Source organism: Bradyrhizobium sp. MOS003 (assembly GCF_003020125.1).
In the GTDB taxonomy this organism is placed as follows: Bacteria; Pseudomonadota; Alphaproteobacteria; order Rhizobiales; family Xanthobacteraceae; genus Bradyrhizobium.
Map to the genome: position 1 here is coordinate 1 of NZ_PYFW01000001.1, position 56,344 is coordinate 56,344.

At 64.3% G+C, this 56,344-nt stretch carries 52 protein-coding genes and 1 tRNA gene (1 of these 53 cut by a window edge); 24 read left to right on the top strand and 29 right to left on the bottom strand.

Translation table 11 applies throughout. The features are described 5' to 3' along the window. Nucleotides 1-523: 523 nt before the first annotated feature. Nucleotides 524-913, bottom strand: a complete 390-nt coding sequence (locus C7G42_RS00005; protein ID WP_245427471.1) for a response regulator — start codon at nt 911-913, stop codon at nt 524-526. 806 nt (nt 914-1,719) lie between these two features. Between C7G42_RS00005 and C7G42_RS00015 the strand changes: the two genes are divergently transcribed. The 3 genes from C7G42_RS00015 to C7G42_RS00025 all read left to right on the top strand — a co-directional run bounded on the left by C7G42_RS00015 (nt 1,720) and on the right by C7G42_RS00025 (nt 3,304). Beyond that, nucleotides 1,720-2,418 carry a Crp/Fnr family transcriptional regulator gene (locus tag C7G42_RS00015; RefSeq protein WP_199580767.1) on the top strand — a complete coding sequence of 233 codons (699 nt, stop codon included), beginning with the start codon at nt 1,720-1,722 and terminating at the stop codon, nt 2,416-2,418. Between the two features lie 159 nt (nt 2,419-2,577). Next, entirely contained in the window at nt 2,578-2,955 is a 378-nt protein-coding gene (locus C7G42_RS00020; RefSeq protein WP_106947082.1) for an Hpt domain-containing protein, read from the top strand. A gap of 100 nt (nt 2,956-3,055) precedes the next feature. Beyond that, nucleotides 3,056-3,304, top strand: a complete 249-nt coding sequence (locus tag C7G42_RS00025; RefSeq protein ID WP_106947083.1) for a hypothetical protein — start codon at nt 3,056-3,058, stop codon at nt 3,302-3,304. Between the two features lie 82 nt (nt 3,305-3,386). On the opposite strand, the gene C7G42_RS00030 is transcribed toward C7G42_RS00025, so the two are convergent. Next, complete coding sequence (locus C7G42_RS00030) at nt 3,387-4,010, bottom strand: helix-turn-helix domain-containing protein (protein WP_106947084.1); 624 nt, start codon at nt 4,008-4,010, stop codon at nt 3,387-3,389. Nucleotides 4,011-4,346: 336 nt separating this feature from the next. Here C7G42_RS00030 and C7G42_RS00035 point away from each other — a divergent pair, with 336 nt between their 5' ends. Together C7G42_RS00035 and C7G42_RS00040 are read left to right on the top strand one after the other, a co-directional pair. Beyond that, nucleotides 4,347-5,510 carry a hypothetical protein gene (locus tag C7G42_RS00035; RefSeq protein WP_106947085.1) on the top strand — a complete coding sequence of 388 codons (1,164 nt, stop codon included), beginning with the start codon at nt 4,347-4,349 and terminating at the stop codon, nt 5,508-5,510. Between the two features lie 582 nt (nt 5,511-6,092). Then, nucleotides 6,093-7,307, top strand: coding sequence for an EAL domain-containing response regulator (locus C7G42_RS00040; RefSeq protein ID WP_106947086.1), 1,215 nt, complete (start codon nt 6,093-6,095; stop codon nt 7,305-7,307). 10 nt (nt 7,308-7,317) lie between these two features. Here the strand turns inward: C7G42_RS00040 and C7G42_RS00045 are convergent, their stop codons facing one another. The 6 genes from C7G42_RS00045 to C7G42_RS00070 form a co-directional block, all read right to left on the bottom strand. Continuing rightward, nucleotides 7,318-8,178, bottom strand: coding sequence for a DMT family transporter (locus C7G42_RS00045; RefSeq protein WP_106947087.1), 861 nt, complete (start codon nt 8,176-8,178; stop codon nt 7,318-7,320). Nucleotides 8,179-8,392: 214 nt separating this feature from the next. After that, nucleotides 8,393-8,797: a hypothetical protein gene (locus C7G42_RS00050; protein WP_147250219.1), complete on the bottom strand. Its 405-nt coding sequence runs from the start codon at nt 8,795-8,797 to the stop codon at nt 8,393-8,395. 92 nt (nt 8,798-8,889) lie between these two features. Then, entirely contained in the window at nt 8,890-10,179 is a 1,290-nt protein-coding gene (locus tag C7G42_RS00055) for a hypothetical protein (protein WP_106947089.1), read from the bottom strand. Then, the gene (locus C7G42_RS00060) at nt 10,176-11,912 is read right to left on the bottom strand and encodes a hypothetical protein (RefSeq protein ID WP_106947090.1); all 1,737 of its coding nucleotides are present in this window, start codon (nt 11,910-11,912) and stop codon (nt 10,176-10,178) included. The genes C7G42_RS00055 and C7G42_RS00060 overlap by 4 nt, the downstream gene beginning before the upstream one ends. A 123-nt stretch (nt 11,913-12,035) precedes the next feature. After that, nucleotides 12,036-12,125 (bottom strand) — tRNA-Ser (locus C7G42_RS00065). A gap of 636 nt (nt 12,126-12,761) precedes the next feature. Next, on the bottom strand, nt 12,762-13,895 hold the full coding sequence (locus tag C7G42_RS00070; RefSeq protein WP_106947091.1) for an ROK family protein: 1,134 nt from the start codon (nt 13,893-13,895) through the stop codon (nt 12,762-12,764). Between the two features lie 334 nt (nt 13,896-14,229). Here C7G42_RS00070 and rplU point away from each other — a divergent pair, with 334 nt between their 5' ends. From rplU to C7G42_RS00085, 3 genes are all read left to right on the top strand, one after another. Next, the gene (gene rplU / locus C7G42_RS00075; protein ID WP_106947092.1) at nt 14,230-14,616 is read left to right on the top strand and encodes a 50S ribosomal protein L21; all 387 of its coding nucleotides are present in this window, start codon (nt 14,230-14,232) and stop codon (nt 14,614-14,616) included. Between the two features lie 115 nt (nt 14,617-14,731). Beyond that, nucleotides 14,732-15,001, top strand: coding sequence for a 50S ribosomal protein L27 (rpmA, locus tag C7G42_RS00080; protein ID WP_008137923.1), 270 nt, complete (start codon nt 14,732-14,734; stop codon nt 14,999-15,001). 155 nt (nt 15,002-15,156) lie between these two features. Next, complete coding sequence (locus C7G42_RS00085) at nt 15,157-15,750, top strand: GNAT family N-acetyltransferase (protein ID WP_199580575.1); 594 nt, start codon at nt 15,157-15,159, stop codon at nt 15,748-15,750. A gap of 3 nt (nt 15,751-15,753) precedes the next feature. Here C7G42_RS00085 and C7G42_RS00090 read toward each other — a convergent pair whose 3' ends face one another. Next, nucleotides 15,754-16,668: a DMT family transporter gene (locus C7G42_RS00090; protein ID WP_106947094.1), complete on the bottom strand. Its 915-nt coding sequence runs from the start codon at nt 16,666-16,668 to the stop codon at nt 15,754-15,756. A 275-nt stretch (nt 16,669-16,943) separates the two neighbouring features. Here C7G42_RS00090 and C7G42_RS00095 point away from each other — a divergent pair, with 275 nt between their 5' ends. From C7G42_RS00095 to C7G42_RS00105, 3 genes are all read left to right on the top strand, one after another. Continuing rightward, a complete protein-coding gene (locus tag C7G42_RS00095) occupies nt 16,944-17,426 on the top strand; it encodes a MaoC family dehydratase (RefSeq protein WP_106947095.1) in 483 nt (160 codons plus the stop codon). Nucleotides 17,427-17,511: 85 nt separating this feature from the next. After that, nucleotides 17,512-18,552 carry a GTPase ObgE gene (gene obgE / locus C7G42_RS00100; protein WP_106947096.1) on the top strand — a complete coding sequence of 347 codons (1,041 nt, stop codon included), beginning with the start codon at nt 17,512-17,514 and terminating at the stop codon, nt 18,550-18,552. A gap of 108 nt (nt 18,553-18,660) precedes the next feature. After that, on the top strand, nt 18,661-20,295 hold the full coding sequence (locus C7G42_RS00105) for an alkaline phosphatase family protein (protein ID WP_106947097.1): 1,635 nt from the start codon (nt 18,661-18,663) through the stop codon (nt 20,293-20,295). A 150-nt stretch (nt 20,296-20,445) separates the two neighbouring features. On the opposite strand, the gene C7G42_RS00110 is transcribed toward C7G42_RS00105, so the two are convergent. Beyond that, on the bottom strand, nt 20,446-21,411 hold the full coding sequence (locus C7G42_RS00110) for a Bug family tripartite tricarboxylate transporter substrate binding protein (protein WP_199580576.1): 966 nt from the start codon (nt 21,409-21,411) through the stop codon (nt 20,446-20,448). Between the two features lie 201 nt (nt 21,412-21,612). On the opposite strand from C7G42_RS00110, the gene proB reads away from it, so the two are divergent. The 3 genes from proB (at nt 21,613) to C7G42_RS00125 (ending at nt 24,852) form a co-directional block, all read left to right on the top strand. Then, a complete protein-coding gene (gene proB, locus C7G42_RS00115) occupies nt 21,613-22,734 on the top strand; it encodes a glutamate 5-kinase (RefSeq protein WP_106947099.1) in 1,122 nt (373 codons plus the stop codon). A gap of 154 nt (nt 22,735-22,888) precedes the next feature. Then, the gene (locus C7G42_RS00120; protein ID WP_106947100.1) at nt 22,889-24,184 is read left to right on the top strand and encodes a glutamate-5-semialdehyde dehydrogenase; all 1,296 of its coding nucleotides are present in this window, start codon (nt 22,889-22,891) and stop codon (nt 24,182-24,184) included. 23 nt (nt 24,185-24,207) lie between these two features. Beyond that, nucleotides 24,208-24,852: a nicotinate-nucleotide adenylyltransferase gene (locus C7G42_RS00125; RefSeq protein ID WP_106947101.1), complete on the top strand. Its 645-nt coding sequence runs from the start codon at nt 24,208-24,210 to the stop codon at nt 24,850-24,852. Between the two features lie 52 nt (nt 24,853-24,904). Here C7G42_RS00125 and C7G42_RS36290 read toward each other — a convergent pair whose 3' ends face one another. Next, on the bottom strand, nt 24,905-25,189 hold the full coding sequence (locus C7G42_RS36290; RefSeq protein WP_106947102.1) for a pentapeptide repeat-containing protein: 285 nt from the start codon (nt 25,187-25,189) through the stop codon (nt 24,905-24,907). Between C7G42_RS36290 and rsfS the strand changes: the two genes are divergently transcribed. The 7 genes from rsfS to C7G42_RS00165 all read left to right on the top strand — a co-directional run bounded on the left by rsfS (nt 25,104) and on the right by C7G42_RS00165 (nt 31,328). Next, nucleotides 25,104-25,460, top strand: a complete 357-nt coding sequence (gene rsfS / locus C7G42_RS00135) for a ribosome silencing factor (RefSeq protein WP_106947103.1) — start codon at nt 25,104-25,106, stop codon at nt 25,458-25,460. The genes C7G42_RS36290 and rsfS overlap by 86 nt on opposite strands. 95 nt (nt 25,461-25,555) lie before the next feature. Continuing rightward, entirely contained in the window at nt 25,556-26,038 is a 483-nt protein-coding gene (gene rlmH, locus C7G42_RS00140) for a 23S rRNA (pseudouridine(1915)-N(3))-methyltransferase RlmH (RefSeq protein ID WP_106947104.1), read from the top strand. Nucleotides 26,039-26,070: 32 nt separating this feature from the next. After that, entirely contained in the window at nt 26,071-27,426 is a 1,356-nt protein-coding gene (locus tag C7G42_RS00145) for a murein hydrolase activator EnvC family protein (RefSeq protein WP_106948793.1), read from the top strand. After that, on the top strand, nt 27,423-28,781 hold the full coding sequence (locus C7G42_RS00150; RefSeq protein ID WP_106947105.1) for a S41 family peptidase: 1,359 nt from the start codon (nt 27,423-27,425) through the stop codon (nt 28,779-28,781). Before C7G42_RS00145 ends, C7G42_RS00150 begins: the two co-directional genes overlap by 4 nt. A 156-nt stretch (nt 28,782-28,937) precedes the next feature. Next, nucleotides 28,938-30,182 carry a divergent polysaccharide deacetylase family protein gene (locus C7G42_RS00155; protein ID WP_106947106.1) on the top strand — a complete coding sequence of 415 codons (1,245 nt, stop codon included), beginning with the start codon at nt 28,938-28,940 and terminating at the stop codon, nt 30,180-30,182. Between the two features lie 76 nt (nt 30,183-30,258). Continuing rightward, the gene (locus tag C7G42_RS00160; RefSeq protein ID WP_106947107.1) at nt 30,259-30,765 is read left to right on the top strand and encodes an RNA pyrophosphohydrolase; all 507 of its coding nucleotides are present in this window, start codon (nt 30,259-30,261) and stop codon (nt 30,763-30,765) included. Nucleotides 30,766-30,827: 62 nt separating this feature from the next. Then, complete coding sequence (locus tag C7G42_RS00165; protein WP_199580577.1) at nt 30,828-31,328, top strand: RNA pyrophosphohydrolase; 501 nt, start codon at nt 30,828-30,830, stop codon at nt 31,326-31,328. Between the two features lie 176 nt (nt 31,329-31,504). Here the strand turns inward: C7G42_RS00165 and C7G42_RS00170 are convergent, their stop codons facing one another. From C7G42_RS00170 to C7G42_RS00190, 5 genes are all read right to left on the bottom strand, one after another. Further along, nucleotides 31,505-31,912, bottom strand: a complete 408-nt coding sequence (locus C7G42_RS00170; RefSeq protein ID WP_106947109.1) for a F0F1 ATP synthase subunit epsilon — start codon at nt 31,910-31,912, stop codon at nt 31,505-31,507. 116 nt (nt 31,913-32,028) lie between these two features. Continuing rightward, entirely contained in the window at nt 32,029-33,471 is a 1,443-nt protein-coding gene (gene atpD, locus C7G42_RS00175) for a F0F1 ATP synthase subunit beta (protein WP_106947110.1), read from the bottom strand. 52 nt (nt 33,472-33,523) lie between these two features. Further along, a complete protein-coding gene (locus C7G42_RS00180) occupies nt 33,524-34,399 on the bottom strand; it encodes a F0F1 ATP synthase subunit gamma (RefSeq protein ID WP_106947111.1) in 876 nt (291 codons plus the stop codon). 174 nt (nt 34,400-34,573) lie between these two features. Further along, a complete protein-coding gene (gene atpA / locus C7G42_RS00185; protein WP_106947112.1) occupies nt 34,574-36,103 on the bottom strand; it encodes a F0F1 ATP synthase subunit alpha in 1,530 nt (509 codons plus the stop codon). Beyond that, nucleotides 36,103-36,663 (bottom strand): F0F1 ATP synthase subunit delta, encoded by a 561-nt coding sequence (locus tag C7G42_RS00190; protein ID WP_094972754.1) that lies wholly within the window; start codon nt 36,661-36,663, stop codon nt 36,103-36,105. The genes atpA and C7G42_RS00190 overlap by 1 nt, the downstream gene beginning before the upstream one ends. 679 nt (nt 36,664-37,342) lie before the next feature. Here C7G42_RS00190 and C7G42_RS00195 point away from each other — a divergent pair. Continuing rightward, a complete protein-coding gene (locus C7G42_RS00195; protein WP_106947113.1) occupies nt 37,343-37,843 on the top strand; it encodes a septal ring lytic transglycosylase RlpA family protein in 501 nt (166 codons plus the stop codon). 300 nt (nt 37,844-38,143) lie between these two features. Here the strand turns inward: C7G42_RS00195 and C7G42_RS00200 are convergent, their stop codons facing one another. Beyond that, a complete protein-coding gene (locus C7G42_RS00200; RefSeq protein ID WP_106947114.1) occupies nt 38,144-40,354 on the bottom strand; it encodes a primosomal protein N' in 2,211 nt (736 codons plus the stop codon). Nucleotides 40,355-40,466: 112 nt separating this feature from the next. Here C7G42_RS00200 and C7G42_RS00205 point away from each other — a divergent pair, with 112 nt between their 5' ends. Continuing rightward, nucleotides 40,467-41,432: a tyrosine recombinase XerC gene (locus tag C7G42_RS00205; protein WP_106947115.1), complete on the top strand. Its 966-nt coding sequence runs from the start codon at nt 40,467-40,469 to the stop codon at nt 41,430-41,432. Between the two features lie 101 nt (nt 41,433-41,533). Then, on the top strand, nt 41,534-42,124 hold the full coding sequence (locus C7G42_RS00210) for a DUF4337 domain-containing protein (RefSeq protein ID WP_106947116.1): 591 nt from the start codon (nt 41,534-41,536) through the stop codon (nt 42,122-42,124). A 134-nt stretch (nt 42,125-42,258) separates the two neighbouring features. On the opposite strand, the gene C7G42_RS00215 is transcribed toward C7G42_RS00210, so the two are convergent. The 12 genes from C7G42_RS00215 to C7G42_RS00270 form a co-directional block, all read right to left on the bottom strand. Continuing rightward, nucleotides 42,259-42,789, bottom strand: coding sequence for a hypothetical protein (locus tag C7G42_RS00215; RefSeq protein ID WP_106947117.1), 531 nt, complete (start codon nt 42,787-42,789; stop codon nt 42,259-42,261). 34 nt (nt 42,790-42,823) lie between these two features. Then, on the bottom strand, nt 42,824-44,224 hold the full coding sequence (gene lpdA / locus C7G42_RS00220; RefSeq protein WP_106947118.1) for a dihydrolipoyl dehydrogenase: 1,401 nt from the start codon (nt 44,222-44,224) through the stop codon (nt 42,824-42,826). Nucleotides 44,225-44,281: 57 nt separating this feature from the next. Then, entirely contained in the window at nt 44,282-45,043 is a 762-nt protein-coding gene (locus C7G42_RS00225) for an SDR family oxidoreductase (protein WP_106947119.1), read from the bottom strand. A 52-nt stretch (nt 45,044-45,095) separates the two neighbouring features. After that, the gene (gene odhB / locus C7G42_RS00230; protein ID WP_106947120.1) at nt 45,096-46,337 is read right to left on the bottom strand and encodes a 2-oxoglutarate dehydrogenase complex dihydrolipoyllysine-residue succinyltransferase; all 1,242 of its coding nucleotides are present in this window, start codon (nt 46,335-46,337) and stop codon (nt 45,096-45,098) included. Between the two features lie 160 nt (nt 46,338-46,497). Then, the gene (locus C7G42_RS00235) at nt 46,498-49,467 is read right to left on the bottom strand and encodes a 2-oxoglutarate dehydrogenase E1 component (protein WP_106947121.1); all 2,970 of its coding nucleotides are present in this window, start codon (nt 49,465-49,467) and stop codon (nt 46,498-46,500) included. A 136-nt stretch (nt 49,468-49,603) separates the two neighbouring features. Continuing rightward, nucleotides 49,604-50,488 (bottom strand): succinate--CoA ligase subunit alpha, encoded by an 885-nt coding sequence (gene sucD, locus C7G42_RS00240; protein ID WP_106947122.1) that lies wholly within the window; start codon nt 50,486-50,488, stop codon nt 49,604-49,606. Nucleotides 50,489-50,521: 33 nt separating this feature from the next. Further along, nucleotides 50,522-51,001: a DUF1579 family protein gene (locus C7G42_RS00245; protein WP_106947123.1), complete on the bottom strand. Its 480-nt coding sequence runs from the start codon at nt 50,999-51,001 to the stop codon at nt 50,522-50,524. A gap of 4 nt (nt 51,002-51,005) precedes the next feature. Next, complete coding sequence (gene sucC, locus C7G42_RS00250) at nt 51,006-52,202, bottom strand: ADP-forming succinate--CoA ligase subunit beta (protein ID WP_106947124.1); 1,197 nt, start codon at nt 52,200-52,202, stop codon at nt 51,006-51,008. Between the two features lie 212 nt (nt 52,203-52,414). Continuing rightward, nucleotides 52,415-53,383: a malate dehydrogenase gene (gene mdh, locus C7G42_RS00255; protein ID WP_106947125.1), complete on the bottom strand. Its 969-nt coding sequence runs from the start codon at nt 53,381-53,383 to the stop codon at nt 52,415-52,417. A gap of 260 nt (nt 53,384-53,643) precedes the next feature. Then, nucleotides 53,644-54,831, bottom strand: a complete 1,188-nt coding sequence (zapE, locus tag C7G42_RS00260) for a cell division protein ZapE (protein ID WP_106947126.1) — start codon at nt 54,829-54,831, stop codon at nt 53,644-53,646. Nucleotides 54,832-55,041: 210 nt separating this feature from the next. After that, a complete protein-coding gene (gene thpR, locus C7G42_RS00265; RefSeq protein WP_106948794.1) occupies nt 55,042-55,578 on the bottom strand; it encodes an RNA 2',3'-cyclic phosphodiesterase in 537 nt (178 codons plus the stop codon). Between the two features lie 174 nt (nt 55,579-55,752). Next, nucleotides 55,753-56,344: the 3' portion of an arylesterase gene (locus tag C7G42_RS00270; protein ID WP_199580578.1), read on the bottom strand. Its footprint extends 53 nt past the window's final position; 592 of the gene's 645 nt are visible here — the last part of the coding sequence; the start codon falls outside the window, past its right edge; the stop codon is at nt 55,753-55,755.

The window sequence follows — 56,344 nt, forward strand, 5'->3', positions numbered from 1 at the left end:
CGTTGTTCGGCTCCTGCTCGAACTTCACCAACTGATTGTCCACGGTGTCCAGGCTCTCGCTGGTCTCCGTCAAAAACTCCCGCAACAGATCATCCATGAGCTACGCCTTACTGACCTGAACCCTGAACCTCGACGCCCGCGCCACCTTTGGCATGGACGGAAGCCCTACTCTCGATCGTTAGACATCCCCTTTCACAGTCCCGTTAATTTCATCCTCCGTGCTAATACGGATATTGAAGAGAAGTTTGCGATTCGACGGCATGCGGCAGCGCTTTTCGGCAAAACCGGCTCGACGCCACAACGGCGGCGACGCGTGAGGTAAACGGGCCGATAACAGCGGACGGGCGCGCTGGAAAGTCGCGCTCGTGAAGGACGATAGGGTCGGCCTGCGTCAACACGAACCGAGCAGCCCGCAACCGGAGGCGCGTACGCGCCGCTCGGTTCGTGTTGACGCAGCGACTCGCGCGGTCTGCACACGCGGTAAACGAACGGTTACCCCGTGGCCATAGCGGCCCGCGCCGCGCTAACCCAATCGCGCGACCGAGGCGAGATCGCCGTCGGGACGATGCTCCGCCAGGCAATCGTTGATGGCGGCGAGCAACGCGTGCGGCGTGAACGGCTTGCGCAGACAGCGTGCGGCGCCGAACTCGCGCGCCATCCGGAGGAAATCGGGTGCAGGCGAATTCAGATTCGCAAAGGCGTAGCCGGACATCGCGATCAGAGGAACGACCGGCGCCCGCTCGTGGAAGATCCCGATCGATTCGAACCCGCGCATGTGCGGCATGAAAATGTCGATGATCATCAGATCGAATTGCTGGTGTTCGAGCCCGCGCAGTCCGGCTTCACCTCCCTCGGCAATCGTTACCCGAAAATCGTTGCGCTGGAGATGGACCTCGATGACCCTGCAGACCATCGGATCGTCGTCGACGACGAGATATGGCGCCGACCTTCTGTCCCCGTTTGAGCTTCCCGTTTCGGCGAAACAATAATTGAACCGTTGGGCACGCCTTTCTCTTTTTCTTTCAGTCGAAAGAATGACGGTCGCGAACCTCATTGGCGGCGCAGGGAAGATGGACGCGAAATCCGCGGCGACGCGACGCCAGGCTCCATGGCAATATTGGATGACAGTAATTGCTGGTCAAATGGACGAGACTGCATGGGTCGACCGGCGTCTGGTCGCAGCGCGGATGCAATGCTTCCGGCTCATCATGAAACGTCTCCTTGCCGCTTTTTCCCCCGCGAACCCTGCAGGACCGCCGCGCCGGCTCATGAGCGAATCAGCGCGCCGTTCTTATTTCCGCCGCAAATGCTGCAGCCAGTCTGCCACCCAACGGGTATATGGACGGCGACACAACCTTTACAATAAGTTTTTCTCGCCGTGCAACTGGATGACGAACGGCCCTCGCACCCGATCGTGCATCGAACACGCCAGATTGAACTTAGATGATCGCGAGCGGCTGCCCGTCCAACCATGTGCTGAAGATGCTCGACGCGGCAGATCTCGATCTGCTGCGTCCGCATCTCGCGACACTCGAAATGGTCAGGGAATCTGTCTTGAGCGAGGCGGGCACGGAACGTGGCAGGAGGTTGCAGTGGTCGGACAACTTGTCCCAATTGCCAATATATCCCGACATGAACATGATGGACCCTACGAAGGGCGCAGGCGTGATGTCGCCGATCGATTCTGTGGTGCGGGAACGGAGGCAGCTTTTGGAAACGATGGTGCGCTCGGCCAACGGCTTCCTGTCCGCACTGTCGGCGGACGACTATGAATCGATCCGTCCGTTCCTGCGAACAGTCGATCTGCCCCATGACGCGGTGCTGGTCGAGACCGGCGAAGTGCTCAAGCGCGCCTATTTTCCCCATCGCGGCGTCATCTCGCTGGTCGTGAAACTCGCCAAGGGCGAGCATGTGCAAGTCGCCATGATCGGTCGCGACAGCCTGCTCGGGACGCTCTCGACGATGGGCGATGCGTGCGCGCTGAACACCGCCGTCGTGCTGGTTCCCGGCGTCGCGTCGGTGATGGATCTCGACCGGCTGCGGATCGCCGCCGACCAGAGCGGGACCCTGCGCACGTTGCTGACGCGTCACGGGCTGGCGGTCTACGCCCAGGTCCAGCAGACCGCGGGCTGCAATGCCGCCCATCCCGTGGAGTCGCGGCTGTCGCGCTGCCTGTTGCACACGCATGACCTCTCCGGCGACACCCGGCTGCTGCTGACCCAGGAGGCCATGGCGCAGATGATCGGGGCGCGGCGCAACAGCGTGTCGCTGGTCGCCAACACCCTGCAACAGGCCAATTTCATCCAATACAGCCGCGGGCACATCCAGATCACCAACCTCGACGGCCTGCGCCAGACGGCTTGCGAATGCTACGCCACCGTGAAGGCCCAGTACGATCGGCTGCTCGGCGCGCGCTGACCGCCGCGCGCATGGTAAACCGCCGGCTAATGCCGGCCTGCAAACACCTTGTGTCCCGCTACCGGAACTGAAATTCGAATGCCGTAGACACGGGCAGCCTCGCGCCGGGACTGTGCCGCGCGACAGACGAATGACCCGTGATTCAAGGCAGCAGGCCCCATGTTTGAAGTCACCGTCGCACCCGCGCACGAGCCGATCGAGGTCGAGCCTGCGCGCGAGCCGCAGGCTTACGAAGCACTGGTGCGCGAGATCGGCGAGGACGGTGCCTGCGAAGTGCGCGACGTGTTCTGGAGCGAGACCTGCGCGCGCCTGCGATTGTTCCGCACGCTCTCGCTGGCACAGCACCACGCCAGGATCGCGCGCGAAGCGCATTCGCTGAAGAGCGCGGCCGGGACCTTCGGCTATGTCAGGCTCGCGGCGCTGGCGCTGCGACTGGAGCAGTCCGCAGAGAAGCTCGGCGACGGCGAATTCCACGATCTCCTGGACCTGATGGACGCCACCTACGCCGCCGCGCGCGCACAGGAGCCGCAGGGCTAGTACGGCCCGCGTGCATCCCCGCCGTACTTCTACGGCTTGGGATTTTCACAGAAGGCTAATCATAGGTGGCGATAGTCCCGGAAAACCAGGAGGGTTTTCCATGTTCACCTACGAGACCGCGGACCAGAAAGAGGTTCGCCGCTTCCGCATCGCACAGTTCAACGGCCGGATGGCGACGGTGAAGGCCGGCGAGTCCACGGTGACCGGCTTCGTGCGTTCGGTGCTGGAGCAGGAATCGAGCATGCCGCCCCGCTGGACCATCACGATCATTCCGAACGGGCCGAAGGAAGAGATCAGGCCGCTGCGTCCCGCCTCGCGCGCGCGTCCCTTCGCCGAAGACTATTTCTGAGCGCGATCGGGTTCTCAGGACGTCCCGGGAGATCTCTCGGGGCGTTGTCCGCACCGCCTGCCGGCGATGCAATACACCAGCCTCAGTCGATCGAGTGCAGCAGCGCCGCGCGGACGAGATCCGCGGTGTTGCGCGCGCCGAGCTTGCGCATCGCCTCGGCGCGATGGCTCTCGAACGTGCGCGGACTGATCTGCATCCGAAGCGCGCCCTGCTTGTTCGAGTAGCCTTCGCTGATCAATCTCAGCACCTCGCGCTCGCGCTTGGTCAGCCGCTTCTGACCCGACAGGGTGAGGAGTTCGGCGCTCGGCAAGCGCTGGGGCTGCTGGGCGCGGACGGCCTTCGATTCCGCCTCCTCGGCGCTGGACGGGATCGACAAGCCGCCCTTGTGAGGACCGGCAAGCTGCTTGACCACTCCGCAGACGCGCTCGGTTTGGGCCAGTGCGTTCTCGACCACCCGCTGCAAATAGGCACGGTCGCCGGTCACGGGCGCGAGTTGATCGCTGTGATGCTTGATCTCGCCCATGTAGAGCAGCAGGGCAGTCAAGGGGCCGTTGAGTTCGCGGGCGATGGCAGCGGCCATTTCGTCGGCCGCCTTGGCCCTGGCGGCGCTCAGGCGGACGAAATCGAGCTCTTCAGCCGGAGCAGCGCTGCTTTCATACCAGTCCGACGGCCGCGAATCGGTGGCCGTATCATTCTGTGACCCCATGTCACTCATTTAGCGGAACCGGGGGCGATCTGTGGTTAACTTTTTGCTCCGTAAGACTACGGTGATTTTGTCGGTTTTGCGCACAAATGGCGGCGTCGGCACAATTTGTGCTTGCGCGCGGCCGCCCGGAACCATGCAGGGGTTGCGTTTCCCACTGAAGTCGTGAGCGAACGGGCGAAAACTCCTTAACCGCCGCCTTCACGCGGACGTCGCACCCCGGTTTTTACGGAATAATTAACGGCGGCTTGCTTCTCTTAGGGGAAGTTGAGAGCGCGCAAATGCCTCCACGCATTGGGCCCGCACGCCCGCGGGAAGTGCTGCGAAAGACTGCGTGCCATGGACGAGATCGATCGGCTGTCCGAATTCCTGCAGAGGCTGACGCCGCTGTCGCGCAGCTGTCTGCTCAGCGAGCTCGAGCGGCTCGAGCTGTGCGGCATCGACATGCCCGGCTCGTCCGAGATCCAGTCGCGCCTGCGCGCCGAGTTTCGCAAGGACGGATCGACCCAGGCGCGCGCCACCAACCCGTCGCGCTATTTCTTCGCGCCGCTCGAGCTGTTCCTGATCGACGGCGCGCCCGAGCACCCCAACATGGGGCGGATCTCGCGCAACACCCTCACGCCGATCTGGGAATGGATCTGCCGCGACCTGCTGCCGACCATGGCCCGCGACTACATCAAGGCAATCAACGACCAGATTGCCGCCAACAACCCGAAGGAAGTCCTGAAGGTCGCCTCGACGTTCCAGACCAAGGTCGTCAAGGTCCTGGAGAGCACCTTTGCATCGGCCGAGAGCACCGAATTCGCGCGCGGCAAGCTCGCGCAATACACGGCATCGCGCACCGCCTTCGACGACGTCGGGAAGATGCAGCACGTGCTGCGCGCCGGCAATGTGCTGACGACATTCAACGAAAAACTGCCCGAGAAGATCGCGAAGTTCGACGACGGCCGGGTTGCCCAGATCACCGCGCAGCTCGACGCTTTCAGGAAGGCGCATGCCGAGGCGCTTCCCTTCGCGCTGACGCTGGTGGCGCGGCGCCTGGCGACGCCCTGGCAATTGACGCGTCTCGCCACCAAGGCGGCCGCGAGCAAAAGCGCCGCCGATGTCGCCGCCACACCCTATGCCTGCGTCGTCCACATGGTGCTCGACCGGCTCGACGACAAGCGCCTCGCGCTTCGGATCGCGCTGCGGAACAACCGGGTGCTGGTCGCCCGCGACCTGCTCGCCGAGATCTACGACACCGAATATGCCCTCAAGGTGCGCATCGACGGCATCGAGGGTTCCGAGTGGGGAATCCGGCTCCAGCAATTGATGGACGCGATCGCAGCGCTGGTGTCCGCCGAGGTGGCCCGCTTCCCGTCCAATGTCGGCCACATCCTCGGCTCTCGCCGGCTGCGCAGCCACGACACGCTCGGCGGCAAGCTGACCTATCTGGCCTGGAAGGGCCGCGACGTGGTGCAGGACAGTGCGGCGGCGTTTCGCAAATTGATCGGGCAGACCTGAGCGCGTATCAGTTTATTGTTTGAGCATGATCTTCTCGGAAAACCGCCGCGCTTTTCCGGATCATGCTCTAATGCGCGCGCGGCAGGCACAGGAAGCGATCGAGAAATCGCCCCGACATCACCACCCTGAACCACCAGAACATCATTCGCCGCATCGTCATTGTCGCAATCCTCGACACAGCCCACCACCGACTGTGCCGAGCATTAGCGCAGCTGCAGCAATGCGCGTGTGATGCGGTTCACACTCTGCGTGATCGCGTTCGACGGCCGCAATCCGGATAAAGCAGCGACGGCGATTAAGCTTGCGACGGCTTCCCCAGTGCTTCGAAAAGGCACACCGCGTCATCGCGCGCCTGCTTTCGTCCGCGAACTGCGAGATCGATGTCAGACGACGGAAATTTGCGCAGCGACTACAATCGTCATGTTCGTCGTTGCGTCGTCTTTGAAAAAAATTTGTCGAAAGCTTAGCGCGAATTGAGCGGCTTAAGGTTACCCGGATAATCCGGTGAACACCTGAAGCTCACCTTATTTGAAACCACGCTCGCCGTTTAAGAAACCGTCACGGAACGGGAGTGGTGTAGCGATGAACGATGGGATGGTTGAACTCGTCGGACGAAGGCCTGTGACCTTCGGACGACGAAAGGTGACGCCGCGCGCCTGCGTGGCCGACAGCAAGCGGCATCTGCGCGCCTTCCTCAGCGAGGTGCTGGAGGATCTCGGCTTCGTCACCAGCGAATGCGCCAGCTCGGACGAGCTGCAGGCGGTGCTCAACACCGAATTGCCAGACCTGATCCTGCTCGGCGTCGCCGCCGACGGCATCGAGCCGGGGCGTTTCCTGGAGATCCTGGTGCGCGAGGCGTTCGCCGGCAAGGTTCTCGCCGTCGGCGCGCGCGAGTCGATCATCGTCAGGGCGGTGCGGCAGGTCGGCGAGGAATATGGCCTTGCGATGCTGCCGCCGCTGACCACGCCCTTTGCGGCGGAGACGCTGCGCGAGCGCATCGCCATGCTGCTGCCGGAGGAGCCGGCGCCGAGCCCGGCCGTGCATGTCGGCGAGGCCCTGCATGCCGGCTGGCTCGAGCTCTGGTACCAGCCCAAGATCGACGCGCGCACGCTGGTCCGCAGCGGCGCCGAGGCGCTGGTGCGGATGCGGCATCCGACCTGGGGCGTGGTGCCGCCGGCCTATTTCATTCCCGAAGAGAACGATCCGCATCTGCGCGCGCTCTCCGAATTCGTGATCGATCGCGCCATGCAGGACTGGCACTATCTGCTGGAGCAGCAAAGCCCGGTCGATCTCTCGATCAATTTGCCCGCGTCCTATCTGAAGGAGCCGCAGGCGGTACGCGATCTCTGCCGCCGCGTGCCGACGCATCCGGCCTTCGGCGGGCTGACGGTCGAGATCGACAGCGAGGAGGCGATCCGCGATCTCGATCACCTCACCGAGGTCGCGCGCGAGGTCGGCCTGCACAATATCGGCCTGTCGATCGACAATCTCGGCGCCAACTGGCCGGCGCTGATGGAGCTGGACAGGATTCCCTTCGTCAAGCTGAAGGCCGACCGGCAATTCGTCACCGGCAGCGGCAGCGACCGGCTGAAGCGCACGGTGTGCCGTCACATCGTCGAGCTCGCGCAGGGCTTTGGCGCGCGCAGCGTGGCGCAGGGGGTGGAGAGCCGCGCCGATCTCGTCGCCGCCAACGAGCTCGGCTTCGATCTCGTGCAGGGCTTCCTGTTCGGCAAGCCGATGCCGCTGAAGAAGTTCGCCAAGGGCGCGCTGACCAGGACGGTGATGGGACAGGCGTGAGGCAAAAGCCTCACGCAAACCGTCGCGCGAAAAACACGCAGGCGACCACGAGGCCGGTCGCGACGATCATGCTCCACGCGACGGGCTCGTGCAGCAGGAGGCCGGCGAGCGCGAGGCCGAAGAACGGCTGGAGCTGCTGCAGCTGGCCGACGCGGGCGATGCCGCCGAGCGCGAGCCCGCGGTACCAGAAGATGAAGCCGACGAACATGCTGAAGATCGAGACGTAAGCGAGCCCGATCCAGGCGGGCCCGCTGATGCCGCTCCAATCAGCCGGCCAGGTGAGCATCGCGAGCGGCACCATCAGCGGCAGCGCGAGCAGCAGCGCCCAGGAGATCACCTGCCAGCCGCCGAGCCGGCGCGACAGCGCGGCGCCTTCGGCATAGCCGAGGCCGCACAGCACGATCGCGGCGACCATCAGGAGATCGCCTGTAAGCGAGGCCGCACCGCCGTCCGACAAGGCGAAGCCGGCCACCGTGGCGCTGCCGAGACCGGCGAACAGCCAGAACAGCGGCCGCGGCCGCTCGCCGCCGCGCAGCACGGCGAAGATCGCGGTCGAGAGCGGCAACAGGCCGATGAAGACGATCGACCGGGCCGAGGTGATGTGCTGCAGCGCCAGCGCCGTCAGCAGCGGAAAGCCGACCACGACGCCGATCGCGACGATGGCAAGCGAGGCGAGATCGCCGCGCTGCGGCCGCGCCTGCCTGAGCAGGCCGAGCACGGCCACCCCGATCAGCGCCGCGATGACCGCGCGCGCCGAGGTCAGGAACAGCGCCGAGAAGCCGCCGACGGCAACCCGCGTCGCCGGCAGCGAGCCGCTGAAGATGATGACGCCGAGCAGCCCGTTGCCCCAGCCGGTGGCGGAAGAGTGCATGGTGGTCTCGCTTGGTGGGGGACGACGCGGTAGGGAGAAAGGCGGTTGCGTTCAGGTTACGCTCGCGGCCTTCTGCCATGGGATAGCAAAAAGTGCGAAAACAACCCCATGCACAGTAGACGGGGGTAGGAAGATCAAGGGGTTATGGGGGGGCGTCGGGCGGCGGGTCGGGCAAATCTCGCAGAGGCCTTCCGACAACGCGCGGAAGCTGAGCTTAGTAAGCGCTATCACTTTGCGGCGGGGCCACTTCCGTGGCTAACGGGCGAACCCCGGGTAGGAGGTCTCGCCAGACTTGCGGTGGAACGGGCAATCGGTGGCAGCGGCAGGCCATGAGCACGATGGGCCAGTGCCCCAACCGGACGGCAGAAAGCGCATCGTAGTGCGGATTGCTTGCGACCTCCTCCAGGACAAAATCAAGAGTGTCGCTTGTGCCCTCCGTAACAGGAATGCCAATCAGCGCGGCACCATGATTGTCGCGGCCGAGATAAAGATTGTCTTCACTGTCCTCGTCGGGCAACCACGTCTGGAAAGTGCAATGTCCGAGCGAATTGGCCTTGAAGTTAGCGAGCAGGTCAAACAGTTCCTGTTTGCCGCGCGCCGCGGCCCACAGCGCAAGCATTGGATATAGGATGCTCCCCTCCGTCGAACTTTCGCGGTACTCCTCACTGCGCTCGGACGGATGGTCAACTAAGTCCCAATAGGAGCTGCTTGTCATCGGGTAGTGGCCATGCACATTGAACGCGAAGATACTCCGGTTCGCCAGCTCATCGGCCCATTCGTCGATCGCACGATGAGCGCCTGGGCGGCATGCGAGAAGCGTGAAGGCGAGACTAATATCAATTGCTTGCCAATCGCCGACCGGCGAAAGCAACGCGCGGTGTTGCTGACGATCTGCGTCAGCCGCTTGCAGAGGCCGTCGATCCGTTCGACTGTCGCCTTAGTAGTATTTGATATCGTGGCCGGAAGTGTTTGGAGGTGCTCGCTGCCAAGCACAACCGGGCCGTATGGCGGCGCGAGCTGCCACACCAACCACAGTCCCCGCAGCGCAAGGCGGCCGACAAGCTCGAACAGCTTAAGATTTACGTCGAGCGCCGCATGCGATCCAACCGCCGAGGAGAGCGCATGGCGAACGTCGGCGTGAGGCAGGATCTTCGTCTCGAACAATTCGTCCCAGATCGTGAAATGCAGCTCTGCCAGCTCGTTGATGACGAGACCTGCTGCCTCAGCCGCTTTGCCCGAGCGCGCGACATCTCCTTTGAGGAGGTGCCAGACCTCGAGATACGCGCGTTCGCTGGCTCGATAGGGAGCCTCGACATTGTTCGCCTCGCGCGCCCAAACAAACATGATCCACAGGCAAATATTAATCAGCCGCGCTTGTGACAGCCGCACTGCCGGAGTCGCGCCCGGCGCATCGGCTAGAGCACGCATTAGCCTACCGAAATGGTCGAGCGCAATGTCGGGCTCCTCGACCATCGCAGCGCTCTTACGCAAATGGCTCCGCAAGGCGGCGGGGAGCAAGCCTTCGCGAAGGATACCATCGAGGATGACGTCTGCTAGACGGTCCCCGTTCCACTCTTCGTAGCTGATCCGTCCGGTGGTGTTGCGGCTCATATAGCCGGTCACTTCGGCACGAACCTGCTCGTCGATCGCGCCGCCGAAAGTGAGGCAGATAGCGATCGGCAGCTCAGCATATTCGGGAGGGATACGACTTGCGATATAGTGGTCGAGGATTTCGTCCAGCGATGGCCTGAGACTCTGCGGCGAGGCCGTGTTCCAGTCGGTGCGATCAAGGTCGCCCGATTTGACCGAGAAGAGATGGACACGTCGCACACCATCGCGTCCGGCACCGACCGCAGCGACGTCGACGCCATATTGGCGGGTACCCCGCGCTGGACGCGAATAGACGGTGAAACCAAGCTCCGTCAGCAGATCCGGCAGCACAGCATCGAGCTCGCCACGCTCGCGCAAGGAGGCGAGGTACTCGCGAATAACAAGCTTCATTTCGCCCTTCCCATTGAACGGAATGCGCGGAGCGTGTAGTCGAGGTCAAACGGCTCAAGAATGTCGAGCCGCGGCGCTTCAACGCTGTGGCTGACTCTGTGCAGCTTCATTTCGCTGCGTTGTTTTTTACCATTTGGTCCCTCGAAATAGCTGACCGAGCGGTTGCCGTAGAGCAGCACCGAGCGACTCACGATCGACATGAAGATCGACTTCTTCTGGGCCTGCTTGTGCGTTTGGCGCATCGATTCGTGCTGGCGATGATTCTCGATTAGCCGCTCGCGCTCGGACGGGCGCAATTCCTTAATTCTACCGGCCTTATGTAGCCCGTCGGTATAAGCCTTGAGCCGGGCGAGCAGCTCTGTGATGATCGGTCGTGCGGGATCGGAGCTGTGCTCGGCCCGTTGACGGAGCCAGTCGGCGAGCTCCCCCGAATAGTTGATGAGCAGTGGATCGAAGAGGATGTCCGCCATCAGCTTGCGCGGTTCCTCTGCCGCGCCGCGGATGAGCCCCAGCACTAACGAGCCGGCGGTGATCGAGCGAGTGAACAGATAGCCGATCGCGCGATGGGCGAGCAGGATCGTGTCGGCGTCTGACAGCCCAAGGGTGGCGCCCTCGACCTCTAGCACGAGCGGCGCATTACCATGATGATGACGAACCAGCGAGAGCGTAGCCGCGCCGAGGTTGGGATCGAGCGATAACAGCCAACCCATCAGCACCTTCGCCAATTGATCGGGGGCAAGTTGGAGCAAGGCGTGGGCGAAGCTGTCGAACACCTCAAGCGAGGTGAGTTCGTCATGCGCGGAGATCAGCGGCGTGATCAGTTCAAGCGCTTCGTCTAAGCGCCCGTGCGTCACTAGCTCACCGCCAGAGGCGTCTATGTTGTCGAGCGTACCGCGATTGCCGGCCATGACCTTGTGCGCAATCGTAGTTAGACCAGCAACGACCGCTGGCGAAAGCGCCTCACCATGAAACATAAGTTCGAGCGAGACCTGATGGATAGCTTGATCACCAACTTGCTTGTTGGCCTCGTCGATAAGCGCGACCGCCGCTCCTTCCGTATCCGCATAGGCACGGGCGATCTCACAGATGGCTGTTACGATATGCCCGAGGCTATTGTCATCAGCGATCATCCTGGCGGCCGTAAGTGCATCAGCAACGCGGATTCGCTCCTCCAGTGTCGCGAGCGCCATAGTGCCAACGGCTTTAGCTGCGGCGGAGCGCGCGGGCGCGAACATGCCGACAAGATAACCAATCGCCTGGGTGAGCGCGGCCTCGGGCTCGCTTTTGGCGAGAGCTTGGAGCCCAACAAATACATAAGCCGCGTCTTCGGGGTCGGCAGGGTCGATCGCGGCGAGCGTGGCCTGGGCGCGATCGCCTTGCTCCGCCCAGCTCCGATAAGCGCTGTTGGGCATGCCGGACACCCCGTCATTGCCGGCACGCGCGACCAACGCCTTCACCGCTGCCAGCATCGCCGGCACCTCGGCCTTGAGCTCGGGAATGAGGTCGCAATAAACGTGCATAGCGGTGAAGAAGTCGTGCTGGTCGATCGGAGAGTTGCCGATCGTGCGCGCGGGCCCGAGCAAGTCGATCGTGCCTTTGTTGTGGAGGGTAGTTAGCGTCGCACGAAACGCTTTACCGATGTCATCTGTGCGGTGGCGACGCAGGCGCTCGACCAATAGATCAAGGAGGGTGCCCGCACTGTAATGCGCGATGATGTCGTCCTCGTCGACCATCGTCCCTCGCGTTGCGGCATAAGAATGCCGACCTTCCAGTATTAGGAGATGCGCATCCTATTCGATGGTCGGCCCCGAACGATCTGCTATTGCGCCGCACGGCTTAGTCGAATCGACAGATCATGGCGGAGAGGGAGGGATTCGAACCCCCGATAGGCTTGCACCTATGCCGCATTTCGAGTGCGGTGCATTCAACCACTCTGCCACCTCTCCTGAAGGCGCCATGGAAGGAGCAGGGCCCCTGTGGTTGGGGGCGTTAATAGGCGAGGATGGCGGGCCAGACAAGGCGGGCAGAGCGAAAATCCGCTGCCTGTTTCGGCCCGGCCCGCCCCGTCCCGGCACGAACGCGAGGGAAAGGCGGTTCGATTGCCGGTTTGACGCGTTTTTGTCGGGCGCGTGGTGGAGTCCGATTCGAGAACCCCAATGTGGAGACACCCTCTCCCCGACCCTCCCCCGCGAGCGGGGGAGGGGGCGCACCGCCTTTGGGGCGGGCACTGAGATTCATCGCATGTTCGAAAAAACGGGGTGGGACCGCCAGACGCGGTAAACACTGGCGGTCCCGGTGCCGCTCATTGAAATACTGGCTGGGAAGGGCGGCTTCGCCGGCCAGGTGAGGCGACGATTCGACCCTAGCGTGCGAGGGGCGTGCCGCAATGCAATCCGGTCCTTAACCTAACCGGTCAAGGTTACTTGGGGGGCTGTTTCGGGGTGGCGCTGGGAGAGGAGCGGGCGTTCTGGTCGGAGAGGGTCCCCATCGTGGAGACACCCTCTCCCCGGCCCTCTCCCGCAGGCGGGAGAGGGAGTGCATTCCGGGGTTGCGGCGGTCGGGCCTCGTCCCGGAAAGGGTGGCTAGTCGTCCTTCTTGCTGTCCTTGCCCTTTTTCTTGCCGTTGTCGGCGGCGTCCTTGTCCTTGCCGTTCTCCTTGCGGCGGTTGGTGAAGCGGGCGTTGCCGAGGCCGGTGCCGATGGTGAGCACGCCCCAGCGGTCGACGTCCTGCATGAACGGCACTTCCGAGAGGCCCTGAACCACGCCGTCATTGTGCATCAGGATCGCGGTGTCGTGCTCGCCGATGACGGGGATGCCCTCGATCAGGCTGGCCGGCAGGTTGAACTTGCTGCTCTCCCAATTGCCCGGCAGGTTCTGCGCGCCCTTCTCGATCGAGCCGTCGGCGTTGATGACGCCGGGACAGGCGATGCCGATGAAGGGCGCAAGCTTGTAGCCTTCCTTGTCGGCCTCGGTGATCAGCCCCTTCAGCATCTTGGTGAGCCGCTTCACCGCGCCTTCGCGAGTCGGCTCGTCGTCGGCATGGCGCCACAGCTCGGAGTGCACGACCTTGGCCTTCGAGAGGTCCTTGGCCTTCTTCCAGCCGGTTTCGACCAGGCCGCAGCGGATGTTGGTGCCGCCGATGTCGACGGCGAGGATGCTGTCATGGGCCTCGAAAATCCACGACGGCGCCAGATGCAGCGCGCCGATCAGGCCGGCTTCGTCCGGATGATGCCGGATCGGCACCATCTCGATCTTGAGCTCCTCGTGCCTGAGGATGATCTCGGTGCGCGCGATCGCGAGCTCACCGAGCTTGGAGTCGCGGAAACCGCCGCCGACGACGATCCGCTCGGTCTTGGCCCAGGCCTTGGTCTTGAGGAAACGCCGCGTGACATAGGCGAGCTCCTGGGCGAACTCCTCGATCGCGCTGTGGACCAGGGCGGTCGCCTTGATGTCGTCACCGGCCAGGATGGCATCCAGGGTCTTCTTGCTGATGTCTTCCGAGGGCTCGTCGCCGAACGGATCCTCGCCGGTTTTGCGCAGCGGCTTGCGCCAGCGGTCGAGCATGTCCCGGAACGCGCCCTTGCTGGCGCGGTCGCCGAGGAAGCCGTCCTCGTCCTTCATCTCGATGTTGAAGCTGTCGACGTCCACCGACGGCAGCCGCTCGGCGCCGTGATGGGCGATGCCCGTCGTCGTCTTGACCAGTTCTTCCGTTGCCATGAGAGCCCTTGCCCGCTTGCCTGTGTTCCGGCCGGGACAACTGCGGGGGAACCGGTTTGTTGCAAGGCCGGTCGAGATTCGGCGGACGGCCGCAAGCCGGGCCAAATCCTTCAAATCCGGGCGCTTTTCGCCGGCTTTTCCTTGACTCTCTCCGGCCGGCGGCTATAAGTCCCACAACCGGCGCGGGGCGTTTCTCGCGCCGCTTGTTTTTGCGTGGTTTTTCAAAGGGATAACTCCCGCCCGCACAAAACTCGCAAGTAACCCATAGCGACTGACAAAAAGCCGGCCCCTGACAATCCGTCACGAGGCCGGGATTGAACACGGAGAAAAAACGATGTTCGCAGTCATCAAAACCGGCGGCAAGCAATACCGCGTCGTGCCGGATGATGTTCTCGAAGTAGGCAAGATCGAAGGCGAAGTCGGCTCGATCATCCAGCTGAATGAAGTCCTGCTGGTCGGCGGCGACACGCCGGTGCTCGGCATTCCCACGGTCGCAGGCGCGTCCGTTGCGGTCGAGGTGCTCGACCACAAGCGCGGCCCCAAGATCATCGCGTTCAAGAAGCGCCGCCGCAAGAATTCGCGCCGCAAGCGCGGCTATCGCGACGAGATCACGGTGCTCCGCATCTCCGAGATCCTGACCGACGGCGCCAAGCCCACCAAGGGCCCGCGTCCGAAGCGGGAGAAGGTGGCGAAGGAGCCGGCAGCGGAAGCCGCCGAGTAACGCGAAATCGATCACGCCAATTCACGAATTGATGCGTGAGAAATTTTGAAATGATTCCGTCAAGGAATTGATCTAGACAAGCGCATTATCTTGCGCAGGATTTCGGAGACGAACCATGGCTCACAAAAAAGCAGGCGGTTCATCGCGCAACGGTCGCGATTCCAAGGGCAAGCGCCTCGGCATCAAGGCGTTCGGCGGCGAAGTCGTGATTCCCGGCAACATCATTGCGCGTCAGCGCGGCACCACCTGGCATCCCGGCCTTAATGTCGGCATGGGCACGGACCACACTCTGTTCGCCAAGATCGAGGGTCGCGTCACGTTCCAGGCCAAAGCCAACGGCCGCACTTTCGTATCGGTGCTCCCGCTCGCAGAGGCGGCTGAATAGACGGCGGATCGACATCGGAGTCCGCCGGGTCCTACCAAACCGGCGGAGTCTCAGAGATCGCAGAGATCGAAGGCTCCAAGGGGGAGGCGGGAAACCGGCCTCCCCTTTTCTTTTGACTTGCTCACTTTGATTTAGTGACTTTCACGGAGCCGGACATGTTGCAGGATTTCTCGAGCGCGACCCTGGCCGAGGCGAGACCGAGCGTCGTCGCCACCGAACGGCTGACCTTGCGGCGGCCGACGCTGGCCGACGTGAAGACCATCGCCCTTCTCGCCAACGACCGCCGCGTCGCCGAAAACACCCGCCGCCTGCCGCATCCCTATTCGCAGGACGACGCCGTCGCCTTCATCCGCGCCACCGCCTCGCTCGGCAGCGAGACCGTGTTCCTGATCGAGCACGATTCGGGGCCGGTGGGCATGGTCGGCATCGATCGCTCCACGCCCGGCAATGCCGAACTCGGCTACTGGCTCGGCGTCGAGCATTGGGGCCGCGGCTATGCCACCGAGGCCGCACGCGGGGCGATCGACTTCTTCTTCGAGGAATTCGAGGACGAGCACCTTTATGCCGGCGCGCGCGTCACCAACCCGGCCTCGCGCAACGTGCTGGAGAAGTGCGGCTTCCAGTGGAGCGGCGTGCAGCTGCATCGCTTCCTGGCGCTCGGCTCCTCGACGCCGGTCGACTGCTTCCGCCTGTCGCGCGGGGTGTGGTCGTCGCTGAAGAGCTGGAGCAGCGCACGACGGGTGAGGTAGGGCCTACACCGGCGGATTCACGTCTCCGCCGGTGCGCCCGAGATCGCGCTCGCGCAAGTAGATGTAGAACCCGGCGCCGATGATGATGGCGGCGCCGACGAGCGTGGCCATTGACGGCACGTCGCCGAACACGACGAAGCCGAAGATCACCGCCCACACGATCATCGAATATTGATAGGGCACCACGACGCTGGCCGGCGCCAGCTTGAGCGAACGGTTGACGCAGAACAGCGCCGTCACCGAGATCAGCCCGGCCGTCGCGAAGATCACGAGGCTGCCCGGCGTCGGCGGCACCCAGTTGAAGGCCGACAGCACCGCGCCGAGCGAGAAGGTGCCGACGAATTGCGAGGACGCCATCACGATGTCGGGCGTCTTGCGCAGGCTGCGCGTGATCAGCATCAACGTCGCGAACGACAGGCTGCCGCCGAGCGCGATCAGCGCCGGCAGGCTGACGGTCTGCGCCGAGGGCCGCAGCGCGATCAGCACGCCGCAGAAGCCGATCAGGATCGCAGTCCAGCGCCGCCAACCGACCTTCTCGCCCAGAAAGATAGCCGACATCGCGGTGACGAAGATGGGCCCGGCGAGATAATAGGTGATGACGTCGGCGAGCGGCAGATAGACGGTGGCGAGGAAGAAGGCGGCGACCTCCAGCGTCGAGAGCACGACGCGAAACAGCTGCAGGCGCGGCCGCTCCAGCTGCAGGAACTGGTGCCGCTGCGTCCAGATCAGCGGCGACAACAGCAGCAGCGCCGCACAGGCGCGCAGGAACAAGAGTTGCCCCACCGAATAGGTGCCCACCAGGAACTTGCCCATGGCGTCGCCGAACGAGAACATGAAGATCGACAGCACCATCAGCCCGATGCCGGCGAGGCGCGCGGAGCGGTCGTCATAGGCGGAGAGATTCTTGAACAGGGGCATTGCCACGCGTTGAGTTTGGGCTCGTCATTGCGAGCGAAAGCGAAGCAATCCACACCGTCTCCGCAGCGGCAGTCTGGATTGCTTCGTCGCTTCGCTCCTCGCAATGACGGTGAGAGAGCGTCGGAAACCGGCGAAGAGAGTCGCTTGCGGTTGTTTTAATGACGCTGGCGCCCGCGACAAGCCCGCGCAAGACGAATTGAACGGATTGTCGCACTCTTCGCATCGCGATAGCGATAGGCGCCTTCGAACAAGAGAGCCAAGAAGAGAGCCAAGACATGAGCGACTTCGATCCTTCCCGGCATCGCATGATCCCGGCGCAACGCTGGTTCGAGGATTTCGTCGTCGGCGAACGCTTCGTGCTCCCGAGCCGGACCCAGACCTCGGCGGTGTTCGCCGCGTTCCAGACCGCGAGCGGCGACACCCATCCCGTGCACTACGACGTCGAATATTGCCGCAGCCGCGGCATGCCGCATCTGCTCGCCCACGGCTTCCAGACCCTGATCCACACCGCGCCCGGCGCCGGCCTGTTTCCGTTCATGGTCGAGGAGTCCCTGGTCGGCTTCCTCGAACAGTCGAGCCGGTTCCTCAAGCCGGTCTACGCCGACGACACCATCTACCCCGCGCTCGAGGTCACCGAGCTGGTGCCGGGCCGCACCACCGGTGCGGTGACACTCCGCAGCACCGTGTTCAACCAGCGCAAGGAGCTGGTGCTGGAGGGACTACAGAAATTCCTGATCCGGCGCCGGCCGGCGGGTTAAGCAAGGGCCGCAATTCGCGGAAATTCGCCCCTTTTGCGGGTCTCTCCGGGTTGCCGCGGGAGACCTGCTGGCCTACCTATGGCCCATGAAATTCCTCGACGAAGCAAAGGTCTATATCCGCTCCGGTGACGGCGGGAACGGCTGCGTGGCGTTCCGCCGCGAGAAGTTCATCGAATTCGGCGGCCCGTCGGGCGGCAATGGCGGCCGCGGCGGCAATGTCATCATCGAGGTCGCCGACGGCCTCAATACGCTGATCGACTACCGCTACCAGCAGCATTTCAAGGCGCAGAAGGGCGAGAACGGCTCGGGCTCGGACCGCCACGGCGCCAACGGCAAGAACATCGTGCTGAAGGTGCCTGTTGGCACGCAGATCTTCGACGAGGATCGCGAGACCCTGATCCACGACTTCACCGATGTCGGCGAAAAGTTCGTGCTGGCCGAGGGCGGCAATGGCGGCTTCGGCAACGCGCATTTCAAGACCTCGACCAATCGCGCGCCGCGCAACGCCAATCCCGGCCAGCCGGGCGAGGAGCGCTGGATCTGGCTGCGGCTGAAACTCATTGCCGATGCCGGCCTCGTCGGCATGCCCAATGCCGGCAAGTCGACCTTCCTGTCCAAGGTCAGCGCGGCGCGGCCGAAGATCGCCGACTATCCCTTCACCACGCTGCATCCGCAGCTCGGCGTCGTGAACGCCGACGGCCGCGAATTCGTGCTGGCCGACATTCCCGGCCTGATCGAAGGCGCCCATGAGGGCACCGGCCTCGGCGACCGCTTCCTCGGCCACGTCGAGCGCTGCCGCGTGCTACTGCACCTGATCGACGCCACCTGCGAGCATGCCGGCAAGGCCTACAAGACGGTGCGCAACGAGCTCGATGCCTATGGCGGACTCCTAACCGACAAGATCGAGATCGTCGCGCTGAACAAGATCGACGCGGTCGAGCCGGACGAGCTCAAGAAGCAGAAAGAGCGCCTGAAGCGCGCCGCCAAGAAGACGCCGCTGCTGCTGTCGGCGGTCACCGGCGACGGCGTCAAGGAAGCCCTGCGCGCGCTCGTCGCGGTGATCGGCGAGGCCCCGGTGTCGGCCAAGGCCAAGAGCGCGGCCGAAGCGGAGCCGTGGTCGGCCTAGGCGTCGTCGAGCGACGCTCTCTCCCAACCTCTCCCTACGGGAGAGGTTGTCTTCGCGCCACTGATAGCGCAGCATCCGGCACATCAAGAAATGCCGGAGCGAGGAAGCATGGCGCGTGCGAAGAACGTTCTCTGGATCATGTGCGACCAGCTTCGCTATGACTATCTCGGCTGCACCGGCCATCCCACCCTCAAGACACCGAACATCGACGCCATGGCCAGGCGCGGCGTGCTGTTCTCCAAAGCTTACGTGCAATCGCCGATCTGCGGCCCGTCGCGGATGTCGTTCTACACGGGGCGTTACATGCGCTCGCACGGCTCGCACTGGAACGGCTGGCCGCTGCGCGTCGGCGAGCCCACGCTCGGCGATCACCTCAACAAGATCGGCGTGCGCAACGTACTGGTCGGCAAGACCCACATGGCTCCCGACCTCGAAGGCATGAAGGCGCTCGGCATTCCGCCGGAATCTGTCATCGGCGTACACGTCGCCGAATGCGGCTTCGAGCCCTATGAACGCGACGACGGCCTGCATCCGACCGGAAGGCCGCGGCCGAAATACGACGCGTATTTGCGCAGCCAGGGTTTTGAAGCGACGAACCCGTGGGAGCACTGGGCCAATTCCGGTGCGGCGGAGGACGGCTCGTTGCAGAACGGCTGGCTGCTGGTGCATGCCGACAAGGCCGCGCGGGTGCCGGACGAGCATTCCGAGACGCCCTACATGACGCGGCGCGCGATGGATTTCATCAGCGAGGCCGAGACCGACGGCAGACCGTGGTGCCTGCATCTGTCCTACATCAAGCCGCACTGGCCCTACATCGCGCCCGAGCCCTACGCCAGCATGTATGCGACCTCAGACATGATCCCGGTGATCCGCTCGATGCGCGAGCGGCAGAATCCGCATCCGGTGTTCGGCGCCTATATGGACATGCGCTACTCCCGCAACATGGCGCGCGACGAGGCCCGCGAGAAGGTGATCCCGACCTATATGGGCCTGATCACCCAGATCGACGACCAGATGGGCGTGCTGATGAAATTTCTGGAGGCGCGCGGCCTGCTGGACACCACCATGATCGTGTTCACCTCCGATCACGGCGATTATCTTGGCGATCACTGGATGGGCGAGAAGGATCTGTTTCACGAGCAGTCGGCAAAAATCCCGCTGATCGTGATCGATCCCTCGCGAGAGGCCGACGCCACGCGCGGCACGCGCAGCGATGCGCTGGTCGAGGCGATCGATCTCGCGCCGACCTTCGTCGATTATTTCGGCGGCAAGGTGCCGGGCCACATCCTCGAGGGACGCTCGCTGCTGCCACTGCTGCGCGGGCCGACGCCGCCGGACTGGCGCAAGGTCGCGTTCTCCGAATACGACTATTCCATGCAGGACGTGCGGCTGAAGCTGAACCAGCCGATCGAGCGCTGCCGCCTGTTCATGGTGTTCGACGGCCGCTGGAAATACATCCACGCCTCCGGCTTCCGCCCGATGCTGTACGATCTCGAAACCGATCCGGACGAGTTTCTGGATCGCGGCGACGATCCGGATTGTGCAGAGATCATCGCGCGATTGCAGGCCGAGCTGTTCGACTGGGCGCTGCACCCGAACGACCACATCACCACGCCGCGCGAGAAGATCGCAAATTATGCGGACAACCAGCTGCAGGTGAAGGGCGGGATTTTGATCGGCATCTGGGACGAGGCGGAGCTTGCCGCGATCAAGGACGGCATCGCCCAGCGCGCGAAGATGTGAGTAAGCGGAGCGAGGCTCTGCATCAACGATACGATCGAGCATCGATCCACACCGTCATTGCGAGCGCAGCGAAGCAATCCAGATTCTTTCCGCAGAGAGATTCTGGATTGCTTCGTCGCAAGAGCTCCTCGCAATGACGGGCCGAGAGACTCAATTCTCGATCTTGTATCCCGTCGCCTTCACGATTGGCTGCCACAACGCGATGTTCGCAGCGAGCTCCTTCGTCAATCCCTCCGGCGTCGAGCCGACCGGGATCAGGCCGATTGCGGTCAGCTTCTCCTTCACCTCGAGCTTGGCGAGCGCGGCGCTCGCGGCAGCTCCCAGCTTGCTCGCGAAGTCCGGCGGACTGCCGGCCGGAAGCCACATGCCGTACCAGGCGTCGGCAACGAGATCGATGCCGCTCTCCTTCAGCGTCGGCACCTCCGGCGCGAATGGCGAGCGCTCTGCGCTCGACGCCGCGATGATCTTCACGCCCTTGGCGCGATGCTGCGGCAGCGCATCCGCCAACGTGACGATCCCGAACGAGATGTGGCCGCCTATGATGTCGTTGAGGATCGGCGCGCTGCCGCGATAGGGCACCCGGGTCAGTGGCATGCCGAGATCCTTCTCGAGCTTGGATCCCATGAAATGCGGAATGGTGCCGTTGCTCGGCACGCCGAATGAGGCCTTGTCCGGATGCGCCCTCAGCCACGTCACGAAGCTCTTGAAATCGGTGGCGTCGATCGCCGGGTTGATCACCAGCGCGAATTCGAACCGCGCCAACAGCGACACCGGCATGAAATCCCTGGCCGTGTCGAAGCTCGGCGCCGCCTCCACCATCGGCAGCAGGTACATGGTGGGTCCCGTCGTCACCAGCACCATGCTGCCGTCGGGGCTGCCGCCCTTTACCGCCTTGATGCCGATCAGACCGTCGCCCCCGGTGCGGTTCTCGACCACCAGAGTCCGCTGAAGCACCGGCGCCATCTCCTGCGCCATCAGCCGGCACAGCGTGTCGCCGCCCGCGCCTGCCGCGAACGGGAAGATGATCTTGCTCAGCCCGGCCTGCGCTTGCGCCCTACCTGCCTGCGCCAGCAGCGGCAGGCCGATACATCCGGCCATGAATTTGCGGCGATCCATGCGTTTCCCCTCCGACCCTTTGTTGATTGACGGCATTAGAACCGGACCGGCGCCCAAGACAAGGCCGGCCTTGGCTGTTTACCATGTCGCCCGCCTTGCGCCGGCCATCGTCCTGCTGCAAAAGCGGGCCCATCGGCGCCGCTCTCTCGCTCCGCCGTTTCCGATGCAGAGCATATCGTCAACGCGCGCCGACACATAGACATGGCCAGTCCCGAACTCAGTCAATTCCGCCGCATCGTCGTCAAGGTCGGCTCCGCGCTGCTGGTCGATTCCGACAAGGGCGAGGTGCGGGCGTCCTGGCTCGCCGCGCTCGCCGACGACATGGCCAAGCTGCACAAGGAGGGGCGCGACGTCCTCGTCGTCTCATCCGGCTCGATCGCGCTCGGCCGCAGCCGCCTCAAGCTGCCGCGCGGCCCGCTCAAGCTTGAAGAGAGCCAGGCCGCCGCCGCGGTCGGCCAGATCGCTCTGGCGCGGATCTGGTCCGAGGTGCTCGGGGCCCACGGCATCGGTGCCGGCCAGATCCTGGTCACGCCGGGGGATACAGAGGAGCGCCGCCGCTATCTCAATGCACGCTCCACCATCGCCAAGCTGCTGGAGTGGCGCGCGATCCCCGTGATCAACGAGAACGACACGGTGGCGACCAACGAGATCCGCTACGGCGACAACGACCGTCTCGCCGCGCGCGTCGCCACCATGGCGAGCGCGGACCTGCTGGTGCTGCTGTCCGACATCGACGGGCTCTACGACGCCCCGCCGAAGAACAATCCGAACGCCAAGCTCATTCCGGTGGTCGAGAGCATCTCCTCGGAGATCGAGGCCGTGGCGGGCGACGCCGAATCCGAGCTGTCGCGCGGCGGCATGCGTACCAAGGTCGAGGCCGCCAAGATCGCCACGACCGGCGGCACGCATATGCTGATCGCCTCCGGCAAGATCGAGCATCCGCTGCAGGCGATCGCCGATGGCGGCCGCTGCACCTGGTTCCTGACGCCCGCCAACCCCATCACCTCGCGAAAACGCTGGATCGCCGGCACGCTGGAGCCGAAGGGCACTCTGACGATCGACGCCGGCGCCGTGACCGCATTGCGCGCCGGCGCCAGCCTGCTGCCGGCCGGCGTGATCAAGGTCGAGGGCCAGTTCGCCCGCGGCGATGCCGTGGTCGTGCGCGGCCCCGATACCAGCGAAGTCGGCCGCGGCCTGATCGCCTACGATGCCGAGGTCGCCGAGCGGATCAAGGGCCGCTCCTCGCCTGATGTGATGACCATCCTGGGCATCAGCGGGCGCGCCGAGATGATCCACCGCGATGATCTGGTGGTGGGCGGGTAGGCCCCTGCCGTCATGCCCGGGCCAGTCCCGGCCATGCCGGCGCCGGGGTCGGCCAGTGCCAACCCATGGGGGAGATCAGCCATTCCCTCCCCGCCCTTCGCAAAAGCGGGATTTCCGTGCTAGGACACCGCCTTAGCAGAAGGTTGAACTCCCCATGGCCGCCCCCCTCAAAGCTGTCGACGGCAATGCCGATCTCCAGGCCCTGATGTCCGATCTCGGGACCCGGGCCCGCGCTGCCGCGCGCATCCTGGCGCTGGCGCCGCCGGAGCAGAAGAACCGGGCGCTTGAAGCCATGGAGCGGGCGATCCGCCAAAGCGCTGCGGCGATCCTTGCCGCCAATGCCGAGGACGTCACCGAAGCCCGCGCCTCCGGCAATGCCACCTCCTCTTTCATCGATCGCCTGACGCTGACGCCGGCGCGGGTCGAGAGGATGGCCGAAGGTATCGGCATCGTGCGCGGCATCGCCGATCCCATCGGCATCGTCACCGAGAGTTGGCAGCGGCCGAACGGCATGACCATCGAGCGCGTGCGCGTGCCGCTCGGCGTCGTCGGCGTGATCTTCGAGAGCCGGCCAAACGTCGCGGCGGATGCGGGCGTGCTGTGCCTGAAGTCCGGCAATGCCGTGATCCTGCGCGGCGGCTCGGACAGTTTTCGTTCCTGCCGCGCGATCCATGACTGCCTGGTGCAGGGCCTGCGCGAAGCCGGTCTGCCTGAAGCTGCGATCACGCTGGTGCCGACGCGCGACCGCGCGGCGGTCGGCATGATGCTGTCGGGCCTCAACGGCGCCGTCGACGTGATCGTGCCCCGCGGCGGCAAGAGCCTCGTCGCGCGCGTCGAGCAGGAAGCGCGCGTGCCCGTGTTCGCGCATCTCGAAGGCGTCAACCACGTCTATGTCGATGCCAGCGCCGACCTCGCCATGGCGAAGTCGATCGTGCTCAACGCTAAAATGCGCCGCACCGGCGTCTGCGGCGCGGCCGAGACACTGCTGGTCGATCGCGCTGCTGCGGCCAAGAATCTGAAGCCGCTGGTCGAGATGCTGATCGAGGCCGGCTGCGAAGTGCGCGGCGACGAAACGGTGCAAGCAACGGATACGCGCGTCAAACCTGCGAGCAAGGACGATTGGGACACCGAATATCTCGACGCGATCATCGCGGCGAAGGTCGTGGACGGCGTCGACGGCGCGATCGCGCACATCCAGAACCATGGCTCGCATCACACCGATGCGATCGTGAGCGCGGATGAGGCGACTGCGACGAAATTCCTGAGCGAGGTCGATTCCGCGATCGTGCTGCACAACGCCTCGACACAGTTCGCCGATGGCGGCGAGTTCGGCTTCGGCGCCGAGATCGGGATTGCGACCGGCCGCTTCCACGCCCGCGGCCCTGTCGGCGCCGAGCAGCTGACGAGCTTCAAATATCGCGTTCACGGCACCGGACAGACGCGGCCGTAAGTGATGGCGCAAGGCGCGGGGCATTGAGCAACAATTTCGTCGCCCCGCGATTCTTCGCGCAGGCCATACCGCCCTATACGAAGGGCATGCGCGTCGGCCTGCTCGGCGGCTCGTTCAATCCGCCGCACGAGGCCCATCGCGCGATCAGCCAGTTCGCCCTGAAGCGCCTTCAGCTCGATCGCGTCTGGTGGCTGGTGACCCCCGGCAATCCGCTGAAAGAGAACGGTACGCTGCATGAACTCGGGGAGCGCATGCAGGCGGCACGCGACGTCGCCGACGACCCGCGGATCGAGGTGAGCTGTCTCGAATCCGTCATTCGCACCCGCTATACTATCGACACGATCAACACCTTGCGCCGCCGTCTCAGTGGCTTGCGCTTTGTCTGGATTATGGGCGCTGACAACCTCGCTCAATTCCATCGTTGGCAGCAGTGGCGGCGCATCGCCGACCAGGTGCCCATTGCGGTCATCGATCGCCCGCCGCAGAGTTTCCGTGCCCTCGCCTCGCCCGCCGCCCAGGCGCTGGCACGCTACCGCGTGCCCGAGAATGAGGCAGCATTGCTTGCAGATCGGCCGGCCCCGGCCTGGATTTTCCTGACCGGATTGAAGCTTAATCTCTCCTCGACCGGCTTACGGAACCCGGACGGGAGCTGGAAAGGTACGAAGTGAGACGGAGTGGCGGCGTCGTGGGGACGTCGGGCTCTCTGGCATATTGAAACCCTTAACCCCACATGATGTAGTGTAACCGGTGAGCGCCGGATTCGGCGTTCGCGATACAGTGAAAGGAATGGTCCCTGACCACATCTGTATTGTCCAAGTCAGCTTCCACGAAGTCAGCTTCCACGAAGTCAGCTTCGACGAAGTCTGTTTTACCCAAGGTTGCCAAGCCGGCGCGTAAAACATCGGCCAAAGCTGCGGCCTTGAAGGCGCAACCCGACGCCGACAAGACGCTGAGCCTGATCCTCTCCCGCCTCGAGGACATGAAGGCGGAAGAGACGGTCACCATCGACCTTCGCGGCAAATCGGCGTACTCCGACTACATGATCGTCACCACCGGCCGGGTGAACCGGCACGTTGGCGCGATCGCGGAAAACGTCGCCAAGGGCCTCAAGGAAAACGGCATCAAGAACATCCATGTCGAGGGCTTGCCCAATTGCGACTGGGTGCTGATCGATTCCGGCGATGTGATCGTGCACGTGTTCAGACCCGAAGTCCGCGAGTTCTACAGCCTCGAGCGGCTGTACACGCAGGGCCCGGGGGCTGCGAAAGCGATCTAGGCTCGCTGAGCCGATTTCGAATCGGCTGACGCGCATGCTAGCGTCGTGCGCGCGCCACCTGCGCGCGGTCTCGAAAACACGACCCTGAAGACATCATGCGCGTTGCTGTCATTGCGGTGGGCCGGCTGAAGCAGGGCCCCGAACGGGAACTTGCCGACCGCTATTTCGAGCGGTTCGACGAGGCCGGCCGCAAGCTCGGATTCCGCGAGCTGCTGGTCCACGAAATCCCCGAGAGCCGCGCGCGCGACACCGCTACGCGGATGACCGAAGAGGCCGCCGCGATCTCGGCGCATATCCCGGACAAATCGATCCTGGTGGCGCTGGACGAGCGCGGGCAAAATCTCGACTCCACCGTATTCGCACGGCATCTCGGACGCTGGCGAGACGAAGGTGCCGGACAAACTATCTTCGTGATCGGAGGGGCGGACGGACTTTCGCCCGAATTGCGCCGTAAGGCCAAGCTTGCGATCGCGTTCGGCTCTGCGACCTGGCCGCACCAAATGGTTCGCGTCATGCTTCTGGAACAGCTTTATCGGGCCGCCACCATTCTGGCCGGCCACCCCTATCACCGCGCGTGATGCGCGCCACAACGAGCACCTTTGCCGACACGATGCGAGCGCCGCTCCTCAACCTGCTGCTGATCACTGGCGTCGCCGGCGCAAGCCTCGTGCAAGCTTGCATAAGCCTCGCGCAAGCTCAGACGGCAGCGCCGGCGCCACAGACCGCCTCCATATCGCCCGACGCCATCAAGCAGCGCGAGCAGGAGCTGGAAGCCGCGCGCGCCAGGCAGAAGAGCGCCGAAGAAGCCCAGGCCAAGCTCAAGGCCGAGATCACCTCGCTCGGCCAGGACCGCACCCAGCTCAATCAGCAGCTGATCGACACCGCCGCCAATGTGCGCAGCGTCGAGACCAAGATCGACGAAACCGAAGCACGGCTGCGCGCGCTCAACGGACGCGAGCAGGCGATGCGCGCCTCGCTCGATTCGCGCCGCGCCGACATCGTCGAGGTGCTGGCGGCGTTGCAGCGGGCCGGACGGCGCACGCCGCCGGCGCTGCTGGTACGGCCCGAAGATGCGCTGCAATCGCTGCGCACCGCCATGCTGCTCGGCGCCGTGGTACCGGAGTTGCGCGGCCGCGCCGAAAAGATCGCAAGCGAGCTCGGCGAGCTCGTGGCCTTGCGCAGGACTATCGCCACCGAGCGCGACCAGCTCGCCTCCGACCGCGACAAGGTCCGCAACGACCAGACCCGGCTCACCGCCCTCGTCGACGAGCGGCAGCGCCAGCAGGCGGAGCGCGAAAAGGATCTCAACGCCGAGAATTCGCGCGCGATCATGCTTTCAAAGCAGGTCGGCGATCTCCAGGGCCTGATCACCAAGATGGAGCAGGATCTGCAGAGCGCCGCCAAGGCCGCCGAGAAGGCTGCCGAAGCCGCAAGGCAGGCCGAGGCCAAGGCGGCGGCCGCCAGCTCAAGCGCCAAATCCGGCCCGGGCGTGTTCAAGGACCGGTCGCGGACCACCCCCGCGATCGTCTTTGCCTCCGCCAAGGGTCTCCTGCCGCTTCCGGTTAACGGTAACAAGATCAGGGATTTCGGCGGTTCCGACGGGGTCGGCGGGGTCCAGAAGGGCATTTCGCTGGCGACCAAGCCCGGCTCCCAGGTCACAACGCCGTGTGACGGCTGGGTGGTCTATTCAGGTCCGTTCCGCAGCTATGGACAACTCTTGATCCTCAATGCCGGGGGCGGGTATCATGTCCTGATCGCCGGGATGGAGCGCATTTCGGTCAACATCGGACAGTTTGTGCTCACGGGGGAGCCGGTTGCGACGATGGGATCGACCTCTCAGGTCGCCTCCATTCTCGCGACGAACGCGAGCCAACCTGTGCTGTATGTCGAGTTCCGTAAGGACGGCACTCCAATCGATCCAGGCCCATGGTGGGCCGCAAATGAAGGCGAGAAGGTTCGCGGATGATGCGCAAGACTTCAGTAATCCTCCTCAGCGCGGCCACCGGTGCGGCGCTGATGCTGTTCGTGACCCAGCCGCGCGCGGTGTTCATGGGCTCCAGCGCGCGAGCCGCCACCGCGGACACCTATCGCCAGCTCAATCTGTTCGGCGACGTCTTCGAGCGCGTGCGCTCCGACTATGTCGAGAAACCCGACGACACCAAGCTGATCGAATCCGCCATCAGCGGCATGCTTACCGGTCTCGATCCGCATTCGAGCTACATGGATGCCAAGAGCTTCCGCGACATGCAGGTGCAGACCCGCGGTGAGTTCGGCGGCCTCGGCATCGAGGTGACGATGGAAGACGGCCTGATCAAGGTGGTCTCGCCGATCGACGACACCCCCGCTTCGCGTGCCGGCGTCATGGCCAACGACATCATCACCAATCTCGACGACGAGGCGGTGCAGGGACTGACCCTGAACCAGGCGGTCGAGAAGATGCGCGGCCCGGTCAACACCAAGATCAAGCTCAAGATCATCCGCAAGGGCCAGGACAATCCGATCGACGTCACGCTGGTGCGCGACAACATCCGCGTCCGTTCGGTGCGCGCGCGCGTCGAGGCCGACGACATCGCCTATATCCGCATCACCACCTTCAACGAGCAGACCACCGAGGGCCTTAAGCGCGAGGTTGCCAACCTCTCGAATCAGATCGGCGACAAGCTGAAGGGATACGTCATCGACCTCCGCAACAATCCGGGCGGCCTGCTCGAGGAAGCGGTCACCGTCTCCGACTCGTTCCTGGAGAAGGGCGAGATCGTGTCGACCCGCGGCCGCAATGCCGAGGAGACCCAGCGTCGCACCGCGCATTCGGGCGATCTGACCAAGGGCAAGCCCATCATCGTGCTGGTCAATGGCGGCTCGGCCTCGGCGTCGGAGATCGTCGCCGGCGCGCTGCAGGACCACAAGCGCGCGACCATCGTCGGCACGCGCTCGTTCGGCAAGGGTTCGGTGCAGACCATCATTCCGCTCGGCAGCGGCAATGGCGCGCTACGGCTGACCACGGCGCGCTATTACACGCCGTCGGGCAAGTCGATCCAGGCCAAGGGCATCGTGCCCGACATCGAAGTGCTGCAGGACGTGCCGGACGAGCTGAAGTCGCGCACCGACACCAAGGGCGAGGCTTCGCTGCGCGGCCATCTCAAAAACGACGGCGACGAGAAGACCGGCTCGCAGTCCTACGTCCCGCCGGACGCCAAGGACGACAAGGCGCTCAAGCTCGCCGACGACCTGCTCCACGGCATCAAGAACAGCGCATCCGCCGCGCCCACCCCCGGCGGCGACAACAAGGCCACGACTGACAAGCCCAAAGCGGCGAACTAAGGCTTCAAGCCAAATCCTGGCACCAAACGATTTGACGAAACGGGCGGCTCCAGGGCCGCCCTTTTTGCTTGGAACGACCGGTCCCCCGGCCTATCCCGGCCTGCCGCCGCTTGACCCCGGCGTGGTATCGTCATTGGCAGTGATTCGGGATCGCGCATGACTGAAACGGCCGATGATCTGAGCGCCCCGCTCGGACAGGATAAGCCGCGCCGGAAACGCCGGCTGCGGCTGCCGTTCACGGCGGTGCAGGCGCTCGCCGTGCTGCTCGGCCTGTTCCTCCTCACCTTTGCCGGCTTCGCCATCTTCAACAAGGATCCGCTCGGCGGCGAGCCGATGACCCGGATCGCGATCCGCGAGAACGGCGCCAACAAGGCGACCGATGAGAAGCCCGCCGCCGGCCACGCCCAGGCTAGCAAGCAAGAGAGCAAGCCGGACGGCAAGCACGATAGCCAGGACGCGCCGAAGCAGGCCGCGCCCGGCGAGCAGAAGACCGTCACCATGATCGACGGCTCCACCGGCGCCCGCCACGACGTGGTGATCGGCGCCGGCGAGGACGCAGGCGACAAGGCCGCAGCCGCGTCGGCCCCGCCGCCCGTCATGGCCGGGATCAATCCAAAACTGCTGGAGAAGTCACGCTACGGCATGATCCCGGCGGTCGCCGACGGGCTGAAGCCGTTCAACGTCTATGCGGCCGACGCCGATCGCGCCAAGGCCGCCAAGATGCCGGTGGTCGCCATCGTGATCGGCGGCCTCGGCGTCGGCGCCGCAAAGACCACCGATGCCATCATGAAGCTGCCGGCGGCGGTAACGCTGGCCTTCACGCCTTACGGTACCGATCCCGGCAAGCTCGCCGAACGGGCCCGCGCGCAGCGCCACGAGATCTTCCTCCAGATCCCGATGGAGCCCTACGACTTCCCCGACAATGATCCGGGACCGCAGACGCTGCTGACCTCGCTTAGCGCCGACCAGAACATGGACCGCCTGTACTGGCATTTCAGCCGGATGCAGGGCTATGCCGGCATCACCAATTTCATGGGCGCCCGCTTCATCGCGACGGAGGCGGCGATGCAGCCGATCATCCGCGAGGCGGCTAAGCGCGGCCTCGGCTTCTTCGACGACGGCTCCTCGCCCCGTAGCATCGCAGCCCCGGCCGCGGCCAGCGCGGCGATGCCTTTCGGCAGGGGCGACATCGCGATCGACGTGGTGCCGACGCCGACCGAGATCGACCGCGCCCTGAACAAGCTCGAATCGGCGGCGCGCGAGCGCGGCGCGGCTGTCGGCACGGCTAGCGCCCTTCCCGTCTCGATCGAGCGCATCAGCGCCTGGACCAAGGCATTGGGCGACCGGGGTATCCTTTTGGTGCCATTGACAACCGCGATGCTGAAATCAAAATCCAGCTGAATCAACGGATTGGTACGGCCCGGGTCCCGCGGAACCGGTCAAGCCGCAACCAGCAGCATGCGAGAGGTCTGGCGGAATGGCGCGTTACGAGGATCTGCCCTACCGGACCTGCGTCGGCGTGATGCTGATCAACACAGAAGGCCTGGTGTTCATCGGCCGCCGCGCCGGCGGCATCGAGCATGTCGACGACACCCATGTCTGGCAGATGCCGCAAGGCGGCGTCGATCCCGGCGAGGACACATGGGACGCCGCCAGGCGCGAGCTCTATGAGGAGACCAGCGTGCGCTCGGTGGAGCGGCTCGGCGAGGTCCCGGACTGGCTCACTTACGACATTCCGCGCACGGTCGCCGGGCGCGCCTGGAAGGGCCGCTACCGCGGCCAGCGCCAGAAATGGTTCGCAGTGCGCTTCACCGGCAAGGACAGCGAGATCAATGTCGAGAGGCCCGGCGGCGGCGGCCACAAGGCCGAATTCGTGAGCTGGCGCTGGGAGCCGATGAAGAACCTGACCGGGCTGATCATTCCCTTCAAGCGCCCGGTCTATGAGCGCGTGGTGCAGGAATTTTCCGCGCTGGCGAACCAATAAATCGAATTGTCGTCCCGGCTTCGGTGCTAATGCAGCCGAGAATGACGACGAGAGATTTGCGCGTGACGAGTGAAAAGCCCTACCGCCCCAACGTGGGGATTGCCCTCTTCAATGCCGAAGGCCGCGTGCTGATCGGTCACCGCTTCAAGGGTGACGGGCCCGAGATCATTTTGCCGGGGCTCGACTGGCAGATGCCGCAGGGCGGCGTCGACGACGGCGAGAACTTGCGCGATGCCGCGATGCGCGAGCTCTGGGAGGAGACCAGCGTCAAGAGCGCGACCTATCTCGGCGAGACCGACTGGCTCACCTACGAATTCCCGCCTTACGACGGGCCGCAGACGCATCGCCTCGCAAAATTCCGCGGCCAGCGGCAGAAATGGTTCGCGCTGCGCTTCACCGGCAAGGATGACGAGATTGACCCGCTGACGCCGCGCAACGGCCAGCCCGCGGAGTTCGATGCCTGGCGCTGGGAGCGGCTGGATCATGTCGCCGATGTCGTGGTGCCGTTTCGCCGTGAGGTTTACCGCGCAGTGGCCGAGCAGTTCGCCGGCTTCGCAGGCTGAAATCGCGAAAACAACCCCATGCACAGTAGCGATGGGGTTGCGATGGCTGGAGAATTTTCTCAGGCGATTTGCATGTGAGGGGCGCAACAAAGTTTCAGCGCCCGCCACTTCCGTGACGAGCGCTGAGTTTATCCAATGAAATTCCGGGAATGAGCCCCGAAGCGGTGCCCCGGGGCTTAGTGCATAGCCGTGCTGTTGAGTTGCTGCTGAATGCTCTTGAAGTGGTCGAGCCGCTCGATGGCGTTATCGAGCTCGCTGCCTTCATGCTCCCTCAGGCCCTCTTCCATCTCCGAGACGGTCGCGGCGAACTGGGCACGGTCGAGCTCTGCCAGTGACGTCGCGACGTCGGCGAGCACGGTCAGGCCCTTTTCGGAGACTTCGGCGAGACCGCCGAGCACGATGATCTTCTCATGCTTGCCGCCGACGGTGATGGTGAGGATGCCCGGACGGATCGCAGCCACGACCGGCGCATGTCCTGCGAGAACGCCGAAATCACCCTCGACGCCGGGAATGTCGACCTGGTCGACCTCGCCCGAGAACGCGAGCTTTTCCGGAGAGACGAGATCGAAGTGGAAGGTGGCCATGATGTTTCCGTTCTCTTCACTTGTCACCCGCGGGCTTGACCCGCGGGTCCATCCAACAAAAGACTCTCACCTTTCGATGGATTGCCGGGTCAAGCCCGGCAATGACGAGCAGCGTCTTAGGCGGCTTCCGCCGCCAGCTTCTTGCCCTTCTCGACGGCTTCTTCGATCGTGCCGACCATGTAGAAGGCGGCTTCGGGCAGGTGGTCGTACTTGCCTTCCACCAGGCCCTTGAAGCCCTTGATGGTGTCGGCGAGCTCGACGAACTTGCCCGGCGATCCCGTGAAGATTTCGGCGACGTGGAACGGCTGCGACATGAAGCGCTCGACCTTGCGAGCGCGCGCCACGGTCAGCTTGTCCTCTTCCGAAAGCTCGTCCATGCCGAGAATGGCGATGATGTCCTGGAGCGCCTTGTAGCGCTGCAGCACCTGCTGGACCTGACGGGCGACCGCGTAGTGCTCCTCGCCGACGACCAGCGGGGAGAGCATGCGCGAAGTCGAGTCGAGCGGGTCCACCGCCGGATAGATGCCCTTTTCGGCGATCGAGCGCGACAGCGTGGTGGTCGCGTCAAGATGCGCGAACGAGGTCGCGGGCGCCGGGTCGGTCAAGTCGTCGGCCGGAACGTAGATGGCCTGCACCGAGGTGATCGAACCCTTCTGCGTGGTGGTGATGCGCTCCTGCAGCGCGCCCATGTCGGTGGCGAGCGTCGGCTGATAACCCACGGCGCTCGGAATACGACCGAGCAGCGCCGACACTTCCGAGCCGGCCTGGGTGAAGCGGAAGATGTTGTCGACGAAGAACAGCACGTCCTGGCCCTTGTCGCGGAAGTCTTCCGCGATGGTCAGACCGGTGAGCGCGACGCGGGCGCGGGCGCCCGGGGGCTCGTTCATCTGGCCGAACACCAGCGCGCATTTCGACTTGACGCTCGGATCCGGGTTCTTCGGATCGGCGTTGACCTTGGACTCGATGAACTCGTGATAGAGGTCGTTGCCCTCGCGGGTCCGCTCGCCGACGCCGGCGAACACGGAGTAACCACCGTGCGCCTTCGCGACGTTGTTGATCAGCTCCTGAATCAGCACGGTCTTGCCGACGCCGGCGCCACCGAACAGGCCGATCTTGCCGCCCTTCGCATACGGAGCCAGGAGATCGACGACCTTGATGCCGGTGACCAGAATTTCGGCTTCGGTCGACTGGTCGGTGTAGCTCGGCGCGTCCTGATGGATGGGGCGGAGGCCTTCGGACTTGACGGGGCCGGCTTCGTCGATCGGCTCGCCGATGACGTTGATGATCCGGCCGAGCGTGCCTTCGCCGACGGGAACGCGGATCGGCTGACCGGTGTCGGTCACTTCCTGTCCGCGCACCAGACCCTCGGTCACGTCCATCGCGATCGTGCGCACGGTGGACTCACCGAGATGCTGTGCAACTTCCAGCACGAGGCGGATGTTGCCGTTCCTGGTTTCCAGCGAATTCAGAATGGCCGGCAGGTGGCCTTCGAACTTGACGTCGACGACGGCGCCCATGACCTGGGTGACCCGACCGACCTGGTTAGCTGCTGTGGCCATGATTAGCTCTCCTTCGAAATTCTTGACTTGAACGACCGTCGTTGAGTTCGTGTCAGACCGCCTCGGCGCCGGAGATGATCTCGATCAGCTCCTTGGTGATCTGGGCTTGACGGGTTCGGTTGTAGATCTGGGTTTGCTTGCGGATCATTTCGCCGGCGTTGCGGGTGGCGTTGTCCATCGAGCTCATCTGCGCGCCGTAGAACGAAGCGTTGTTCTCCAGCAGCGCGCGGAAGATCTGCACCGCGATGTTGCGCGGCAGCAGGCCCGAAAGGAGTTCGTCTTCCTCCGGCTCGTATTCGTAGGACGTCACCGGCGCGTTCGCCGCCTTCGCTTCCACGACCAGCGGAATGATCTGCTGCGCGGTCGGGATCTGGGCGATCACCGACTTGAACTGCGCGTAGAACAGTGTGCAGACGTCGAACTCGCCGTTCTCGAAACGGGCCAGCACCTTCCTGGCGATGTCCTCGGCGTTGACGAAACCGAGCTGACGAACGCTGCGCAAATCGAGATGCTCGACGATCTGTTTGTCGAACAGGCGGCGGAGCTGCTCATAGCCCTTGCGGCCGACGCAGAAGAATTTGACTTCCTTGCCCTGCGCCATGAGCGCCTGGGCACGATCGCGCGCGAGGCGAACGATCGAGGAGTTGAAGGCACCCGACAGGCCGCGCTCGCCGGTGCAGACCAGCAGCAGGTGGACCTGGTCCCTGCCGGTGCCGGCAAGCAGCGCCGGCGCGCCGGGCGAACCGGCGGCAGCGCTGGCGATGTTTGAGATCACCGCGCTCATCTTGTCTGCATAGGGGCGTGCGGCTTCGGCCGCCTGCTGGGCGCGGCGCAACCTGGACGCAGCGACCATTTGCATGGCTTTGGTGATCTTTTGCGTCGCCTTGGTGGAGGCGATGCGCACGCGCATGTCTTTAAGTGACGCCATTCTTCGTTCACCCCGGCGATCAGCCTGTGGCTGGACCGCGACCCTATCCTGTCGTCATGCCCGGGCGTGTCCCGGGCATCCACGTCTTCGTCTCCACGCGGCAACACGTGGATGGCCGGGGCTTCAATTGCGAAGACGCGCTTCGCGCTTTGGCCCGGCCATGACGTTTCTCGATTAAGCGAAACTCTTCGCAAAACCTTCGACCACCGACTTCAGCTTGGCAGCGGTGTCGTCGGTGAGGTCGCGGGTGTCGCGGATCGAATTGAGGATCTCGACGTGCTTGCCGCGCAGCAGCGACAGCAGACCGTCCTCGAACGCGCGCACCTTGTTGACCGGCAGCGGATCGAGATAGCCGTTGGTGCCGGCCCAGATCACGCAGACCTGCTCTTCCATCTTCAGCGGCGAGAACTGCGGCTGCTTCAGGAGCTCGGTGAGGCGCGAGCCGCGGTTCAGCAGGCGCTGGGTCGAGGCGTCGAGATCGGAGCCGAACTGCGCGAACGCCGCCATTTCGCGGTACTGCGCCAGCTCGCCCTTGATCTTGCCGGCGACCTTCTTGGTGGCCTTGGTCTGCGCCGAGGAGCCGACGCGCGACACCGACAGACCGACGTTCACCGCGGGACGGATGCCCTGGAAGAACAGGTCGGTTTCCAGGAAGATCTGGCCGTCGGTGATCGAGATGACGTTGGTCGGAATGTAGGCCGACACGTCGTTGGCCTGGGTTTCGATGACCGGCAGCGCCGTCAGCGAGCCCGAGCCCTGATCCGCGTTCAGCTTGGCCGCGCGCTCGAGCAGGCGGGAGTGCAGATAGAACACGTCGCCGGGATAGGCTTCGCGGCCCGGCGGACGGCGCAGCAGCAGCGACATCTGACGGTAGGCGACGGCCTGCTTGGACAGATCGTCATAGATGATGACGGCGTGCATGCCGTTGTCGCGGAAATACTCGCCCATGGTGCAGCCGGTGAACGGCGCGATGTACTGCATCGGCGCCGGATCCGACGCGGTGGCAGCGACGACGATCGAATATTCGAGCGCGCCCTGCTCTTCCAGCACCTTCACGAACTGGGCGACGGTCGAACGCTTCTGGCCGACTGCGACGTAGACGCAGTACAGCTTGATGTTCTCGTCGGGCTGCGCGTTGAGCGGCTTCTGGTTCAGGATGGTGTCGAGCGCGATCGCGGTCTTGCCGGTCTGACGGTCACCGATGATCAACTCGCGCTGGCCACGGCCGATCGGGATCAGGGCGTCGATCGCCTTGAGGCCGGTCGCCATCGGCTCGTTCACCGACTTGCGCGGAATGATGCCGGGCGCCTTGACGTCGACGCGCATGCGCTTGTCGGCCTGGATCGGACCCTTGCCGTCGATCGGGTTACCGAGACCGTCGACGACGCGGCCGAGCAGGCCCTTGCCGACCGGCGCGTCCACGATGGCGCGGGTGCGCTTGACGGTCTGGCCTTCCTTGATCTCACGGTCGCCGCCGAAGATCACGACGCCGACATTGTCGGTTTCGAGGTTCAGCGCCATGCCGCGGGTGCCGTTCTCGAACTCGACCATTTCGCCGGCCTGGACGTTGTCCAGACCGTAGACGCGGGCGATACCGTCGCCGACGGACAGCACCTGTCCGACTTCGGAGACTTCAGCTTCCTGGCCGAAATTCTTGATCTGGTCCTTGAGGATCGCGGAAATTTCCGCGGCGCGGATGTCCATCAGCCTGCCTCTTTCATCGCGTGCTTGATCGAATTGAGTTTGGTGCGAAGCGAACTATCGACCATGCGGCTGCCGAGCTTGACGACAAGGCCACCGATGATCGAGGGATCGACATTCACGTTGAGCGCGACGTCCTTGCCGGTCACCGACTTCAGGGCAACCTTGAGGGCGTCGAGATTCTTGTCCGAAAGCGCTTCCGCCACGGTGACGTCGGCCGTCACCTCGCCCTTGAACCTGGCGACCAGGGCGCGGTAGGCGCGAATGACGTCGACCACCACGAACAGGCGGCGATTGGCCGTCAGGACTTTCAGGAAATTGGCGGAGATGCCGGCGATGCCGGCCTTGGCCAGCACGGCCGAAAGGGCCCTGGACTGGGCCTCGGCTGCAAAAACCGGGCTGCGGACCAGGCGCCTGAGGTCGGCACTCTCGTTCAGCAGGGCCTCGAATTTCTCGAGATCTGCCTTGACCTCGTCGACCACTTTCTGGTCGCGGGCCAGATCAAACAAGGCCGTTGCATAACGGCCGGACACACCGGAAACGGACGTATCTTCTGCAGCCACGGACGCGCTCTTTTTGCTGTCAAACTCGCAAGGGAAAAACCGTCGCCACAAAGCGGCGCCAAGCGATCCAAGCCCTTGGAATTCAAGCGGGACTTCGATTTCCGGCCGACACGGGACGTGCCGGGTCCGTTAAAATCGCGGCTTTGCTAACATAGCAGGCGCGCAGGTGCAACATGACGCCAAATTAAAGGCACGAGGTTCTGTCGCCAGTTCGTCGCACGCTGGAGGCGTCAATCACCTGATCCGGCGACGGCATCGCGGACTCGAGCACGAACATGGAGACGACCTGCCGCGTCACGGAATTGTCGCGAGCTTCGCCCTGACCTCTCTTTTTGGTTCCTGCCCTCAGCGCATAGCGGCCATGAACACGGATCGCTGAGGCGTGATTCCGGGTTCGCCGGCTCCACTCGCCGAATACTTACCAAATTCTAAACGCTTAGGGCTATGACTTCGTTTTACAGTATTGATGAGTAATAAACAGGTTAAATAATCGTTAAAGCCGAAGAATTCAAAACATCAGCTGCAACATCGGTGCCAGTCACAAGATGTTTCATGACGACACAGAACGGATTTACTGCCCAATTCACGCCGCATTGGGAATCGAAACGCCAACTCGCTCACAAACTGATGAGGGCTCCACTGGCCACATATGTGGCAATACTAGCTTAGGGACCACTAAATGCTGTCTTTGAAGACGCTGGGCTCTGTGACCCGGCCGCGTACGGCGATCGCTTTCGTTGCCGCAACTCTCCTCATCGGTGGCACCGCCACCGAAGCTTCCGCCAAATCCAGGCATCACCGGCATCATCATCACCGGCACCATGCTCAGGCCGATACCAACGCGACCTCCGATTGGCGCAACGCCAACGCGTCGATGACGCCGTCACAGGGCTCCGGTCACAGCTTCTCCGGCATGGCCTCTTTTTACGGCAACGAGTCCGGCAGCCGCACGGCCTCGGGCCAGCGCTTCAACCAGAACGCCCTGACCGCGGCGCACCGCTCGCTGCCGTTCGGCACCAAGCTGCGCGTCACCCACCGCGGCCAGAGCGTGGTCGTGACCATCAACGACCGTGGCCCGTTCATTCGCGGCCGGGTTCTCGACCTCTCCACGGGTGCTGCCCGCGCCATCGGCCTCACGGGCGCCGGCGTCGGTCGCGTCACGGCTGAAGTCGTCTCCTGAGGCGTTCGACACCCTCACAATACGCGCAAATTTCCATCAGTTTGATGCGCGTCTGAAAACAAGCCCGCGGTCTTGGGGGACCGCGGGCTTTCTTGTTTGGCCGGTCGCTGCGGCATGGGCCCCGGCTCAGCAGCGTACCGCTGAAGAAGCGCTGCGCTGCGTCCGGGGCATGAGAGGAGAGTTCGCTCGGCTCCCACAACGTCATTGCGAGCGCAGCGAAGCAATCCAGATCTTTCCGCGGAGAGTTTCTGGATTGCTTCGTCGCAAGGGCTCCTCGCAATGACGTGGAGGGAGCGGGAGCTACAAGAAGCTCTGCGGATCGACGTCGACTTCGAGCTTTTGATTGCCCGTCGGCTTCGGGCAGACCGCGAGCCAGTTGCGCAGATAGTCCGAGAGGTCGAAGCCGCGCGCCGATTTCACCAGGATGCGGAAGCGGTAGCGGCCCTTGATGACGGCGAGCGGCGCCTCCGCCGGTCCCAGCACAACCACGCGCTCGTCGCGCGGGGCGAGCGCAACGATACGGCGGCCGAGGCCTTCGGCGCTCGGTCGGTCGCCCGCGGAGATGATCAGGCTGGCGAGCCGGCCGAACGGCGGATACAGCGTGCGCTCGCGCAAGTCGATCTCGCTGTCGTAGAAGGCCTCGCGATCGCAGGCAATCAGCGCCTTCATCACGGGATGATCAGGCTGGTGGGTCTGGAGATAGCCGACGCCGCGGCCCTGCTCGCGCCCGGCGCGGCCGATCACCTGGTTGAGCAATTGCCAGGTGCGTTCCGCCGCGCGCGGATCGCCGTTGGACAGGCCGAGATCCGCATCGACCACGCCGACCAGATTGAGCCGCGGAAAATTGTGGCCCTTGGCCACCAGCTGCGTGCCGATGATGATGTCGACGCGGCCCTCCGCGATCTCGGCAAGCTCGGAACGCATGGTCTCGATCGAGGTGATGAGATCGCTCGACAGCACCATGGTGCGCGCGTCCGGAAACAGCGCCGCTGCTTCCTCCTGCAAACGCTCGACGCCGGGCCCGACCGCCACCAGCGATTCTTCCGCCGAACAGTTCGGGCAGAGATGCGGACGCGGCATCGAGAAGCCGCAATGATGGCAGACCAGGCGCTGGCGAAAGCGGTGATCGACCAGCCAGGCATCGCAAATTGTGCAGGCGAAGCGATGGCCGCAGCCGCGGCACAGCGTCAGCGGCGCGTAGCCGCGACGATTGAGGAACAGCAACGCCTGCTCGCGCTTTTCGATCGCTTTTCTGATTTCGCCGGCAAGCCGCGGCGAGATATAGCGGCCCCGCGCCGGCGGCTCGCGGCGCAGGTCGATGGCCTCGATATGCGGCATGTGCTGGCCGCCGAAGCGCGAGGGCAGCGCGATGCGCTGATAGCGGCTCTTGCGCGCATTGACCTCGGACTCGACCGACGGCGTCGCCGAGGCCAGCACGACCGGGATCTTGGCGATATGCCCGCGCACCACCGCCATGTCGCGGGCGTGGTAGTGCACGCCCTCGTCCTGCTTGTAGGCCTGGTCGTGCTCCTCATCGACGATGATCAGGCCGAGATTGGCGTAGGGCAGAAACAGCGCCGAGCGCGCGCCGACCACGACCGGGGCGGTGCCTGCTGAGATCGCCGCCCAATTGCGGGCGCGGGTGCGCGGGGTCAGCTCGGAATGCCATTCGATCGGCCGTGCGCCAAAGCGTTGCGCGAAGCGATCGAGGAACTGGCCGGTGAGCGCGATCTCCGGCATCAGGATCAACGATTGCCCGCCGCGACGGATGGTTTCAGCAACGGCCTCGAAATACACCTCGGTCTTGCCCGAACCGGTGACGCCGTCGAGCAACGCGACGTGAAAGGTACCGTTGGCCGCAAGCGCGCGCATCGCGTCCACACCGGCACGCTGCAGCGGCGAAAAATCCGGCCGGCTGAAATCGGGATCAGGGCTGGGCGGCGGCGCAGGCGGCGGCATCGGCTCGACCGTGAGCGTGCCTTCGTCGACGAGGCCGTCGATCACGCCCGCGGAGACGCCCGCCTCTTTCGCCGCCTCCGACTTGCCGTGCAGCAGCCGGTCCGACAGCACCTCGATCAGTCGCTGGCGCGCCGGGGTCAGCCGCTTCGGGGGATCGCCGACCAGGCGCACGCCGGGACGCACGCGCTCGGGACCGAGATTCTCGCCCATCCGCAGGCACATGCGCAGCACCATGCCGCGCGGGCTCAGCGTGTAATTGGCGACCCAGTCGACCACCGCCCGCAGCTCGGGCTTGAGCGGCGGGATGTCGAGCTTTTCGCTGACCTCCTTGAGACGATTGTGCAGGCGGGGATCGGGATTGGCGTTCTCCCCCCAGACCACGGCCAGCACCTCGCGCGCGCCGAGCGGCACGCCGACGAGATCGCCCGCCTTCAGCTCCATCCCGCGCGGCACCTTGTAGGAATAGGTCTGGTCGAGCGCGACCGGCACCAGCACGTCGACCATGCCGGTCGCGCTGGTGGGGGCGGTGGTGCTGCGCGGCGTGTGATCCATGAACGGAGAATCGGAACCCGGGGGCTTGAAGGCTAGCGTCCAGGGGCTGCCTTAGCGAACGATAAACGAGTGTGATGCGATATACTGGGTGGAATCATTACGTCCAGTGCGCATGAGCAAGGCCGCCGCCCCACCACTCGAGCTCGCCAGCGCCGATCCTTCGATCGCGCAGGAGATGACGCGCTGGCTGTCGCATCTCGGCGCCGAGCGGCGGCTGTCGCCGAAGACGCTGGAAGCCTATGGCCGCGACTTGCGGCAATGCCTGAATTTCCTGTGCAGCCATTGGGGCGAGCGCGTCACGCTGGAGCGCTTCGCGGCGCTGGAAGCCACCGATGTCCGCGCCTTCATGGCGATGCGCCGCGCCGACGACATTGCCGGCCGCTCGCTGATGCGCGCGCTGGCCGGCCTGCGCTCGTTCGGTCGCTTCCTCGAGCGCGAAGGCAAGGGCAAGGTCGGCGCACTCTCGGCGATCCGTGCACCGAAAGTGGCCAAGACCTTGCCGAAGCCGCTGCCGATGGCATCGGCCAAGCGCCTTGCCGATGCCGACGAGCGGGCCAGCGAGGATCGCGAGACCTGGATCCTGGCGCGCGATGCCGCGGTGATGGCGCTGTTGTACGGCTCCGGCCTGCGCATCTCCGAGGCGCTCGGCCTGAAGCGCCGCGAGGTGCCGCGTCCCGGCGAGGGCGACGTCTTGATCGTAACAGGCAAAGGCAACAAGACCCGCATGGTGCCGGTGCTGCAGAACGTGCTGGAGCTCGTGCAGGGCTACGTCGCGATGTGCCCCTATCCGCTGCCCGCCGAAGGCCCGATCTTCGTCGGCGCGCGCGGCGGCCCCTTGAGCCCGCGCATCATCCAGCTCGCGATGGAGCGGCTGCGCGGCGCGCTCGGCCTGCCCGACAGCGCGACGCCGCACGCACTCCGGCATTCCTTTGCCACGCATCTGCTGTCACGCGGCGGGGATCTGCGCGCCATCCAGGAATTGCTCGGCCATTCCTCGCTCTCGACCACGCAGATCTACACCGGCATCGATTCCGAGCGCCTGCTGGAAGTCTATGCCAGCGCGCATCCACGGCGGTGAACGCCACTGATTCCTGACATGAAGCTGTCACAGCGCGCGTGCCTCTTGCGCTGGCCGCGCGGTTCGGTCAATCGTTGCGGAACCAAGGCAGGAGGGGAATCATGAGCGCACATGAAAGCATGGAGCATGCCGAGCACGCCGAACACGCGTCCGGCTCGAACAAGAAGATCGCGCTCCTGATCGCCGTGCTGGCGCTGTTCCTGGCGATCTCGGAAACGCTCGGCAAGGGCGCCCAGACCGAATCGATCAGCAAAAACGTCGAGGGCGCAAATCTCTGGGCTTTCTTCCAGGCTAAGAGCATCCGCCGTACCGTGGTGGTGACCGCAGCAGAGCAGGGCAAGCTGACGCTGGCCGGCACCACCGACGACGCCATGAAGGCCGTGGTGCAGAAGCAGGTCGACGACTGGACCAAGACCGCGCAGCGCTACCGCTCCGAGCCGGAGACCGGCGAAGGCACCGAGCAGCTCGCCGAGAAGGCCAAGCACGCCGAGCACGAGCGCGACGAGGCGACCGCGAAATACCATCATTTCGAGCTGGCGTCCGCCGCCTTCCAGATCGGCATCGTGCTGGCCTCAGCCACCATCATCACCGGCATGTTCGCGCTGGCCTATGTCGCCGGCATCCTGACGCTAGGCGGCATCCTCATGACCGCGCTCGGCCTGTGGTGGCCGCATCTGGTGCATTTGCATTGAGGGGTTGAGGCCGGCCCTCACCGCGTCATTGCGAGGAGCAAAGCGACGAAGCAATCCAGAATCTCTCCGCGAAAGACTGGATTGCTTCGCTGCGCTCGCAATGACGGCGGCACGAAGCGGGCCTTCTCAACGGCTCACCGCGCCTGGTGCACGCTCTTGCGGAAGCGCTGGATCAGACGCAGCGTGCGGGACGACCAGCCTTCGCCGTTACCGGAGATCAGCTCGCGGATGCGACGCTTGATCGGGTCGACCAGCTCGGACGCCTTGGCGCGCAGCTTGAGCACCAGATCGTAGATGCGCTCGAACCAGCGCATCTCGAGCAGCTTGTCGCGCGTGACGTCGAACACGAAGGCGGTGACGCCGACGCCGAGCATCTTGGCGAACAAGAACGTGGACATGCCGGTGAGCCAGTATTCATGCGTGAGCAGATACAGGCCGACCAGCTTGAGCGGAAACAGCGGAAGGATCGGCACCGCGAACACGATCAGCGTCATGGCCGGCGGGAGCGCATCGACACGCTCCGTCAGCCATTGCTTGAAGCGTGCGAGCGGAATGATTGCGACAATCCGCGCGACGATCGGTTCGAGATGGTCCCACAGCCAGGCCTCGATCAGGAAGATGATCGCAAGCAGGACCCAGACCGGTTGAAGAAGGCGGCGCAACATGTGTTTCCCGCCCGATTCGGCGCTGGGCGCGTTGCTACATATGGATGGCCCGCTTGCCGACTGCAAGCGCAGCCTCCTTGACGGCCTCCGACCGGGTCGGATGCGCGTGGCAGGTGCGCGCGAGATCTTCCGCACTACCGCCAAACTCCATGAGAACGCAGGCTTCATGGATCATTTCGCCGGCTTCTCGGCCGATAATGTGCACGCCGAGCACGCGATCGGTCTTCGCATCTGCGAGAATCTTCACGAAGCCGTCGGTGGTCTGGTTGACCTTGGAGCGGCCGTTCGCGGTGAAGGGAAACTTCCCGACGGTATAAGCTACGCCCGCCTGCTTCAGCTCCTCCTCGGTCTTGCCGACGGAAGACACTTCCGGCGTGGTATACACGACGCCCGGGATCACATCGTAATTCACGTGGCCGGCTTGCCCCGCGATGATCTCCGCGACCGCAACACCTTCGTCCTCGGCCTTGTGCGCGAGCATCGGGCCTGCGACGACGTCGCCGATGGCATAGACGCCCTTCACGCTGGTGGCGAAATGCGGATCGATCTGCACGCGGCCACGGGGATCGAGCGCGACGCCGGCCTCTTTCAGGCCGAGCGCGTCGGTGTAGGGCACGCGGCCGATGCAGACCAGAACGACGTCGGCCTCCAACGTCTCGGCGGCGCCGCCGGCGGCGGGCTCGATCGTCGCCTTCAGCGTCTTGCCTGACGTGTCGACGGCGGTGACCTTGGCGCCGAGCTTGAACGCAAAGCCCTGCTTTTCCAGGATGCGCTGGAATTGCTTGGCGATCTCGCCGTCCATGCCCGGCAGGATGCGATCGAGGAATTCGACGACGACGACTTCGGCGCCGAGACGCTTCCACACCGAGCCGAGCTCGAGGCCGATCACGCCGGCGCCGACGATCAGCAGCTTGCCGGGGACCTTGTCGAGCGAGAGCGCGCCGGTCGAGGACACGATGCGCTTCTCGTCGATCTCGATGCCCTTGAGGCGTGCGATGTCGGAGCCGGTGGCGATCACGATGTTCTTGGTCTCGATCGTCTGCGACTTGCCGTCGGCAGAGACTTCGACCTTGCCGGTTCCCAGGATCTTGCCGGTGCCCTTGAGCACGTCGACCTTGTTCTTCTTCATCAGGAACTCGACGCCCTTGACGTTGCCGTCGATGCCCTGCTGCTTGAAGTTCATCATCGCGGGCAGATCGAGCTTCGGCGAGGACACCGACACGCCCATCTTGGCGAAGGAGTGTCCCGCTTCCTCGAACATTTCGGACGCATGCAACAGCGCCTTCGAGGGCATGCAGCCGACATTGAGGCAAGTGCCGCCGAGCGTGGCGTTCTTTTCGACCACGGCGACCTTCATGCCGAGCTGGCTGGCGCGCACCGCGCAGACATAACCGCCAGGTCCGGTGCCGATGACGACGAGATCGTAGGTAGCCATGAGAGAAAGTCCCGTAGGTTTAGCGTGATGAGATCGTGTCAGCGTCCGCGCGGCGCGTCAGCGTCCGCCTGATACATCGAGCGTGGCTGCAGTGACGTAGGAGGCCTCGTCCGACATCAGCCAGACGATGGCGTTGGCGATTTCGTCCGCGGTGCCGACGCGCTTCATCGGCACCATATGCGCCAGGCGATGATGCCGGTCGGGCTCGCCGCCGGAGGCGTGGATTTCGGTGTCGATCAGGCCGGGGCGGATACCCGCAACGCGAATGCCTTCACCCGCAACCTCATAGCCGAGGCCGGTGGTGAAGGAATCGATCGCGCCCTTGGACGCTGCATAATCGACATAGGTGTTGGGCGCGCCGAGCTTGGCAGCGACCGACGACAGATTGACGATGACGCCGCCCTTGCCGCCGTGCCTGGTCGACATGCGCTTGACGGCTTCGCGTGCGCAGAGGATGGAGCCGGTGACGTTGACCGCCATCACGCGCTGGATGCGCTCGGCCGACATTTCGTCGACGCGCACGCCGCTCGTCCCGACGATGCCGCCGTTGTTGACGAGCGCGCCGAGGGTGCCGAACTTGTCGGCTTGCTTGAACAGGTCGACGATGTCGCGCTCCTCGGCGACGTCGCATTTCACCGCGATCGCCTTGCCGTTGCTGGCCTCGATCAGCGCGACCACCTCGTCGGCGGCCTTCTTGTTGCTGGCATAGCCGACCACGACCCGGTAGCCGCGCGCGGCCGCCGCAAGCGCGGTCGCCCGCCCGATGCCGCGGCTGCCGCCGGTGATGACAACGACTTTATCCGTCACGCGCGCCTCCATGGTTCGACACGCGCCGTCGCACGGAGCGACGGCGCTCGCAGAGCATCAGGAATCAGAGATCGAGCACCAGGCGCGCCGGATCTTCCAGGCTCTCCTTGACGCGAACCAGGAAGGTGACGGCTTCCTTGCCGTCGATCACGCGGTGATCGTAGGACAGCGCCAGATACATCATCGGGCGCACCTCGATCTTGCCGCCGACGACCATCGGCCGCTCCTGGATCTTGTGCATGCCGAGGATGCCGGACTGCGGCGCGTTCAGGATCGGGGTCGACATCAGCGAGCCGTAGATGCCGCCATTGGTGATGGTGAAGGTGCCGCCCTGCATCTCGTCGATCTTGAGCTGGCCGTCACGGGCGCGGCGGCCGAAATCGGCGATGCCCTTCTCGATGTCGGCGATCGACTTGTTGTCGCAGTCGCGCACCACGGGCACGACGAGGCCCTTGTCGGTGCCGACGGCGACGCCGATGTGGTAGTAGTTCTTGTAGATCAGGTCGGTGCCGTCGATCTCGGCGTTGACGGCCGGGATGTCCTTCAGCGCCTGCACGACGGCCTTGGTGAAGAAACCCATGAAGCCGAGCTTGGAGCCGTGCTTCTTCTCGAACGCGTCCTTGTAGTGCGCACGCAGCGCCATCACGTTGGTCATGTCGACCTCGTTGAAGGTCGTCAGCATGGCCGCGGTGTTCTGCACGTCCTTGAGGCGGCGCGCGATGGTCTGGCGCAAGCGGGTCATCTTGACGCGCTCTTCGCGGGCGGCGTCATCGGCCGGCGAAGGCGCGCGCACCTGCACGGCGGCGGCGGGTTGGTTGACCGGGGTCGGCGCCGAGGCCGCACGCTCGATCGCAGCGAGCATGTCGCCCTTGGTGACGCGGCCGTCCTTGCCGGAGCCCGGAACGGTGGAGGCATCGACGCCGGTCTCGGCCGAGAGCTTGCGCACGGACGGGGCGAGCGGCGCGTCGGCCGGCGGCGCCTTCGCGGCCGGAGCCGGTACGGCAGCAGCAGCGGCGGCAGGAGCAGCAGCGGCGGGCTTGGCGGGCGCAGCAGCGGGCTTGGCCGCACCTGCACCATCGGTGATCTGGCCGAGCAGCGCGCCGACCGCAACCGTCGTACCGTCGGCGGCGATGATCTCGCTCAGCGTCCCCGCGGATGGCGCCGGGACTTCGATGGTGACCTTGTCGGTCTCGAGCTCCACCAGGGGCTCGTCGACCGCGACGGGGTCGCCGGCCTTCTTGAACCAGCGGCCGATGGTGGCCTCGGTGACGGATTCGCCGAGCGTCGGCACACGAATTTCAGTCATGGTCTTTTCCTTAAGGGATCGCCAATGCGGTCGTGAATTTAAACGTCATGCCCCGCGAAGGCGGGGCATCCAGCACATCGCGACGTTCGTTCTCATCACGAGAGTCGCGGTGTACTGGATTGCCCGCCTTCGCGGGCGATGACGGCGTCCTAAAAAATTCTCAGCTCAGTGCTTCGTCCAGGAACGCCTTTAACTGAGCCTGATGCTTGGACATCAGACCCGTGGCGGTCGCGGCGGAAGCGGCGCGGCCGACATAACGCGGACGCCGGCTCGCGCCGTTCACCTGGTTCAGCACCCATTCCAGATAGGGCTCGATGAAGTGCCAGGCACCCATGTTGCGGGGCTCTTCCTGGCACCACACCACTTCGGCCTTCTTGAAGCGAGACAGCTCGGCCACCAGCGCCTTCAGCGGCACCGGATAGAGCTGCTCGACGCGCATCAAATAGATGTCGTCGATGCCGCGCTTCTCGCGCTCCTCGTAGAGATCGTAATAGACCTTGCCGGAGCACAGCACGATGCGGCGGACCTTCTCGTCCGGAACGAGCTTGATCGGCTCGCTCGGCAGCATCTGGGCGTCATCATAGAGAATGCGATGGAACGTCGTTCCCTTCGCGAGCTCCTCGATGCGCGACACCGCCCGCTTGTGGCGCAGCAGCGACTTCGGCGTCATCAGGATCAGCGGCTTGCGGATCTCGCGATGGAGCTGCCGGCGCAGCACGTGGAAGTAGTTCGCCGGCGTGGTCGGGTAGACCACCTGCATGTTGTCTTCCGCGCACATCTGCAGGAAACGCTCCAGACGCGCCGAGGAATGCTCCGGTCCCTGGCCCTCATAGCCGTGCGGCAAGAGGCAGACGAGGCCGGACATGCGCAGCCATTTGCGCTCGCCCGAGGAGATGAACTGGTCGAACACGACCTGCGCACCGTTGGCGAAATCGCCGAACTGGGCTTCCCAGAGGGTCAGCGTGTTCGGCTCGGCGAGCGAATAGCCGTATTCGAAGCCGAGCACGGCTTCTTCCGACAGCAGCGAGTTGATGACCTCGTAATGGCCTTGCTCGTTGCCGAGATGGTTGAACGGCGTGTAGCGGCTCTCGTCCTCCTGGTCGATCAGGACCGAGTGGCGCTGCGAGAAGGTGCCGCGCTCGGAATCCTGGCCGGACAGGCGGACATGGTGTTTCTCGTTGAGAAGCGTGCAGAACGCCAGCGCCTCGCCGGTCGCCCAGTCGATGCCCGCGTTGCCGTCGATCGCCTTGGCGCGGTTTTCCAGGAAACGCTGGATGGTGCGGTGGACGCGAAAACCATCCGGCACCTTGGTGATCTTGCGGCCGATGTCCTTCAGCGTGGCGATGTCGACGCCGGTGACACCGCGTCGCGCATCCTCCTCCTGATCGGCGATCTTGAAGCCGGCCCACTTGCCGTCGAGCCAGTCGGCCTTGTTCGGTTTGTAGCCGGAGCCGGCTTCGAGTTCGGCATCGAGCCGCGCGCGCCAGTCCGCCTTGGCCTTTTCGACCTCGCCCTCGGTCAGCACGCCTTCGCTGATCAGGCGACGGGCGTAGAGTTCGAGCGTGGACGGATGGGCCGCGATCTTCTTGTACATCACCGGCTGGGTGAAAGCCGGCTCGTCGCCTTCGTTATGGCCATGCCTGCGATAGCAGAACATGTCGATGACGACGGGCTTGTGGAATTTCTGCCGGAACTCGGTCGCGACCTTGGCCGCGAACACGACGGCTTCCGGATCGTCGCCGTTGACGTGGAAGATCGGCGCGTCGATCATCTTCGCCACATCCGACGGATAGGGCGAAGAGCGCGAGTAACGCGGATAGGTGGTGAAGCCGATCTGGTTGTTGACGATGAAGTGCACGGAGCCGCCGGTACGGTAGCCCTTCAGGTCGGACAGACCGAAGCACTCGGCCACCACGCCCTGGCCGGCGAACGCGGCGTCGCCATGCATCAAGAGCGGCATCACGGAGATGCGCATGTCAGGCGGATCGCCGTGCTGGTCCTGCTTCGCACGCACCTTGCCGAGCACCACGGGATCGACGATCTCGAGATGCGAGGGGTTGGCGGTCAGCGACAGATGGATGCGGTTGCCGTCGAACTCGCGGTCCGAGGACGCGCCAAGGTGATATTTGACGTCGCCCGAGCCTTCGACCGCGTCGGGATTGGCCGAGCCGCCCTTGAACTCGTGGAACAGGGCGCGGTGCGCCTTGCCCATCACCTGCGTGAGCACGTTGAGGCGGCCGCGATGCGGCATGCCCAGCACGATCTCCTTCACGCCGAGATTGCCGCCGCGCTTGATGATCTGCTCGAGCGCGGGGATCAGCGATTCGGCGCCGTCCAGACCGAAGCGCTTGGTGCCGGTGAATTTGGTGTCGCAGAACTTTTCGAAGCCCTCGGCCTCGACCAGCTTCATCAGGATGGCGCGGCGACCTTCGCGGGTGAACGAGATCTCCTTGTCCGGACCCTCGATGCGCTCCTGGATCCAGGCCTTCTGCGCTGCGTTGCTGATGTGCATGAACTCGACGCCGAGCGTCTGGCAATAGGTGCGCTCGCAGATCGCGGTGATCTCGCGCAGGCTGCCGTATTCGAGACCGAGCACGTGGTCGAGGAAGATCTTGCGGTCGAAATCGGCTTCGCTGAAGCCGTAGGTGCGCGGGTCGAGTTCTTCGCGGTTGCGGGGAGCTTCGATGCCGAGCGGGTCGAGCTTGGCGTGGAAGTGACCGCGCATGCGGTAGGCGCGGATCAGCATCAGGGCGCGGACGGAATCGCGTGTCGCCTGGAGCAATTCGGCGGACGAAATACCGGCACCCTTGTCGCCCGCCTTGGCCTGGGCCTTGGCGGCAATCTTGCTGCCGACCGCCTTCTCGACTTCCGCCCAATTGCCGTCGAGCGCGGAGGTCAGGTCATCCTGCGGCGTCAGCGGCCAGTTGGCGCGCTCCCAGGACGGGCCCTGGGCGTTCTTCCGGACGTCGTCCGGCTGGTCCTTCAGGCTCTTGAAGAACTCCTGCCACTCGGCGTCGACCGAGGACGGGTCCTTCTCGTAGCGGGCGTAGATTTCGTCGATGTAGGTGGCGTTGGTGCCCTGCAAAAAGGAGGACAAGGCAAAGGCTGCGTTCGCGTCCTGGCGAGACATACTGGAGTTCCTGGCAATTTCGGTTGCGCATAGCAAACGGCGCTGGCACCGAGCTCCCCGGCAGAGGCTCGGCGCGACAGGCACCCTTTACCCTATTTGCTGCGAAACTTCGCCCGGAAAAGTACGAAGAAGTGAATTAGCTTTTCAACTTTTCGGCAAGCGTGTGTCCGAGGCGGGCGGGAGACGGAGAGACTGTAATCCCTGCCGATTTCATTGCGTCGGTCTTGGAACCGGCGTCGCCTTTACCGCCCGAAATGATCGCGCCGGCATGGCCCATGCGGCGGCCGGGAGGCGCGGTCACGCCGGCAATGAAACCGACCATCGGCTTCTTGCGGCCACGCTTGGCCTCGTCCTTGAGGAACTGGGCGGCGTCCTCCTCGGCGGAACCACCGATCTCGCCGATCATGATGATCGACTCGGTCTTGGGGTCGCCGAGCAGCATCTCGAGCACGTCGATGAACTCGGTTCCCTTGACCGGGTCGCCGCCGATGCCGACCGCGGTGGTCTGGCCGAGGCCTTCCTGGGAGGTCTGGAACACGGCTTCATAGGTCAGCGTGCCTGAGCGGGAGACGATGCCGACCGAGCCGGTCTTGAAGATGTTGGCCGGCATAATGCCGATCTTGCACTCGCCGGCGGTCATGACGCCCGGGCAGTTCGGCCCGATCAGGCGCGACTTGGAGCCGGCCAGCGAACGCTTCACGCGCACCATGTCGATGACCGGAATGCCTTCGGTGATGCAGACGATCAGCGGGATCTCGGCGTCGATGGCCTCGCAGATCGCATCGGCCGCGCCCGGCGGCGGCACATAGATCACCGACGCATCCGCCCCGGTCTTCTCACGCGCCTCGCGCACGGTGTCGAACACCGGCAGGCCCAGATGCGTCGCACCGCCTTTGCCCGGCGAGGTGCCGCCGACCATCTTGGTGCCATAGGCGATCGCGGCCTCCGAATGGAAGGTGCCGTTCTTGCCGGTGAAGCCCTGGCAGATGACCTTGGTGTTCTTGTCGATGAGGATGGACATGAGGTCTGCTTTCGCGAACTAACGAGTGAGAGGTCAGTGGATGCGGCGGTAGACGCCGGTAAGCACGTCAGCCCAGCCTTCCGCGTCCGGCGAGAACTGAATCTTCAACGAATAGGAATTGTCGTCGATGGTTTCGTAGACGTGGCGCGCATTGCCGCGGAGCGAGCCGCGCACCAGCGTGAGGGTCTTGCCGACCCACCCGCCGGAAGCGGGCGAGGGTGGCGTGTATCCGAGCGAATCGTACCAGAACAATTTGTAGGTCCGGTCGTCGCGGTCGTAGGTGAAGATGCCGTGGGTGGCGAAGACCTGCTTGCCGTCGCGCATCTGGACGCTGTCCTGGATCAGGTAGAACCCATTGAGGTCCATGCGCGCGACGGTGCGCGAGGTCGCCGGCCCGCCGTCGGTCCAGCGCGACGGGAAGACCACCTCTTCGCCATCCCATTCGCCGGCGAACGCGGCGAGGCGCGCGTGCTCGGCAAGCGGGGATGATGCAGCGAGATGGTCCTGGGCCATGGCGTTAGCCTCCCTTGACGGCCTTCACGATCTTCTGCGCGGCGTCGTCGAGATTGTCGGCCGGCACGACGTTCAGGCCGGATTCACGGATGATCTTCTTGCCGAGCTCGACATTGGTGCCTTCGAGGCGGACGACCAGCGGCACGCTGAGGCCGACTTCACGAACCGCAGCTGTGACGCCCTCGGCGATCACGTCGCACTTCATGATGCCGCCGAAGATGTTGACCAGGATGCCCTTCACGTTGGGATCGGCGGTGATGATCTTGAACGCGGCGGCGACCTTCTCCTTGCTGGCGCTGCCGCCGACGTCGAGGAAGTTCGCCGGCGCCATGCCGTAGAGCTTGATGATGTCCATCGTCGCCATGGCAAGACCTGCGCCGTTGACCATGCAGCCGATATTGCCGTCGAGGGTGACGTAGTTGAGGTCGTACTTGGACGCCTCGATTTCCTTGGCGTCTTCCTCGGTCTCGTCGCGCAGCGCGAGAACCTCGGGATGACGGAACAGCGCGTTGTCGTCGAACGACACCTTGGCGTCGAGCACGCGGAGCTGGCCCTGCTTGGTCACGACCAGCGGATTGATCTCCAGCATCGACATGTCCTTGGCGACGAACGCCGCGTAGAGCTGTGCGGTGAGCTTTTCTGCCTGCTTGGCAAGATCGCCGGATAGCTTCAGCGCATTCGCGACGGTACGGCCGTGGTGCGCCATGATGCCGGTGGCAGGATCGATCGAGAAGGTCACGATCTTCTCGGGGCTGTTGTGCGCGACGTCCTCGATGTTGACGCCGCCCTCGGTCGAGACGACGAAGGAGACGCGCGAGGTCTCGCGGTCGACCAGGATCGAGAGATAGAATTCCTTGTCGATGTCTGAGCCGTCCTCGATGTAGAGACGGTTGACCTGCTTGCCGGCGGGGCCGGTCTGGATCGTCACCAGGGTGGCGCCGAGCATCTGCTTGGCGAATTCGGTGACCTCAGCGGCCGATTTGGCGATGCGGACGCCGCCCTTGTCGCCGGCCGAGGCTTCCTTGAACTTGCCCTTGCCGCGGCCGCCGGCATGGATCTGGCTCTTCACCACATAGACCGGACCCGGCAGCGCCTTGGCGGCGGCTTCCGCATCGGCGGCCTTCAGCACCGGCACGCCCTTGGAGATCGCGACGCCGAACTCGCCCAGCAGCGCTTTGGCCTGATATTCATGGATATTCATATGGTCGCTCCCTGAACCCGCGGGCGGTGACCTCTTGGGCCCACCTCAGTCTTGTGGCTGGCATACCATATACCACAGGAACTGCAAACCCGGATTCTCTGCCTTCAAATCTCTGGACTGCCGGATCCGAAAACCCCCGCCAAGCTCGTCAGCGGGACCCCGGAAGTGAAACCGCCGAAGACCGGGTAGGTCTTCGGCGGGGGATGCTTGCATTACTTCCCGAGAAGATCGGGTGCGATCTTCTTGCAGGCGTCGACCAGGCCCTGCACGGCCCCGACCGACTTGTCGAAGGCCTCGCGGTCCTTGCCGGCGAGCTCGATCTCGACGACGCGCTCGACCCCCTTGGAGCCGATCACGATGGGCACGCCGACATACATGTCCTTCACGCCGTATTCGCCGTTCAGGTAGGCGGCCGAGGGCAGCACGCGCTTCTTGTCACGCAGATAGCTCTCGGCCATCGCGATTGCCGAAGCCGCCGGCGCGTAGAAGGCCGAGCCGGTCTTGAGCAGATTGACGATCTCGGCGCCGCCGTTGCGGGTGCGGTCGACGATCTCGTCGAGGCGCGCCTGCGAGGTCCAGCCCATCTTGACGAGGTCGGGCAGCGGGATGCCGGCGACAGTGGAGTACTTCACCAGCGGCACCATGGTGTCGCCATGGCCGCCGAGCACGAAGGCGGTGACGTCCTCGACCGAGACGTTGAACTCGTCGGCCAGGAAGTAGCGGAAGCGCGAGGAATCCAGCACGCCGGCCATGCCGACGACCTTCTTGTGCGGCAGGCCGGACGCCTTCTGCAGCGCCCAGACCATCGCGTCGAGCGGGTTGGTGATGCAGATGACGAAGGCGTCGGGGGCGTACTTCTTGATGCCGGCGCCGACCTGCTCCATGACCTTGAGGTTGATGGAGAGAAGATCGTCGCGGCTCATGCCGGGCTTGCGCGGCACACCGGCGGTGACGATGCAGACCTTGGCATTGTCGAGCGCTTCGTAGGAATTGGCGCCGGTGTAGTGGGCGTCGAAACCGTCGACCGGCGAGGACTGCGCGATGTCGAGCGCCTTGCCCTGCGGCACGCCTTCGGCGATGTCGAACATCACCACGTCGCCCAGCTCTTTCAGGCCGATGAGATGAGCCAGCGTTCCGCCGATCTGACCGGAGCCAATCAAAGCAATCTTGTCGCGCGCCATGTGAGCCTGTCCTTTAGACACGTAAGGAGGGAAAACTGAGACGGGTGGTTATCCCTTTCGCCTCCCCCGTTCAAGTCGCCGGATGCCCAATTGTCGGGCTTGGCGCGATAGCACCCATACAAGCCCGTGATTTCCGGGATGCGCCGACAGGCGCAGGCCCGGAATCCATCGGGCGGCAGAGTTGGGGGCGTGATGGATTCCGGGCTCGCGACTTTGTCGCGCCCCGGAATGATAGCGGTACCTTCGACCGAAATTAGGACTTAAGTCTCGACCAGCCCCTTGGTGGAGCCGCTGGCGGTGGAATCCTTGCGGCCGTGAGCCAGCGCCAGATAGGATTCCGAGCTCATCTCGATCAGGCGCGAGGCGGTCCGCTTGAACTCCATGGCCTCGGTGCCCTCATGGGCAAGGTAGAGCGAGATCGGGTTGGCATCGGCCGAGGCCATCAGCTTCACCGCATTGTCATAGAGCGCGTCGATCAGCGTGATGAAGCGCTTGGCGGCATTGCGCTGGGACAGGTCCATCACTGGAATATGGTCGACCAGGATGGTGTGATAGTCGTGCGCCAGCCTGAGGTAGTCCGATGCCCCCAGCGGCTTCTCGCAGAGATCGGCAAACGAGAACCGCGCCACGCCATGGGCCGAGCACGGCACATGCAGGATGCGGCCCTTGATCGAAATGTCGCGCGAGCGGCATTTGGCGCTGCCCGACATCCGCGACCAGGCGCGATCGAGCGCTGCGTCCGCGTCGCCATCTGCCGGCGTCAGCCACATCTGCACGCCCTGCAGTTTCTCCAGCCGGAAATCGGTGCGTGCATCGAGCCGCGCGACGTCCATGTGGTCGGTGATCTGCTTGATGAAGGGAAGGAACAGCGACCGGTTCAGGCCGCCCTTGTAGAGATCGTCGGGCGCGACGTTGGAGGTCGCGACCACGACGGTGCCGAGCTCGAACAACTTTGCGAACAGGCGGCCCAGGATCATCGCATCCGCGATGTCGGTGACGTGGAATTCGTCGAAGCAGAGCAGCCAGCTCTCCTCGAAGATCGCATTCGCCGTCAGCGCGATGACGTCGCCGTCGGCGATCTCGCCGCGCGCGATGCCCTGGCGGTAATCGTAGATGCGCTCGTGCACGTCCGCCATGAATTCGTGGAAATGCGCCCGCCGCTTGTGCTCGACCGAGGCGTGCTGGAAGAACAGGTCCATCAGCATGGTCTTGCCGCGGCCGACCTCGCCATGGATGTAGAGCCCGCGCGGCACCTCGTCCTTGTCGCTGCTGCTGAACAGGCGGGCGAGCAGGCCCTGCTTGCGCGCGGGCTTGTAGGTAGCGAGCCGCAGGTCCAGCGCGGCATAGGCTTCGGCAACCTCGGCCTGAGCGGCATCGGGCTCGATCGCGCCGGAGGCGATCTGGGCCTGATAGGCTTCACTGAAGTGGGAACTGGGGGTCGAGAGCATGCCCTTTACCGCCAGAGACGGGCGGAAATTGCAAGCCGTGAATTGGGGTCCGAGGTATGCGGATTCGTGTCCCGGACGCGCTGCAGCGCCCTTGCGCTGCTGCGTGGAGCCGGGACCCACCGTTTCGTTCATCGCCTCCGTGGAGCGATGGGCCCCGGCTCAGCAGCGCACCACTTCGTGGCGCGCTGCGTCCGGGGCACAAGAGCAGCGCTACTCACACAGCTCGTAGGCGTCCTCGACCACGTACGGGCCGCCGCCGGTCGATGCGCGCGACGAGAACAGCACGAAACGTTCGGCCGTGAACGCCTTGCTGGGGAAGTAGCCACGCATCGAGAGATAGTCGGCGACGTCGCGGTCGGTAGCGTCGTGGAGACGGGCGAGCGTGACATGCGGGATGAACTTGCGTCCCTCGGGATCGAGACCGATCCGCTGCATCATGCGTTCGAGCTCGGCCTGCAATTCCATCAGCGGCTTGCTCGGCGCGATGGTCGCAACGACGGCTCGCGGTTTGCGGCCGCCGAAACTCGTCAGCCCTTGCACCTTCACCTCGAAGGGCTTGCGGTCGACGCGAAACAGCATCGAGGCGATCTCGTTGGCGGACAGGCCGTCGATATCGCCGATGAAGCGCAGGGTGACGTGATAATTTTCGGGATCGATCCAGCGGGCACCGGGAAGGCCGCCCCGCAAATGGGAAAGCGTCTGGCTGACTTCAGCCGGGATTTCCAGACCAGTGAATAAACGCGGCATCGTTTCGCACTCCCGATGCTTGGGCATGATCCCTGGGAAGGATCATATCCAAATTTTAGAGCCGGTGACGAATCACCGGTACCCTGATTCCTATCGCGTTTGTGTGACTCTGCGAAGCATCGCGAACCTCACCCCGTTAAAACCCTGGGAATTAGGGTTAGCGTTGCCTGCTTTTCAACGTCGCTGCTCAGTGATCGTGCCAATGAATGCCTCTACGGTGGGCATGATGTTGGCAACGATGATGTCGACGCCTGCAGCGGTCGGATGAATGCCGTCGGCCTGATTGAGCTTGGCGTCGGCTGCAACGCCGTCGAGAAAGAACGGATAGAGCGGCACGTCGAATTTCTTCGCGAGGTCCGGATAAATCGAATTGAAGCGCGCGGCATAATCGGCGCCGTAATTCGGCGGCGCCAGCATGCCGCACAGCATCACCGCGATCTTGCGCGCCTTCAGCCGCTGGACGATGTCGGTCAACGCGGCGCGCGTCAAATCGGGATCGACGCCGCGCAGGGCGTCGTTGGCGCCGAGCTCGACGATGACGCCATCGGTCCCGTCGGGGACCGACCAATCGAGCCGGTCGCGGCCGCCCGAGGAGGTGTCGCCGGACACGCCGGCGTTGGTCATATCGACATCCAAGCCTTTGTTTTGTAATGATTTTTTTAGCTTGGCCGGGAATGCATCCTGGGCCGAAAGGCCAAGGCCCGCACTCAAGGAATCGCCGAGGACCACGAGCTTCACCGGCTTTGCCGCCGGCTGGGCCTGCAAC

Excerpts from the sequence above, each read along its gene's own strand:
- C7G42_RS00110 (WP_199580576.1), bottom strand. The coding sequence starts at position 21,411 with ATGGATCGCCGCAAATTCATGGCCGGATGTATCGGCCTGCCGCTGCTG.
- C7G42_RS00085 (WP_199580575.1), top strand. The coding sequence starts at position 15,157 with ATGTTGCAGGATTTCTCGAGCGCGACCCTGGCCGAGGCGAGACCGAGC.
- C7G42_RS00160 (WP_106947107.1), top strand. The coding sequence starts at position 30,259 with ATGGCGCGTTACGAGGATCTGCCCTACCGGACCTGCGTCGGCGTGATG.
- atpD (WP_106947110.1), bottom strand. The coding sequence starts at position 33,471 with ATGGCCACAGCAGCTAACCAGGTCGGTCGGGTCACCCAGGTCATGGGC.
- C7G42_RS00245 (WP_106947123.1), bottom strand. The coding sequence starts at position 51,001 with ATGGCCCAGGACCATCTCGCTGCATCATCCCCGCTTGCCGAGCACGCG.
- C7G42_RS00215 (WP_106947117.1), bottom strand. The coding sequence starts at position 42,789 with ATGTTGCGCCGCCTTCTTCAACCGGTCTGGGTCCTGCTTGCGATCATC.
- C7G42_RS00060 (WP_106947090.1), bottom strand. The coding sequence starts at position 11,912 with ATGGTCGACGAGGACGACATCATCGCGCATTACAGTGCGGGCACCCTC.
- C7G42_RS00045 (WP_106947087.1), bottom strand. The coding sequence starts at position 8,178 with ATGCACTCTTCCGCCACCGGCTGGGGCAACGGGCTGCTCGGCGTCATC.
- C7G42_RS00195 (WP_106947113.1), top strand. The coding sequence starts at position 37,343 with ATGCTGTCTTTGAAGACGCTGGGCTCTGTGACCCGGCCGCGTACGGCG.
- C7G42_RS00055 (WP_106947089.1), bottom strand. The coding sequence starts at position 10,179 with ATGAAGCTTGTTATTCGCGAGTACCTCGCCTCCTTGCGCGAGCGTGGC.
- C7G42_RS00030 (WP_106947084.1), bottom strand. The coding sequence starts at position 4,010 with ATGGGGTCACAGAATGATACGGCCACCGATTCGCGGCCGTCGGACTGG.
- rpmA (WP_008137923.1), top strand. The coding sequence starts at position 14,732 with ATGGCTCACAAAAAAGCAGGCGGTTCATCGCGCAACGGTCGCGATTCC.
- C7G42_RS00105 (WP_106947097.1), top strand. The coding sequence starts at position 18,661 with ATGGCGCGTGCGAAGAACGTTCTCTGGATCATGTGCGACCAGCTTCGC.
- C7G42_RS00020 (WP_106947082.1), top strand. The coding sequence starts at position 2,578 with ATGTTTGAAGTCACCGTCGCACCCGCGCACGAGCCGATCGAGGTCGAG.
- rlmH (WP_106947104.1), top strand. The coding sequence starts at position 25,556 with ATGCGCGTTGCTGTCATTGCGGTGGGCCGGCTGAAGCAGGGCCCCGAA.
- C7G42_RS36290 (WP_106947102.1), bottom strand. The coding sequence starts at position 25,189 with ATGGTGACCGTCTCTTCCGCCTTCATGTCCTCGAGGCGGGAGAGGATC.
- C7G42_RS00205 (WP_106947115.1), top strand. The coding sequence starts at position 40,467 with ATGAGCAAGGCCGCCGCCCCACCACTCGAGCTCGCCAGCGCCGATCCT.
- atpA (WP_106947112.1), bottom strand. The coding sequence starts at position 36,103 with ATGGACATCCGCGCCGCGGAAATTTCCGCGATCCTCAAGGACCAGATC.
- lpdA (WP_106947118.1), bottom strand. The coding sequence starts at position 44,224 with ATGGCTACCTACGATCTCGTCGTCATCGGCACCGGACCTGGCGGTTAT.
- proB (WP_106947099.1), top strand. The coding sequence starts at position 21,613 with ATGGCCAGTCCCGAACTCAGTCAATTCCGCCGCATCGTCGTCAAGGTC.
- C7G42_RS00095 (WP_106947095.1), top strand. The coding sequence starts at position 16,944 with ATGAGCGACTTCGATCCTTCCCGGCATCGCATGATCCCGGCGCAACGC.
- C7G42_RS00090 (WP_106947094.1), bottom strand. The coding sequence starts at position 16,668 with ATGCCCCTGTTCAAGAATCTCTCCGCCTATGACGACCGCTCCGCGCGC.
- C7G42_RS00235 (WP_106947121.1), bottom strand. The coding sequence starts at position 49,467 with ATGTCTCGCCAGGACGCGAACGCAGCCTTTGCCTTGTCCTCCTTTTTG.
- C7G42_RS00150 (WP_106947105.1), top strand. The coding sequence starts at position 27,423 with ATGATGCGCAAGACTTCAGTAATCCTCCTCAGCGCGGCCACCGGTGCG.
- sucD (WP_106947122.1), bottom strand. The coding sequence starts at position 50,488 with ATGTCCATCCTCATCGACAAGAACACCAAGGTCATCTGCCAGGGCTTC.
- C7G42_RS00170 (WP_106947109.1), bottom strand. The coding sequence starts at position 31,912 with ATGGCCACCTTCCACTTCGATCTCGTCTCTCCGGAAAAGCTCGCGTTC.
- C7G42_RS00070 (WP_106947091.1), bottom strand. The coding sequence starts at position 13,895 with ATGGCAACGGAAGAACTGGTCAAGACGACGACGGGCATCGCCCATCAC.
- C7G42_RS00145 (WP_106948793.1), top strand. The coding sequence starts at position 26,071 with ATGCGAGCGCCGCTCCTCAACCTGCTGCTGATCACTGGCGTCGCCGGC.
- sucC (WP_106947124.1), bottom strand. The coding sequence starts at position 52,202 with ATGAATATCCATGAATATCAGGCCAAAGCGCTGCTGGGCGAGTTCGGC.
- C7G42_RS00015 (WP_199580767.1), top strand. The coding sequence starts at position 1,720 with ATGGTGCGCTCGGCCAACGGCTTCCTGTCCGCACTGTCGGCGGACGAC.
- zapE (WP_106947126.1), bottom strand. The coding sequence starts at position 54,831 with ATGCTCTCGACCCCCAGTTCCCACTTCAGTGAAGCCTATCAGGCCCAG.
- thpR (WP_106948794.1), bottom strand. The coding sequence starts at position 55,578 with ATGCCGCGTTTATTCACTGGTCTGGAAATCCCGGCTGAAGTCAGCCAG.
- obgE (WP_106947096.1), top strand. The coding sequence starts at position 17,512 with ATGAAATTCCTCGACGAAGCAAAGGTCTATATCCGCTCCGGTGACGGC.
- C7G42_RS00025 (WP_106947083.1), top strand. The coding sequence starts at position 3,056 with ATGTTCACCTACGAGACCGCGGACCAGAAAGAGGTTCGCCGCTTCCGC.
- C7G42_RS00155 (WP_106947106.1), top strand. The coding sequence starts at position 28,938 with ATGACTGAAACGGCCGATGATCTGAGCGCCCCGCTCGGACAGGATAAG.
- C7G42_RS00035 (WP_106947085.1), top strand. The coding sequence starts at position 4,347 with ATGGACGAGATCGATCGGCTGTCCGAATTCCTGCAGAGGCTGACGCCG.
- C7G42_RS00200 (WP_106947114.1), bottom strand. The coding sequence starts at position 40,354 with ATGGATCACACGCCGCGCAGCACCACCGCCCCCACCAGCGCGACCGGC.
- C7G42_RS00120 (WP_106947100.1), top strand. The coding sequence starts at position 22,889 with ATGGCCGCCCCCCTCAAAGCTGTCGACGGCAATGCCGATCTCCAGGCC.
- odhB (WP_106947120.1), bottom strand. The coding sequence starts at position 46,337 with ATGACTGAAATTCGTGTGCCGACGCTCGGCGAATCCGTCACCGAGGCC.
- mdh (WP_106947125.1), bottom strand. The coding sequence starts at position 53,383 with ATGGCGCGCGACAAGATTGCTTTGATTGGCTCCGGTCAGATCGGCGGA.
- C7G42_RS00050 (WP_147250219.1), bottom strand. The coding sequence starts at position 8,797 with ATGCTTGCGCTGTGGGCCGCGGCGCGCGGCAAACAGGAACTGTTTGAC.
- C7G42_RS00040 (WP_106947086.1), top strand. The coding sequence starts at position 6,093 with ATGAACGATGGGATGGTTGAACTCGTCGGACGAAGGCCTGTGACCTTC.
- C7G42_RS00005 (WP_245427471.1), bottom strand. The coding sequence starts at position 913 with ATGGTCTGCAGGGTCATCGAGGTCCATCTCCAGCGCAACGATTTTCGG.
- C7G42_RS00225 (WP_106947119.1), bottom strand. The coding sequence starts at position 45,043 with ATGGAGGCGCGCGTGACGGATAAAGTCGTTGTCATCACCGGCGGCAGC.
- rplU (WP_106947092.1), top strand. The coding sequence starts at position 14,230 with ATGTTCGCAGTCATCAAAACCGGCGGCAAGCAATACCGCGTCGTGCCG.
- C7G42_RS00210 (WP_106947116.1), top strand. The coding sequence starts at position 41,534 with ATGAGCGCACATGAAAGCATGGAGCATGCCGAGCACGCCGAACACGCG.
- C7G42_RS00180 (WP_106947111.1), bottom strand. The coding sequence starts at position 34,399 with ATGGCGTCACTTAAAGACATGCGCGTGCGCATCGCCTCCACCAAGGCG.